Raw genomic sequence first — 57,671 nt, 5'->3', positions numbered from 1 at the left:
GAGCCGGTCCGGCATCAGCAGCAGTGCCCCGCCCCAGAGCAGCGCGGCGGCGGCCTGCCCGCCGCCGAGGAGGAGGCAGAACTTCCCGAGCCGCTGCGGGGCCTGCCGCAGCACCCGTGCCGCCTCCGGGACGGTGACCAGCGACAGGCCCATCAGCACAGCGAGGAACGGGCCCATCAGGAGCTCGGCGCCCCGCACCGCACCCACCGCGCCGATCCCGACGATCGCGCCGAGCCCGTACGCCCGCAGCTGGTTCGCGCCGCTGAGGCTGACGTTCTCGACCAGGTACCGGTAGCCGAGATCGCGCTGTTCGCGGAGCCACCCACGCGCCTTCGTCATCCGGGGCCGGATGCCGGACTGGAGGTAGCCGTAACCCGCCGCCACCGTGGCGGACGCGCCCCAGGCGAGCACGAAAGCGGCCACGGTGCCCACGCGGTCCGCGACGACCATGGCCGGGACGAGCGCGACACCCCACACGACGTCGTTGACGAACGCCTTCCGGCCGGCGCCGGCGGCGAAGAACGAGAACCGCCAGGCGTCCTGGAGCAGCAGTCCCGGCAGCATGACGCCGAGGCAGGCGAAGGCGGGTCCCAGCCGGCCGCCGAGAGCGAGTCCGACCACCAGACACGCCGCACCTATGGCCGTACCGACGCCGAGCGCGGTACCCGTCGACCGGGCCACCGCCCCGCGCCAGGACGCGTCCGGCGCGCCGCTGAAGCGCACCACGAGCGGGTCGGTGGAAAGGCCGCGGGAGACGTTGAGCACCACGCCGTAGGTCACCCAGGCCAGGCTGAACACGCCGAACGCGGTCACCCCCAGCGAGCGGGCCACGTAGATGCCCACCGCGAAGTTGGACATGCTGGAGGCCGCCTGGTCGGCCAGTCCCCAGGACAGCCGGCCGACGAGGGCACGCTTGGCGGACCGGGCCGGTGGCGCCGCAGTCTGCGGATTCTCCCCCTCGACGGGTATCGACGTCATGTCTTGATCAGTCCGGCCTCGTGAAGGGCGCCGGCCGCGTCGGCGACGGCGCTGAACGGCAGCCCGGACCGCTCGGCGACGTCCAGCAGACTGTGCTCGCCGTCGGACAGGTTCAGCACCCAGAGCATGGCCATCTGGGCCTGCTTGGTGTCGCTGCGGCCACCCAGCGCGTCGTACAGCCCGCGCCGGCCCAGCTGTGGTTCGCCGTAGGGGCTGAGGTTGACGTACTGCCGGTTACGGTCGAGGACGGCGGACGCCTCGCGGCAGACGGCAAGCGTGTCCGCCATCGCCTCCGGGGAGACGAAGTCCAGGTTGTCCGCGGAGGTGTGGTACTCGGGGTAGCCGGCGTACGGCGTCCGGGTGAGCGAACCCACGCCCAGGTTGAACCCGGGCGAGCAGTACTGCCGCTCGTCGTAGCCGTACGGAGTGAACTCGGTGATGTGGTGCGGTCGTTCGGAGGCGGCCAGCACATGCCGCATCACCCGGTCGATCTCCGCGTCGCCGCGCCTGCTCTGCTTGTACGTCAGCCCGCCCGGGTCGCCGGCGCAGGCCAGCACAAGCCCGTGCTTGACCCGCTCCACCCGCTCCGCGTTGCGGGCCAGCCAGGTGATCGCTCCGATGGTGCCGGGCGCGAAGATGAACCGATAGGTGTAGTACGGCGTCCGCTCGGCCAGCGCCCGGGCCAGGAACGTCGCCACCGCGATGCCGGCCAGGTTGTCGTTGGCCAGCGACGGGTGGCAGACGTGGCAGGAGACGATCACCTCGTCGGCGACCTGCCCGGGGACGACATGCTCGGCGTAGGTGAGGTGGCCATCGGCGAGGGTGGAGTCGATGCGTACCTCGTACTCGCCGTCCGCCATCGCGTCCAGGGTCTCCTGAGCCAGGCAGAACCCCCAGTCCGGCTTGTAGTAGCTGGTGCGGTACGGCACCCAGGCCGGGTGGTCCGGCAGGGTGTGCAGGTGTCCGCGCAGTTCGGCCAGCGGCATGGTCGCCGACACCGGCACGCTGTAGCCGAGCACGTGCAGGCTGGACGCGGCGAAGTCGACGACCCGGTGGCCGGCGCTGTCGGCGATGTACGCGTCCCGGATGTTCCACTCCTGCGGCACCGTCCAGTCGAGCACCTGCGTCCCGGTCGGCACCTCGTGCACCTGCAGCGGGATGTACTCGCCGACAATCTCCAGGGTGGCGCGCACGCCGTCGCCGGTGATGCTCCGGCACAGCGGGTACAACCGCTCCACCAGGGCGTACATCTCCTCGCCGGGATGGGTCATCGGCGCCACCGCAGGGTGTCGTCGACGGTGCCGGCGTCGGAGGCCGCACGCAGCACCGCAAGGCGGGTGAAGCGTCGCTCGAAGTCCTCCCGGGTCAGCTCGAACTTTTTGTAGGCGTCGGCCAGTTCGAGCGCGCCCTGCTTCACCGTCCACTCGCAGTCGAAGCCGGGGATCGCGGCGCGGAACCGGGAGAAGTCCACCCGGTAGGAGCGCGGATCGGCGCCGTTCTCCCCGGTGATGTTCACCTTGGAGCCGGGCACCGCCTCGGCGACCTGCTCGGCGATCTCGGCGACCGTGACGTTGTTGGTCTCGCTGCCGATGTTGAACGCGCGGTCGTGCACCGCTTCGCGCGGCGCGGTCAGCGCGGCCGTGAAGGCCCGTGCGATGTCGGCGGCGTGCACCAGCGGGCGCCAGGGGGTGCCGTCGGAGAGCACCAGGACCTCGCCGGACAGGAGCGCGTGGCCCACCAGGTTGTTCAGCACGATGTCGGCGCGCAGCCGCGGTGAGTAGCCGAAGGCGGTGGCGTTGCGCATGAACACCGGGGTGAAGTCGCCGTCGGCCAGCGCGTGCAGGTCGTCCTCCACCCGCACCTTGGACTCCGCGTACGGGGTCACCGGGCGCAGCGGGGCATCCTCCGTGACCAGCTCGTCGCCGCCTGCGGCACCGTAGACCGAGCAGGTCGACGCGTACAGGAAGCGTCGCACGCCGGCGTCGCGGGCCAGCCGGGCGAGGCGTACGGACGCGTGGTGGTTGATGTCGTAGGTGAGGTCCGGCGCCAGCGATCCCAGCGGGTCGTTGGACAGCGCGGCCAGGTGGATCACGGCGTCCACCCCGGCCACGTGTTCGGCCGTGACGTCGCGGAGGTCCACCCGGTGCCCGGGCGGGTCCGCGGGCGGATCGCCCAGCACGGAGTCGGCGAACAGGCCGGCGTCGAGGCCGACGACCTCGTGCCCGGCGGCGGTGAGGACAGGGGCCATGACGGTGCCCAGGTATCCCTGGTGTCCGGTCAGTAGTACGCGCAAGGTTCAGTCCCCCAGATTGAGCGTGAGTTTGGTGGCGGCGAACGCCTCGGCGTATCGCTCGTGGCATTCGATACCGCGGATCCGTGCGAGGCCGAGGAAGGCCTCGCGGTCGTACCAGGGCCGGTGCCGCTGCGAGGGGTAGTGCTCCTGCAGCAGCCGTACCTTCTGTTCGGCGATCTCCGACGACAGCGGCTGGTACGCGGTCGGGCGGCCGAGGTCGCCGTCCCACTTGACGATCTCGTAGCCGAGGACCAGGTGGTCGCGGAAGGCGGTGGGTATCAGCTTCGCCAGGCCGCGGTGGTCCTGGTGCGCGTCATCGGTACGCGGGGCCAGGATCAGATCCGGGTCGGTCTGCGCGCGCAGTTCCTCGACCGCGGCCTTGGCCTCGTCCCAGTGCACGGGCAGCCGGCCGTCCGGCAGCTTGTGCACGGTCAGGCGCAGGTCGGCGCCCGGGCAGAAGGCGGCGAGCGCGGCCTGCTCCTCCTGCTCCCGCTCGCTGCCACCCCCGGAGAGCACCAGCGCGTCGACGCGGATACCCGGCCGCGCGTGGCACAGCGTCAGCAGGGTGCCGCCGGCGCCGATGGCGATGTCGTCGCAGTGCGCGCCCACCGCGACGATCCGGTCCAGACGGCCGGCCCCGAGGCGGATCACGCGCTGACCCCGGCGTCGTCCCGTTCCCACACGGCCCAGGGGCGGTCGCCCCGGGCGTAGGCCTCGTGGAGCGCGGCCCGCTCCTTCACGGTGTCGGTCGGCTTCCAGAAGCCGCGGTGCTGGTGCGCCACCAGCCGCCCGCGCTTGGCGAGTTGGCCGCATCCGTCGGCCACCAGGTCACCGTTCTCCGGTATGTGGTCGAAGACCTCCTGGCGGAGCACGAAGTAGCCGCCGTTCTCCCACAGCGGCAGTTCGCTCACCGCGGTGATGCCCCCCACCAGCCCGTCCTCGCCCAACTCCACGCAGTGGAAGGAGGATTGGGGCGGTACGACCATCATCGACGCACCGGCGTCGCGTTGCGCGAACTTCTCGATCATCTCCGGCAGCGGAGCGTCGGTGAGCACGTCGGCGTAGTTGGCGAGGAACATCTCGTCGCCGTCCAGGTGGTGCCGCACCCGGCGCAGCCGCTCCCCGATCGGTGACTCGATGCCGGTCTGCGCGAACGTGATCGTCCAGTCCGAGATGTCGGTGGACAGCAGCTCGGTCCGCCCGCCTCGCAGCACGAAGTCGTTGGAGGCGGTCTCCTCGTAGTTGAGGAAGAACTTCTTGATGTGGTCCGCCCCGTACCCGAGGCACAGGATGAACTCGGTGTGCCCGAAGTGCGCGTAGTAGCGCATGACGTGCCAGATCAGCGGTCTGGGGCCGACCATCGCCATCGGCTTGGGCACGTCGTCGGAGGTCCCGTTGCGCATCCGCATCCCGTAACCGCCGCAGAACAGAACGACCTTCATGCTGTGACCTCGACAATGCTCAGTTCCGGGATGGGAAAGACCAGCCGGCCGCCCCAGTCGTGCACGAAGGACAGCTGCTCGACCAGCTCGGCCCGCAGGTTCCAGGGGAGGACGAGCACGTAGTCGGGTTTGTCGGCGGCTATCTGCTCGGGCGGCAGGATCGGGATGCGGGTGCCCGGCGTGAACCTGCCGTGCTTGTAGGGGTTGCGGTCGACCGTGTACGCGAGCAGGTCGGGCCGGATACCGCAGTGGTTGAGCAGGGTGTTCCCCTTGCCCGGGGCGCCGTAGCCGACGACCGTCTCGCCGCGCTCCGCCGCCTCGATGAGGAACTTGAGGAGGTCCCGGCGCACCTTGGCCACCCGGGCGGAGAACTCGGTGTACCCGGACAGCTCCTGCAGCCCGGCTGCCTTCTCCCGGGCCAGCACGTCGGCCACCCGCTGCGTCGGCTCGCCGGCCACCTCGGCCGGGCGGGCCCACAGCCGGATGGAACCGCCGTGCGTGGGCAGCAACTCCACGTCCACGAGCGTCAGTCCGCCGCTCGCCAGGGCTTGGATCGCGGACGCGACCGTGTAGTACTGGAAGTGCTCGTGGTAGATCGTGTCGTACTGGTTCTCCTCGATCAGGGTCAGCAGGTGCTGCACCTCGATGGAGACCCAGCCGTCGTCGGCGACCAGGGCGCGCAGCCCCTGGGTGAAGCCGACCACGTCGGGGATGTGCGCGTAGACGTTGTTGGCCACGACCAGGTTCGCCGGGCCGTGCTCGGCGCGGACGGCCGAGCCGGTGTCCGGGCTCAGGAACTCCGTGAGCGTAGGTACGCCCGCGTCGCGCGCCGCCGCGCCGACGTTCACCGAGGGCTCGATGCCGACGCAGCGGATCCCCCGGTCCACCACGTGCCGCAGTAGGTACCCGTCGTTGCTCGCGACCTCGACCACGAAGGCGTCGGGGCCAAGTCCCACCCGCTCCACGGCGTCGGCGACGAACGTGCGCGCGTGCTCCACCCAGGACGTCGAGAAGGAGGAGAAGTACGCGTACTCCTTGAACGTCTCCTCCGGCGTGATCAGCGGCGGGATCTGCGCGAGCCAGCAGTCGGTGCAGACCTGCAGGTGCAACGGGTACGCGGGCTCCGGCTGGTCGAGTTGGTCCGCGCCGAGAAAGCTCTCACATGGTGGCGTCGCTCCGAGGTCGACGACGCTCGCCATCGCTTCCGAGCCGCACAGTCGGCATCGTGTCATCTGCTGTTCCCATCCCCCCTGCTCGCGCGGGTGTCCCCGCCGCGAGTCAGTGCTGACCGACCCGCGATTGCGGTGCGGTACTCATCAACCAGGCGGTCAAGGCCGACCGTCGGGCTGAAACCCTGTTCGTAACGGCGCCGGGCCGCCTCGCCCATCTCCCGGTTGCGGGCCGGTTCGGCCGCGATCCGGCGTATGCAGGCCGCGAGCGAGGCGGACTCGCCGGGCTGGTGCAGCAGCCCGGTCACCCCGTCCTCGACGAGTTCGACGAAGGCGCCGTGGCCGGCGGCGACGATCGGGACCCCGGCCGCCATCGCCTCCACGACCACCAGGCCGAACGCCTCCAGCCACGTCGAGGGAGCCACCACGGCGACAGACCGCGCGATGGCCTTCTGGCACTCCGCCGTGTCGTACAGGCCGACGTACTGCACGTCGTCCCGGCCCGCCGCCCAGGCGGTGACCTCTGCCTCCAGTGGTCCCGTGCCGGCGATCACGAGCGGTACTCCCACACCGCCGCTCGCTGCGATCTCGTCCCACGCGGCCATGAGCAGCCGCACGCCCTTGGCCTCCGCGAGCCGGCCGAGATAGAGCAGATGCTCTCCCCCGCCGACTCGGCAAGTGCCCGGATCGGGAACGAAGTTGTGCTTCACCGCCAGCCGCTCGGCGGGCATGCCGGCCCGCACCAGGACGTCGCGCTGGGCCTCGGAGATGCAGAAGAACCGCTCCACGCCGGACCACCACCGCCGCCGGTTGACCGACAGGCTGACCGCGAGCGGCACCGTCGCAAGCCGGGAGTTCCGGTAGCAGCCGTGCCGGACGGCGGGCAGCGGCGTCGACCCGACGCACTCGGCGCACGGCCGGCCGTCCCGCTGCAGGGTGCCGGGCGGGCAGACCTGGGTGTAGTTGTGCAGCGTCGCCACGGCGGGCACGCCGGCGTCGGCGCAGGCGGCGAGCACCGCGGGCGACAGGAGCGGGAAGACGTTGTGGACATGGACGATGTCCGGCCGCTCGGTGCGGAGCCGGGTGGCGAGTTCGGTGCGGACCGCCGGGTTCCACGGCACCCGCAGGGGCACCGCGACCTTGGCGAGGAGGGACATGGCGCCGATGTCGTCGCTGCGCCGCTCGAACATCTCGACCCGGTGGCCGCCCTCGCGCAGCAGCTCCACCTCCTGGTCGACGACCTTGTTCTCGCCGCTCGGCTGCGCCGAGCCGTAACGGTTGTGCACCACGAGGATGTGCATGCTCACCTCACCTCCGATCTCTGGGCCCAGCGCGGGATGCGTTGTCGGGGGACGACGGGCGTCGCGAGGGGGGTGGCCTCGGCAGGTGCCACCAACAGCGCGGCGGCCAGGGCCAGATGCAGCAGATACGGCGAGGCGTCGCCGAGGCCGGCCTCGGTGTACGAGGCGATCGCGCAGTAGCTGATCAGGAAGATCGCGCAGGCCCGCTGCAGCGACGGTGGCCGCAGCAACGCGACGCCGCCCAGCACGACGATGATCGCCGCGACGAGGGTGACGCCGATCAGGCCCTGCTCGTTGTAGACGGCCAGCCAACTGTTGTCGATCGGCAGACCGCCGAACGACTTGTCGCCCAGACCCACGCCGAACCACTTCTCCCCGGTCGACCGGGGCGCGGCCAGCAGGGCGTCCCAGACCTTGGCGCGACCGGTGAGGCTGGAGAAGTTGTCCTTGCTCTGTCCGCGCAGGAACCACGCCTGCAGCGCGGAGGCGAACCCCACCGTGGCCACCGTGGCGCACACCACCGCCCAGGTGAAGAAGCGGCGGGCCGCGACGCTGGTCAGCAGGAGCGAGCCGATCGCCAACACCAGCCCGAGGAGCAGGCCGAGCGTGGCCGTCCGGGTATGGGTCAGCGCGAGCAGGACGAGTGACGGCACGATGACCACCGCCGCGCTGGTCCTGTCGGTCCGGCGGCCCAGCAGGAGCAGCACGGTGAGCCCGATGATCACCGCGGCGTACTGGCCGATCTGCGGCGGGGTGAGCGGCCACAACGCGCCGACCAGCCGCCCGCCGTAGAGGTCAGGCAGGGCCGCGCCCGGTGAGACGGCCAGGCCGAGGGCCACCGACCCGAGCACTGCGAAGTACATCCGGATGTGGTGCCGTACGAACGTCAGGCTGCCGTCCCACCAGCGGCTGAGCAGCCACAGCGTGCCGACGAAGAGCGTCAGCCTGAAGCAGCGGAACAGCGCGCCGAACCCGGACTCCAGGTGAGCGCTGGAGATCACGCTCGTCACCAGCAGCAGGGTGAGCAGGAACACGTACGCGCTGGCTCGGATGCGCAACCGGAGATTGATCGCGAGCGCCAGCGCGAACGCGGCTACCAGCGCGCCCATGGTGACCATCTGGATGAGGGAGCGGGGCAGCGGGACGATGGTCTTCGCCCCGGTGGAACCAAGCGTGTTGAGGACCAGCAGCCCCCAGACCACCCCGACGATCTTCGGCGTGCGCTCTGCCTCCATCTCAACCACCGGCCCGTGGGACGAGGGTGCTGCCCGCGTCCTGCTGGTACGGCATGCCCTGCCAGGCCTCGAAGTCGAGCACCTTGCTCGGGTCGTGGGCGACGAACTGCCATGGTCCGACGTAGACGTTGTCGTGCCAGCGGTTGTGCTGGTTCTGCGTGATCGCGTCGGCCACCTTCTCGCCCTGGTACGGCGACCAGTCCGGATAGGTGCCGTAGTTGGACAACACCGCCATGCGGTCGCACTTCGTCGTGCACTTGACGACGGACTTGTCGAGCACGAAGCGGTTGTCGTGGATGTCCACCCGCTGGGTCTTCCACCGGCAGTCGGCGTACAGCGGCGCCTTGGCGATCGCCGGCTTCGCGCAGCTGTCGGTCTTCTTCACCAGCAACGTGCAGTCACCGGACGAGGTGTTGGCCGGGCTGTTGCAGAACCGGTCGGCGTTCTCCCACAGCGTGATCCCGGACCAGTTGTTCTCCAGCACGTTCCGGTAGACCTCGATCTTGTCGGTGCGGGCCTTGATCCTTGGATCGCCGCCCGATTCCGACAGGTAGATGGTCGCGAACGGGAAGCTGTCGCCGCTGTCGGCCGCCTTGCGGCCCTCGACCCAGTTGTTCCGCCGGATCGTGTTGTTCCGGATGATCGCGTTGTAGCTGATCTCGTAGATCAGGGCGGCGCCGTCGTTGGCCTCGATCACGTTGTTCTCGATGAGGAAGTCGTTGTTGTTGGTGTCCGCCCACAACCCGGTTCCCCGGTTGTCGTGCACCCAGTTCCCGCGCACGTCGGCGCCGTCGACGGCCCAGAACTTGATGCCTCCGGTGCAGCCGCAGCCCGGCTTGCGCCGCTCCCAGTCGCCGGTGTTGTTGCCCACGATCTCGTTGCCCTCGACCACCAGGCCGGTGATACGGCCTTTGCCCTTGTACGCGTTCATGCCGTACTGGCCGTTGTTCCGCAGGCAGCTGGCGCGGACCTGCTGGCGGGCACCGGCCATCAGCCCGGCACCGGCGTTGTCCTGGATCGTCGCGTTCTCGATCACCCACCCGTCGGCCGAGTCATGGTTGACCACGCCCTCGTCCGACGGCGCCACGAAATGCTGCACGGTCAGGTAGCGGATGGTGACGTCGCGGGCGCTGCCGCTGAACGCGTACTGGTTCTTCTTCCCGCCGTCGAGCACCGCGCCCGGCGCACCGAGGTAGCGGTCCCCTTTCTTGGGAAACACCTGGGCGTAGCGGTCCGGGTCGAGCCTGTGCTTTCCCGGTCGGAGCCAGAACGTGGTGTTCGGGGGGTGGCTCTTGGTCTTGGCCGCCAGGTCACCGACCTTCGCGGGGTCGACCGTCACCGCACCCGCCGGTGCCTTGGTCGGCCCGGCCGCGGGGTTGGCGCACACCCGGGCCAGGGACGTGGAGCGCACCCCGGACGTGGTCGGCGCGGCGGTCGGGTTCGCACTGGCTTCCGGCGTGCTGCTGTCACAGCCGGTCGCCGCCAGCAGGGCCAGCGTCAGCGGTGCCGCCGCCAACGCCCAGGGCCGCCTCTTGATCCTCACGTGCCCCCCTGGCCGCGGAACCCGAGCACGGTGGTGAAACTCTCCGTGCCGTCGGTGGAGCCGGTGCCGATCAGGGTGGTGGTGGGTTCCTTGCGCCCGAATCCGGCGGAGTACCAGCCCAGCGGCGGTTCGGTCTCGCCGCGGTGCGCCTGCCAGGACAGTTGCGCGGGCAGGTCGAGTACGGCGGAGCGGTCCTCGCCGTCGCGGGTCCAGGTGAGCTGTGCCCGATTCCCGACCAGGTCGGCGGTGATCGCCGGGCCGAGGTGGAACGCCAGGTTCACGGTCCGGCGCGGGCCGCTCACCTCGTCGACCAGCCTCAGCTGCTGGCTCGCGGCCGTCAGCTCCACCCGGCGGCGGTGCACGGACCCCTGGTAGCCGTCGTGCTCGGCAGACCAGCGGGCCACCTCGCCGGACGCGTCCGCGACCAGGACACGGCTCTCGGCATGCCGGGTCCACAGGAACGGGCCGCCGGAGACGGACTGGTCACCGCCGTCCAGCTGCAGGGTGTTGTGGCCGAGGGTCGATCGGAAGTACTGCCGCCACTCGGGCTGCCCGTGGTAGCAGTACGTCCCCGGGTCGGCGAGCACGTCGACCCCGTCGTGCCGGACCTCCACGGACAGCGCGTCCGCATGGGCGTGCGCGGCGATGGACAGGAAGCCGTGCGGCCCGCCGTCGCAGCGGCACCAGATCTCCTCCGGGCCGCGCAGGATCGTCATGCCCGCGTCGGCGAAGTGGGCCGGCCGGCTCGCCGGGCGGGTCACGGACAGTTCGGTGGATTTGACGAGCGCGGCCAGCAGCGGGGTGCGCACATCGGTGACGGTCACCTCCGGCCACCAGTCGAGCCGGCCGAACACGGCGTCCCCGGTGGCCAGCAGCGAGGCCCAGCGGTCGGTGCCCGCGCCGTCCACGATCAGACCGTGCCCGTCGTCCGCGTCCCCCTGACGCGGCGGCCGGAGCCGGTTGTCCACGACGGCCGCGAGCGCGTCGGTCATGCGCAGCAGCACAAGACGGACGGACGCGGGGACCGGCACTGCGGCGGCATCCGCCTCGGCCAACGCGGCCAGGCCGAGCTCCAGGACCAGTCCGTGGTACTCGGTGGCCAGCTCGCGGTTGAGGCCCGAGCCGTAGGTGTTACCGCGCAGATGCCGATCCAGCGAGCGCAGCGCGTCGGCTCGCCAGCGCGTCGAGGAGGGGAACCAGTCGAACGCGCAGGCCGCGGCGAACTGACCGGCGGCCTCGGCGATGACGTGGTTGTTCGCCGAAGACCCCCGGCTGGGGAAGGCGGCCAGCCAGCGCTGGTGGTGCCAGATCTGGTTCCGCGCCACCGGGTTGCCCTCGAACAAGTCGGCCGCGCCCGGCCAGCCGTCGAGCAGTCGGCGGATCCACACCCAGGACAGCAGCCGGATGCCCAGCTCGATGCCGCTGATCCAATGGACGCCGCGCAGCGGCGGGTTGGCCGACCACCACGACCGCAGGTGCTCGGCCACGCGCTCGGCGTACCGCTCGTTCCCGGTGATCGCGTAGGCGGCCGCGAGCTGGGTGAGGTACTGGTGCCGGGACGGCTCCCAGATCTGCTTGATGTCCCCGACCGCGTCCTCACTGCGGTACGGCACGTCGAAGGCGTAGCCCGAGGGGGCCCGGCGCCCGGTCTTCGGGTCGCGCCACCAGTCCGGGTCGGCCAGGTCGTCGCGGACCACGCCGAAGAACTCGGCGTGCCCGTCCATCAGCCGGTCCGCCTCGGCAATGAGGCGTTTCGCGGCGTCGGCGGGTACGGCGGAGATCGCCCCGGCGGGCAGTACAGCGGTGAACCGGGCGCCGGTCACGCTCGGACAGTCGGGCGGCGCCGACCGCCAGCGCCGCCTGCGCGCCGTGTCGCCCACCCGGCCCGCGACCTCCTGCGGCCCCATCCGGGACAGCCGCCGGAGGTACCAGCCCACGCTCATGGTCATCGGGACCTCGCCAACGTCACCGGCACGCCACCGGCCAGGCCGGCCTGCACGGCGAGGGTGGCCGCCGTGGTGGCGACCAGCGACTCCAGCGGCACCGGCATCGGACCGCCGGCCCGAACTGCCTTGATGAACGCGGCGAGTTCGGCGTTCTGGCCCTTGTCCCGGGCCTTGGGCAGCCGCGAACTGACCCACTTCTTACGGCCGGCCCTGCCGTCCAAATACAGCGACGCTCGCACGAAGTCGTCGAGTCGCAGCGCGCGGCCGTCCGCGACCAGGTCCAGCGTCTCCTTGGGGAAGCCGGACGGGCCAGTGGTGACGTAACTGATGGTGGCGGTGGAACCGTCCGGGTAGCGCAGCACGACCTGCAGGTCCTCGTTGCCGGACGTGGCGGTCGCGTACACCGAGACCGGGTCCGCGTCGAGCAGCCAGCTCGCCGTGTCGATGAAGTGTCCGCCCTCGCCGGCGAACCGCGAGCCCTCGGTGCCCTGCTGGAGGTACCAGCTGCCGTGCGTGAGGCGGCCCGCGTTGACCAGGTAGCGGAGGTTCGCCGGACCGGTCCGGGCGCCGAACCGCGTCCTGGCCTCCTGCAGCAGCGGCGCGAACCGGCGGTTGAAGCCCACCTGGAGCCGGTCGTTGCCGGACTCCTCCACCGCCGCGAGCACGCCGGCCAGTTCGTCCTCGGTGAGGGCCAGGGGCTTCTCCACGAACACGGTCTTGCCGGCCAGGAGGGCCTGCCGGGTCAGTTCGGCGTGCGAGCTGTGCCGGGTGACCACGAACACCGCGTCGATGGACTTGTCGCCGAGCACGGCGTCGAGGTCGGTGGTCGCCTTGGCGAAGCCGAACTTCCGCTGCGCGTTGGCTCCGGACAGCGCCGTCGTGGTGACGACGGTCGACAGCTCGACGCCCTCGCGCTGTGCCAGGTGCGGCAGCAGCATCGACGTCGCGTAGTTTCCGGCGCCGACGAACGCGAGACGCACCGGTGAACTGGCAGCCCGGGCCGGACTCGGCTTCACATTCACCGCGGGCACGGCGACCACCGGGGCCTTCGCTTCCTCCGCTTCCCCCGCCTGTTCGGGGTACCGGAACAGCGCGGTGATGGCCTTGAGCTCGCCGTCCTTCAGGCGCTGGTAGGTCTCGACGGCGTCGTCGAAGTCGGCGACATGGGAGATCAGGGGCTCCACGTCGACCTTGCCGCGGGCGGCGAGGTCGAGGAAGCAGGCCAGGTTGCGGCGCTCGGTCCAGCGCACGTGGCCGATCGGGTAGTCGCGCCCCTCCAGCTCGTACGACGGGTCGTAGCGGCCGGGGCCGTAACTGCGGGAGAAGCGGACGTCGAGTTCCTTCTCGTAGTACGCGTTCCACGGCAGGTCCAGGCGGCACTTGCCGATGTCGACGACCCGGCCGCGGTCCCGGGCCAGCTTGGCGGCCAGCTCGACGGGCTGGTTGCTGCCGCCGCCGGCGGCCAGGTACACCTGGTCCACGCCGTGTCCGTCGGTGAGTTCGGCGACGGCGTTCTCCACGGCGGCGGAGGCGGGGTCGCCGCAGGCCGCGGCACCCAGGCGCTCGGCGAGCTCGCAGCGCACCGGGTCGGGGTCGGCGCCGACGACGCGGACTCCCGAGGCGGCCAGGAGCTGCACCACCAGCTGGCCGATCAGCCCGAGGCCGATGACGAGTGCCACTTCGCCGAGCTGCGGCTCGCCCTGGCGGACGCCCTGCATCGCGATCGACCCGACGGTGCCGAAGGAGGCGTGCTGCGGCGCGAGGCCGTCCGGCACCGGGGCGTAGAGGTTCTTCGGCACCCAGTTCAGCTCGGCGTGCAGCGCGTGCTCGTTGCCGGCGCAGGCCACGAGGTCGCCGACCTTCACGTCGTCGATCCCGGCGCCGACCTGCTCGACCACCCCGCACAGCGAGTAGCCCAGCGGCGTGTAGGAGTCCAGCTTGCCCATCACCTTGCGGTACGTGGCGGGCACCCCGTTGGTGGCCACGCTCTGCATGACCTTGGCCACCTGGTCGGGGCGGGAGCGGGCCTTGCCCAGCATCGACATGCCGGCCTCGGACACCTTCATGAGCTCGGTGCCGGTGGAGATCAGCGAGTAGGCGGTGCGGACCAGCACACCGCCCGGCTTGCACCCCGGCACCGGCACGTCGAGCACCGCCAGCTCGCCGCTCTTGTAGTTCTGTACGACCTGTTTCACCGAAGTCCCCTGATTCCTAAGCCGTTTGCCGAGTGCTCTGGCCGGACCCGGAGGTCGCGTCGCGGTACCAGTACTCGAGGGTCAGCACATGCCACAGATGCTTGGAGAAGTCCTGCTGCCCGGCGGCGTCCTCGGCGACCATCCGGTTCAGCGCGTCACGGCGCAGGAACCCGGAACGCACGAGCTCGCCGTCGTTGACCACCTCGCGCACCAGTGGTGCCAGGTCCCGGCTCATCCAGGCCCGCAACGGGGCGCTGAACAGGCCCTTGGGCCGGTACACGATCTCCCGGGGCAGAATCGAGGTGGCCGCCTCCTTGAGGACGGCCTTGCCCTGCCGTCCGACGATCTTGCGGTCGCCGGGCACGGCGAACGCCGCCTTGACCACCTCGACGTCCACGTACGGCACCCGCACCTCGGTCGACGCGGCCATGCTCGACCGGTCCGTGTAGGCCAGGTTCAGGCCCGGCAGGAACATCCGGGCGTCGCCCAGGCACATGCGGTTGACGAAGTCGTCGAGCTCGTTGTCCTGGTAGATGTCCGCGTGTTCGGTCAGTACGTCGTCGACCGTCCCGGCCAGGTCCGGATCGACCAGGGCGAGCAGCTCGTCCTGGTCGTACATGGTGTAGCTGCGTCGGAACGCGGTCTCCTCCGGCAGATCGGCGAAGGACAGGAACCGCTTCGCGAAGCGCACCGACCTCAGGCCCCGGCGGGACGTGGCGACCGGCAGCCGGTCCACGGCCGCGGACACCCCGCGCCGCAGTGGCCGCGGGACGCGCTGGTATCGCAGGGCAAGGAGGTTGGCCAGGTGCTTGCGGTATCCGGCGAACAGCTCGTCGGCGCCCATCCCCGAGAGCATCACCTTGACCCCGGCCTCCCGGGCGGCCTGGCAGATCAGGAAGGTGTTGATCGCCGCGGGGTCGCCGATCGGCTCGTCCAGGTGGTACGTCATCTGCGGCAGCAGGTCGAGCACGTTCGGGGCGATCTCGATCTCGTGGAGGTCTACGCCGAACTGCTCGGCCACCTGCCGGGCGTAGCGCAGGTCGTCGGGCATCGCCTCGAACCTGGCGTCCTCGGCGCGGAACCCGATCGTGTAGGCGGAGATCCCCGGCTGGTGGCGGGCCGCGAGGGCGGTCAGCCAGCTCGAGTCGAGGCCGCCGGACAGGAAGGTGGCCACGGGGACGTCGGAGAGCAGGTGCTGCCGGGTCGACTCCTCGACGATGGCGGCCAGGTCCGGCCGTTCACCGGCCCTGGCCCGTTCCTGGCCCTCGGCGGCGACGTCCTTCAGGTTCCAGAACCGGCCGCGCTCCACCCGGCCGTCGGGTCGGCACCGCAGCCAGCTCCCCGGCGGCAGCTTCTCCGCTTCGCGGAAGGCGCACCGTGAGTCCGGCACCCAGTAGTAGAGGAGCGAGGCCACCAGCGCCGCGTGGTCCACCTCCAGCGATCCACCGGTCGCGCCGGCGAGCGCCTTGAGCTCGGAGGCGAACATCAGGCCCTCGCCGCGCCTGAGCAGGAACAGCGGCTTGATGCCCAACTGATCGCGGACCAGCACCAGTTCGCCGGTGCGCTCGTCGAAGATGCCGAACGCGAACATGCCGCGCAGCCGGGGCAGGCAGTCCGTGCCCCAGCGTCGCCAGGCCTCGAGCAGCACCTCTGTGTCGGAGGTACCGCGGAAGCGCACCCCGGCGGCTGTCAGTTCGGCACGCAGCTCGGGCGCGTTGTACAGCTCGCCGTTGTACGTCAGGGCGAGGCCGTCGGAGACCATCGGCTGGGCGCCGGTCTCGGACAGGTCGATGATGGACAGCCGGCGGTGTCCGAGCTGCACCTCGCCGTCACCGACGGGGTGGCCGTACCGGCCCGCCCCGTCCGGGCCGCGGTGGGCGAGGGTGTCGGTGAGCCGGTCGGTCACCATCTTGCCGTCCGGCCATCGGTAAGTCCCTGCGATGCCACACATGTCCTACCGCACCTCCTGGTCGCTGTCCGGGACTCGTGCGGCCCACATCGGCTGTCGGTCCGTCTTCACCTGGCCGGTCCCGTTCTGCCGGGCCGTCCGCTCGCTGCGCCCCCGCAGCGCGATGTGCAGCCCGTCCCAGAGCGTGCCGTCGGTCCGGTCCCGCGGATCGGGGTCGATCAGCACCACACCGACCACCGCGATGCGCTGGTCCGCGAGTTGCCGCGCCACGGTGTGCAGCCATGCGGCGCTGCCGTGCCCGGCACGCACGACGAGCACGGTCTGGGTACCGAGGTACTGGAGGTCGGTCCACGCGGTGCCGGGTGCCACCGAGCCGACGCCGAGCAGGCGCCCGTGGTCCGGCACTGTCGTGGCCTGTTGGCCGCTGACCACGGTGGGGTCCCCCGGCTTCGGGCGGCGGCCGGAGAGCTCCGAGCCCGGTAGACCGTCGACGACGACCACGGGCCCGTCGGCCGCCAGTGCCCTGGCGACGTTCAGGGCGATCGCGCTCGTGCTGCGCGCACAGCCCAGTTCCAGCAGCGACAACGGTTCCGCGGATCCGCGCGCGGTGCGGGCCAGGGACGCGGTGAGCCGTTCGCGTGCCAGCCGGGTCCTTCGGCGCTGCCACGGCCTGCCCGACCGGCGGGGCAGCTCCGAGATGACCGAGGCACCCAGGTTGGCCGCGATGTCCCGGCGCAGTACGGGGCGGTCCCCGACCACCACGCCGACCGCGGCCAGCGCGAGTCCGAGGAAGAGCCCGAGGACGAGTCCGACCACGGCGTCGGTGGCAGCGGCCTTGGGCAGGGAGTGCCGTACCGCGCTCGGGGCGTCCACGATCTGCGTGCCGGCGACGACCGCGGGCGTGCCGGTGCGGGCCTCGGCGGCGCGCTGGTCGAAGTCGGCGATCCGCGAGTTGAGTTCGGCGCGGCGGGCGTAGAGCGACTCGATGCCCGCCGCCCCCGTCGTCTCGCCTGCCGTGGCGCGGTCGTTGATCTCCTTGTTGACCGTGGCGAGCTCGTCGCGCGTGCGGTCTCGCTGGTCGAGCAGGGCCTTGGACTCGGCCTGCGCGGTTGCCTTCATTCGCTGCACGTGGTCCGCGACGAACACGTCGGCCAGCGCCTTGGCCCGGGCCACCGCCTGCGCGTCGTTGTCGCCGCTCACCTCGATCTGCAGCAGGTTGTTGGTCAGGCCGGTGCCCCGGTAGTCCTTCATGAAGTCCTCAGGTTTTTCCGGGGACTTGAGGGACTTCAGGGCCGCGTCGGCGATGCGCGTGGTCTGCAGCAGCGCGACATCGGTGCGCATCAGCGTTCCGGTGTCGTTCGGCTGGTCCTCCGCGTGGGCGACCAGGACCTTGGTCGTCGCGCTCGGCGGCGGCGGCATCAGGACCGCCACTGCCGCGCCGGCCAGGAAGCCCAGGACCGCCATGGCGCACCACAGGCGGCGGCGCCTGCGCACCGCCACCACCAGCGCCTGAAGGTCCAGGAGCGGGCTGGCGGCCGACTCGGGTGAAGTCGTGTTCGTCGTCACGCCCGACCTCCCGTCGCGCGGCCGGGGACCGCGAACGTCAGAGTGGCGTCGTCCGGCAGGTCGGCGGCAGAACGCGTAGGGCGGGCCTGGACCGGGCCTGCGACGACGACGCCGACGACCTCGTGCCGACCGTCCGCGCACGCCTCGGCGATGCCGGCGAGCTCCTCCGCGGTCCAGCTGTTCGCGCTGAGGACCACCACGGCACCGTTCTCCGTCCCTCGGTCCGGCACGATCGGCCGGTCCACCGACACCTCCACCACCCGCAGCAGCGGATCGTTCTTGGCCTCGGCAAGGAGCTGCCCCGCGGCCCGGCGGGCGATCTCGTCGCCGTCCGGTACGACGACCAGCAGCCGCCGGGGAGCCGGCAGCTGCTCCCGGAGGCGGACGCACACCCGCCGGTAACGGAGCCGTCTGCCGGCCTCGTCGCCGGACTTCTGCAGGGCCGGTACGTTCCACGGGGTGTCGGCGCCGAGGAACCGGCGGATCCGGGCTCGCCGGCCCACGCCGTCCGGCCCGAGCGCGGGCCATTCACCGGGCACGTCCACGACGCCCAGCGGCGTCGAGCCCAGTGCCGCGGCGATCTCGGGTTCGGTACGCAGTCGGCGGTTCATCCGGGCGGCGACGAGATGGCCGACGACCGCGAGCAGGAAGAAGACCAGCGCCCCGCCCACGATGAGCTGAATCCTCGTCGGCGGCGCCTCACCGGTGGGACGGGCGGCCTGCCCCATGACGACCATGCCTGACTTGTCGGTCGACGGGTCGGCCTCTTGCAGCTTCTTCATGGCCGCCTCCAGCGAGGTGCGCAGGTTCTCGAGCGCCGTGCGGGACTGAACGCTCTCCACGGTCTGTCCCGGATCGGCCGCCTTGGCCAGTTCGGAGATGCGCCGGTTGGTCTCCGCCACCTGCTTGCGCAGCGCCTCGGTCCGCGTGACCGCTGAGGCGTCTGCGCCGCTGCCCGCGACCTCCGCGGCGAACTGCACGAACTGCTGGGCCACCCCGTCGGCGAGCCGCTGCGCGCGCTCCGGGGTGTCGGCCGTACCCGCGATCGTGATGATGTTCCCGTCGCCGGCCGTGGCGCTCACGCGGTCCCGCAGCTCGGAGCGGCTGACGTCGGACCAGTGCAGAGCGTCGGCCGCACGGTCGACCACGGTCAGGCTGGTGGCGATGTCGACCTGGGTGAGCAGCTCTCGTTCCTCCCACACCCCTGGCAGCAGTACCGGTGCCGACGCGGTGTATCGCGGCGGGAACACCAGCACCGAGGTGCCGTAACCGAACAGTGCGCCCACCACGGCGAGGACGGCCAGAAGCCGCCACCGCCGCCGGAGTATCCGCCCGATCGTGACGAGGCGGATGGTGTCTTCGTTCAACTGCGCTGCCTCTTCTTCCTTGTGCGCACCGGACCGCTGGCCGACACCGCATTGCGGTCCCGGCACGCGGCGGTATAGGCGGCGAGCAGCGACGCCTGCGAGTTGCTCCAGGAAAGCTGCCCGCCGATCCGCTCCTGGCCGATCTTGCCCATCCGGGCCCGCTTGTCCGGATCGTCCAGCAACACCGAGATGAGCTCGGCGAACTGGGACTCGTCGTTGGCCGACGCGTAGACGGCGGCGTCACCGGCGGAGACGCGCGCCTCCTTCAGGTCGAAGGAGACGATCGGCCGGCCCATCGCCATGTACTCCAGGACCTTGTTCATGGTCGACACGTCGTTGAGCGGATTGCGCGGGTCGGGAGAGAGGCACACGTCCGCGGTGGACAGGTAGCGCACCAGGTCGGCGTCCGGGATGCGCCCGGTGAACTGCACCTGATCGGTGAGCCCTAGCTGCCGGGACAGCTCCACCATCGCGTCGAAGGCGTCGCCGGATCCGACGAACACCGCGTGCCAGTCGGTCCGCCCGAACTCGTCGCGCAGCTTCGCGAGGGCGCGCAGGGCGTAGTCGACGCCGTCCTGCGGGCCCATGACGCCCAGGTAGCACAGCAGATGGGGCTTGCCGCGCTTCAACTCCAGCTCGGGCGGCACCGGTTGGAACCGCTCGATCTGGGGCGCGCTGCGCACCACGAAGACGTCCTCCGGCCGCTTGCCGCCGCGGCTCACGGCGACGTCCCGGTAGCTCTCGTTCGTGGCGAGCACGACGTCCGCGGCCCGGTAGGTCCGCCGTTCCAGCGCGCACACGGCGCGGTAGAGCAGGTCCTTGCCGCGGTCGAAGCGGGAGAGGTACAGCTCGGGCACCAGGTCGTGCTGGTCGAAGACGAACCGTGCGCCGCGCCGCCGCAGCCAACGGGCCGACAGGAACAGCAGGTCGGGCGGGTTGCAGGCGTGCACCACGTGGACCGGGCCGACCTTGCGGGCGAGCCGGGCCGTGTGCCAGAGCGCCGTTCCGTACTCCTGCAGATAGCCGGCCGGTCCTCCGGTGGCGGCGCGCAACGGGTAGCGGTGGATCCGCACCCCGTCGATCAACGCCTCGGGCTCCGTGTCCCGCTTCTCGCCACGCGGGCAGATGACGTGCACCTCCCAGCCCGCGTCGCGCAGTGTCGTGCACTCCTGCCACACCCGTCGGTCGAACGGCACCGACAGGTTCTCCACCAGGATCAGCGCGCGCCGGCCCGAGCCGTCGCCTCTGACTTCGTTACCAAGCAAGGCCTATGTATCCCGGTTCGGTCCGGCGCGTCTCGGCGTCGGGAAGGCGGATGAGGTCGACGATCACCGGGCCGCCGCCATGAGGCAGGGCCGCGAGGACGGCCGGGTCTTTCGTCCCGACCAGGCACACTTCGGCATGGTCGAGCACCTCCTCGACGGAGTCCGCGAGCAGCTGCGCGAGGTGCGGCAGCCGGGTTTCGATGTACTCGCGGTTCGCGCCGATCAGCCGGGAGAGGCTCACGTTGGCGTCGTGGATCCGCAGGTCGTACCCCTTGCCGTGGAGCCGCTCCGCCAGCTCGACGAGCGGACTCTCCCGGAGGTCGTCGGTGCCGGGTTTGAAGGACAGCCCGAACAGGCCCACCCGGCGCTTGCCGGTGCGTTCCACCAGGTCCACCGCCCGCTGCAGATGGTCGGAGTTGGAGGGCAGCACGTGGGAGAGGATGGGCACCGAGACGTCGGCCCGCTGCGCCGCATACACCAGGCTGCGCAGGTCCTTGGGCAGGCAGGAGCCGCCGAAGGCGAAGCCGGGCCGCAGATAGGCGGAGCTGATGTTCAGCTTGCGGTCGGCCAGGAACACGTCCATCACCTGGTGCGAGTCCACCCCGAGCGCCTGGCACACCGCACCCAGCTCGTTCGCGAAGCCGATCTTCAGGCCGTGGAACGCGTTGTCCGCGTACTTGATCGCCTCGGCCGTCGGGACCGGCACCCGGAACACCTCGCCGGGCAGGCCCTCGTACAGCGCCGCCACCACGTCGCCGCTGGCCGGGTCGAGCTCGCCGATGACCGTCTTGGGCGGGTCGAAGAAGTCCCGCACGCTGGTGCCCTCGCGCAGGAACTCCGGGTTGACCGCGACCCCGACGTCCACTCCGGCGGTGCCGCCGATGTTCTTCTCCAGGATCGGTACCAGGAGGTTCAGGCAGGTGCCCGGGAGCATGGTGCTGCGGAACACCACGGTGTGCCGCCCGCCCCGCTCGGCCAGGGCGGCGCCGATCTCCTCGGTGACCCGCTCCAAGTACGTGGTGCACAGGCTGCCGTTGGGCTCCGACGGGGTGCCCACGCAGATCAGCGACACCTCGCTGTCCATGATCGCCTCACGGACGTCGGTGGTGGCGCGGAGCGCTCCGGTCCGCACGGCCTCCGCGGTGAGCTCGCCGATCCGCTCCTCGACCACCGGGGCCTTGCCGTCGTTGACCAGGTCGACCTTCACCTGGTTGACGTCCACGCCGATGACCTCGTGCCCCATGCCGGCCAGGCACGCGGCCGACACGCAGCCCACGTAGCCGAGCCCGAACACGCTGATTCTCATGACCGGTTCCTCCCCCCAGGCAGGCCCTTGTGGCCTGCGCTCTGCTCGCCGTCCGGACGGCGCCCCCCGCACATCAGTAGGCCCCCTGGCCGTAGAGCACCGCGCGCAGCGTCTTCCACAAGATCACCGCGTCCAGGGCGAGCGACCAGTCCTCCACGTACCGCAGGTCGAGGCGGACGGCCTCCTCCCACGGCAGGTCGCTGCGTCCGCTGATCTGCCACAGGCCGGTGAGGCCGGGCTTGACCAGCAGTCGCCGCCGGATGTCCGGGCCGTACGCGGCGGACTCCTCCGGCAGCGGAGGGCGCGGACCGACGAGCGACATCGATCCGGTGAGTACGTTGAAAAGCTGCGGGAGTTCGTCGAGCGAGTACCGGCGCAGCACCGTTCCCACCCGGGTCACCCGCGGATCCCGGCGCATCTTGAACAGCAGCCCCGCGCCCTCGTTGCGGTCGGCCAACTCGGCACGTGCCAGGTCGGCCCCTACGACCATGGTGCGGAACTTGAGGATGGTGAACTCGCGGCCGTCCTTGCCGACCCTGCGCTGGCGGTAGAACGCCCCGCCCCGGCTGTCCGTCACCACGAGCAGTGCGACGAAGAGCATCAGCGGCGCGAACAGGATCAGCAGGATCGCCGCGCCCAGCCGGTCGGCGACCGCCTTGATCGCCCGGCGGCCTCCGGTGAACGTCGGCATGCTGACCCGCAGCATCGGGATCCCGAGCACGGCGTCGACGTGCAGCCGCGGGCCGGCCACCTCCATCAGCACCGGGGCCACGACCATCTCGGCATCGCTGCCCTCGAGGTTCCAGGCCAGCCGCTGCAGCCGGTCCGGTGTCCAGTACGGGTCCGGTGTGATCGCGACGACACGATAGCCGTCGTTCTCCACGTACTTGGCGACGTCCGTCAGCTGGCCGAGGACCGGCACTCCGTCCAGTTCGTCACCGTCGAGCCCGCTACCGTCCGTCGTGCACACCCCGTCCACGCGCCATCCGAGGTGCGGGAACTTACGGGTGCGGCTGATCAGGTCGCGCACGGTGGCCGGGCTCCCGGCAGCGAGCACCGGTCTCAGACACTGCCCTTCCTTCCGCTGCTTGTGCAGCCCGAGGCGGAGCAGATACCGCGCGGTCATGGTGACGAGCGCGATCGCGGGGATCGCAACGAAGATCCAGAGCTTGATGTTGCGCGAGGTGAGGGCGATCCCGCCGAGGGCCAGCACGACGGTCGCCGCGAACAGCGAGCGTCCCAGCCGGCGGAATTCCTCGGCCCCCTGGCCGAGCACGGCCGGAGCCCACGCCCGGCTCACCGCAAACGCTCCCAGCACCAGCAGCTCGGTGCCGAACGCGAGTATCCCCCATTTCTCATGCCAGTTGGCTGCGTCCCGGGCCCCGAAGAACTCTCCGATCCCCGCCACCACGAAGGCGGTGGTCACGGTGTCGCTGGTGATCACAGTACGGCGGTACCGCTGCTCCCAGTCGTTCGCCGACTGGCCTGTCGCCCCATCCGTCAGACGCTCGTGCGCCGACGGAAAGGGCCTGACTATTCCCCCCTCCCGCACAGAACCCCCCCGGTCCCCAGTGGTACGACGTGATTGCCAGACACCGTTCCTCCCCCCGGGAGGCCCCCGCCTCCCGCCGTTCCTCCCCTCGCAGGACCCCCCCCCGCCCCGCGCCGCGCTGTTCCTCTCCCGGGAGGGACCACCCCCCGCGCATGACATGCCTACTTCAAAACTGCGTCAGCAACTCACCTTGGCAGCAGCGGATGTACACGTCCCGCCAGACTCTCGAGTTGCGCGGGAACCCACCGAAACCTCGGATGCTCCCCGCACCCGAGCCCCCACTCGGGTTCCAAGAACCGATCACCCCCGAGCCTGGCGCCGAGACGTTTCTGCTCAGTGTCCGCAGCGCCGGACCCATAGATCACTATTTGTCGCCCTGTGTCCCACCATGGGCAGCAAGGTCAATCTAGACCATCGACACCCGTCTGCAGAGGGGGATGTGTGGAATATGTGCTTACGATTTGGAGATGGCGCAATTGCGCCATCACCGCAGCGGGTGCTTCGGCCACGAAGGCGGGCCTCGTGACCTGCGGTGACGGGAGTCTCGGGTTGCAGGATGGCGTCCTGCGGGCGGCCGTCCACGAGGCCCCCTGACTGAGGCGAGTTGGACAAGCCCGCCCGGCGGAGCCGCCATCCCCGCCCTGCGGATTCCGGCGTCTTGATCGGCTGCGTCGCTGCCGGCAGCCGAAGGCCGGACACGACTCATACGAAAAGGGCCCCCGCAGGCTCCGCCTGCGAAGACCCTTCGCACCGTCGGGACGACAGGATGTGAACCTGCGACCCCTTGCCGCCCAGTCAGCTGCACTACCATCGGCGTACCGAGCGGGATGAGCACGGTGTTGAAGTGGACGTCGAACTGGCTCAGCCCGGCCAGGGCATAGAACCAGCCCTTGCGTTCCTGCCAGTGCAGCTGAAGGCCACCGCGGCCGCCGGTCCGGCTGACGTCCCACGTCATCACCGTGTACATGGTCATGCCGCGTTCGAGGCTGGTGTGATGGGCCCGTACCGTTGCCGGCGGGATACTCCGGGCGGCCAGAGCGTCGTCGACGGCCTGACCATAGGGCCAGTGCGGCAGTCCTTGGGGTCGGCCAGGAATCCCGGCGGGTCAAGAAGAAGCACAGCCGATACCTCCACAGCAGCGGATCGGTCCTCACGGTCAGCGTCACTGCTCACCGGTCCGCGCAGGGCCCCGCGCAGGACGCCCCTGGTCACCTGACCTCCTCGCCTCCGTTCGCCCCGTTCAGCGCAGCTCGACCTCCACGGGGTCCTCTTCGAGGAACCCGCCCGACTGGTGGTGCCACAGCTTGGCGTACGGGCCGTCCAGCGCGAGCAGTTCCTGGTGACTGCCCTGTTCGACGATCCGCCCGCGGTCGAGGACGACGAGCTGGTCCATGCCCGCGACCGTGCTCAGCCGGTGCGCCACCACGAGCGCCGTCCGCCCCTCCATGAGCCGCCACAGCGCCTCCTGGACCAGGATCTCGCTCTCCGAGTCCAGGGCGCTGGTGGCCTCGTCGAGCAGCAGGATCGGCGCGTCCCGCAGGATCGCCCGCGCGAGGGCGACGCGCTGGCGCTGTCCGCCGGACAGTTTGACGCCGCGCTCGCCCACCAGGGTGTCGAAGCCCTCCGGCAGCGCGTCGGCGAACTCCGTGACGTGTGCCGCCTCGGCCGCGCGGCGGATCTCGGCCTCGGTGGCGTCGGGCCTGGCGAAGGCGATGTTGTCCCGCAGGGTGCGGTGGAACATCGCCGGGTCCTGCGGCACGTAGGCCATCAGACCGCGCAGGTCGGTCTGGCGCAGTCTGCTGATGTCCTGTCCGCCGACCAGGATCCGGCCGCCGTCGATGTCCTGCATCCGCAGCAGCAGCCGGGTGAGTGTGGTCTTGCCGCCGCCGGACCGGCCGACGAGCCCCACCTTCGTCCCGCCGGGCACAAACAGGTCGAGCCCCTCGAAGAGCAACTCCGCACCCGCATGGGCGAAGTTCACCCGCTCGAAGCGGACGTCGGCCTTCCCGGGCAGCAGCGGCTCGGGCGAGGGCGGGTCGAGCACGGTCGGCGGGGTCAGCAGCAGCTCGGTGAACTGCGCGGCCTCCGTCATCGAGCTCTCCAGGCGACGGTAGATCTGGTTGAACTCGAACATGATCCGGGTCGCGTTGGAGTAGTAGGTGAAGGCGACCACGACCGCCTCCACACCGTGCCGGCCTCCGCCGAGTGTGACCGCGAGGAGCAGGCCCAGCGCGTTGGTCAGCACGGACATCGGCGCGACGAAGGTGTCGATGCGCAGGTTGCCGTAGTCCCACGACCGGAGCGTGAGCCGGCGTGAGGCCGCGACGCGGGAGCGGTGTTCGGCGGCCTCGCGTGCCTCGGCACCGAACGCCCGGACGGTGTCCATGTTCATCAGGCTGTCGGCGACGTGTCCGGAGACCCGCGCGACCGCCGCCTCGCGCTCGGCGACCAGTGCCTGGCGGCGCCGGATGAGGGGTGCCGCGCACAGGGCGGTCACCGCGATCATCGTCAACAGGCCGACGACGAGCAGCGGTTCGTAGCGCCACAGCACCACCGAGCCGAACAGCAACGGTACGACGTTGCCCACGACCTGGAACGCCAGGGTGTCGACGAACGGCTCGAAACGGGTGGCGAAGCTCAGGACGCGCTTGGTGAGGGAGCCGGCGAAGTTGTCGTGGAAGAACGTGGCGTCCTTGGCGAACAGTTCGTCCATTCCGATCACGTACAGGTGCTCGATGCCAAGGGCGTCGAGACGGTTCATGCAGTGCAGGGCGACCCGCCACAGCGCTTCCGCGAGCAGCAGGACACCGGCGAAACCCAGGACGTACGGCAGTGCTGATCCGACAGTCAGTTCGGCGCCGTCGGCGATGTCGCCGGCGAGCTTCGCGACGATCAGCGGGGCGATGTAGTTGAGGCCGATGCCGCCCAGCGCGAACAGCAGCATGGCGGGAACCGTCAGCCGGCGGAGCCGGGCCAACTCCCGTCCGTAGTAACGAAGCGCGAGGAGCACGGCGCCCCTGCGCGGCGTGGTTTTCTCTAGCTCAGGCGTCTGCATTCTAACCCTGTGTGCATGGGGAGTAGCGGTCCGAATTCGGCAGTGTCCCGCGACGACGCCTTCGCGGTCCACGCGTTTTTCGGCAGGCCACACCCATGGGGACGGGCAAATCTGGAGTGACGCAAGGGGATTGACGTAGAAAGCGCTTGCCGCCTACGGTCCCCCGAATGGGTATGCAGCGAAGATTCGGCTGGGCGTCCCTCGCCGCGGCGACCACCATGGCACTGGCGGCAGGAGTGACCGCGGCGCCCGCCGCCCACTCCGCGGACGATCCCGTGCAGATCGTGGTCGACGGGAACGACGTACGCGCGGACAACGTGAACGGCCTGACCTACAAGGGCCTCGGCCTGCTCAGCTGCAACAGCACCAGCAACCTGCTGATGGACTACAAGGCGGAGCACCCCGAACGGTACTGGCAGCTCATCAGGGTCCTGTTCGGCGGGAAGAGCCCCCTGATCAACCACGTCAAGATCGAGATGGGTTCGGACACCAACACCTCCACCGGTTCCGATCCCGCGACGATGCGCACCCGCGACGAACTCGCCGACGCGTCCCGCTCCCCCGGCTTCCAGCTCGCCGCCGACGCCAAGACGGTCAACCCGGAGCTCAAGGTGTCGATCCTGCGCTGGGTCATGCCCCAGTGGGTGCAGACCGAGTGGAACAAGGGCACCGGCACCGACGAGATGTACCGCTGGTACAAGGAGACGATCCTCGACGCGTACCAGAAGTACGGGTACATGGTCGACTACGTGAATCCGGACACCAACGAGACCCAGAAACCGGACATCTCCTTCATCAAGTGGTACAAGAACACGTTGGCCAACGACACCGAATTCAGTGATTCCCGCTATGGACTGACAACCCGGCAGCAGAAGTCGGCCGCGAAGGCGTACCACGACATCAAGATCGTCGCCTCGGACGAGAACACCACGAAGAACATCGGCCCGGCGATGCTCACGGACACCGAGCTCTTCGGCATGGTCGACGCGGTGGGCTACCACTACACCACCGACGACCGACTCGACGGCACGTCCGACAGCGCCACGTACCGGCCGTACACGAAGCTGGCGACCGGCGACAACACCTACGGTCAGGACAAGGAGGTCTGGTACAGCGAGGGCGTCGGCTCCTTCGGCTGGACGGACTACCGGGTCTCCAACAGCGAGGGGCCGGGCGGCGCGAGCACGGGCATCGGCGGTGTGCAGAGCGCCCTGGACCTCGCCAACCGCTCCGTGAAGAGCTACGCCAACTCCAAGCGGACGCACTACATCTTCCAGCCGGCGATCGGGGCCTTCTACGAGGGCGCGCAGTACAGCCACAAGGAGCTGGTCAGCGCCCGCGACCCGTGGTCGGGGAGCATCCACTACGACGCCGCCGTGTATGTGATGCAGCACTTCACCCAGTTCGCGAAGACCGGCTGGGAGAACGACACCAACACGGCCGGCATCTGGCGCACCGTGCCCGAGGCGAGCTACAGCGGCGTCAGCGGCACCGAGAACGTCGACGGCTCGAACGGCGCCCCCAGCTACATGACGCTCGCCGACCCGGCGAAGAAGGACTTCTCGACGATCGCCGTCAACGACAGTGACCGGACGAAGAGTTATCGCATCAAGGCCGAGAACATGGCCCTGGGCGGCGATCCCACCATGGAGGTCTGGGAGACCCGCGCCGCGGACCCCGGCCAGGCCTACGACGCCGACTTCAAGCATCTCGCCGCCCAGATCCGGCCCGAGGGCGACGGCTACTACACCTACACGGTCAAGCCACGCTCGATCGTCACGTTCACCACCCTCGACCGCAGCTCCGACAAGGCGACGAAGCAGCGCCTGCCCGAGACCGCCGCCCGCACGGTCCTCGACACCGACGCGACCGGCAAGCAGCACGACACCCACGACACCTACCTGTACGCCGACGACTTCGGGTACGAGGAGGAGGGACGGGTCGCGGTCGGCACGGACAACGGCGCCCGCAAGGTCTCCCAGTCGTACCTCACCTCCCGTGGCAACCAGCCCCGTTACCTGGTCGACCAGACCGGCGCCTGGGAGGTCGGCAAGGGTCCCAGCGGCGACAACGTGCTGTACCAGTACCTGGACCAGTCGATGAAGGACACCGGCGCCTGGAACCGGAACACCCCCAACACCACGGTCGGCGACTTCCGTTGGGAGAACTACCGGGCCTCGGTCGACGTCTCCTTCCCGGACCCGGCCGGCGGCCTCGCCACCCTGGGCGTACGCCAGCAGAAGGGCATGGCCGCGACCGACGCCGCGTACAGCGTCGGGATCGGCCCGACCGGGAGCTGGACCCTTTACCGGTACGGCACGGCGCTGCGGACCGGGACGGTCGCCGCGGCCGACGGCTACCGCCTCGCCGTCGAGGCCAAGGGCGCGACCGTCACCGCGTACGTCGACGGCCAGGCCGTCGCCACCTACCAGGACCCCACGCCGGTGACCGAGGGCCGCGTCAAGCTCGGCACCGACTTCCACACGACCGCGTTCGACAACCTGAAGGTCGAGAAGGTCGCCGGCTACACCCCGTACGCCGCCACGCTGACCGACAACATGGACAGCTCGGTCGCCTACGAGGGCACCTGGAGCCGGAACGCCGCCCTCGGCGACGCGATGAACTGGTACCGCTCGACGTCGACCAGCGCCACCGCGGGAGCGACCGTCACCGTCCCGTTCCGCGGCACGGGCATCGACGTCATCGGCGGCAACGACGCAAGTGCCGTCCTCGACGTCTTCGTGGACGGCCGGCCCGTCGCCCGGAACGCGAAGACCGCCGCCACCGACAAGCGTCAGGCGACGTACTCACTCCGCGGCCTGCCCGACGGCAGACACACGGCGACGTTCACCCTCAAGTCCGGGAAGCTCGTGCTCGACGCCTTCACCGCACTCTCCGGCGACGTGGACGGGCCGGTCGACACGACACCGCTGCGGACCGCCCTGGACGCGGTGGGCTCCCCGGACCGGAGCGACTGGACGGCCGACTCCTGGGCCGACTTCGCCACCGCACGCACGGCCGCCAGGGCAGCGGTGCGCGGGCAGAAGGGCCTCGACGTCCTCGGCGTCGGCCAGCTCGCGAGCAGGCTCGTGGACGCCTACGACAGGCTGGTCCGCACGGAGCCCTGACGACGCCACCGGCGGGCCCGCCCCTTCGGGCGGACCCGCCGGCCAAGGGCAATGATCGGAAACCCGCCAAGGCGTCGTACCGGCATCGATTCAGTACCGGTTCCTCACCTGCCGTCCACCGCCTCCCGCGTCGCTCACGAAGATAACCTGGTCTGGCGGTAACTCCGGGGGAGGGGGACGAGTTGGGGTGGATGGGCGAGCGGGGCTCGGCACGGTCGGGCTCGTTGGAGGACGCCGACGAACGCCGTCGGCTGTCCACACTGGATCTGGTGGGGCTCGCCGCCGGCGGCGTCGTGGGTTCCGGGTGGCTGCTGGCGGCCGGTAAAGCCCACTGGGCGGCCGGTGACAACGCCGTGTGGGCCTGGGCAGCCGGCGGAGCGCTGATGCTGCTGATAGCCGCCGTGATGGTCGAACTGGGCATCGCCGTCCCCAAGACGGGCGGCCTGATCTTCCTCCCCCTGCAGGCCGCGGGCCCGCTGGTGGCCACGGTCGTGGCCGCCGGGCTGTGGATCGTGTACGCGGTGAATCCGGCGAGCGAGGCGGTGGCCATGGTCCACGGACTGGCGTACTGGTTCCCGTCGTTGCTGCGGAACGGGGAGGTGCTGAGGAACGTCGCCGCGCCCACCCCGCAGAGCATGGAACACGCCTACGACTTCTCCATGACCGGCGTCCTGTGGGCTGTGGTGTTCATGGCGCTGATCGTCGGGCTCAACCTGTTGCCGCCACGCCGGCTGATCCGGCTGAACCTCTTCATCACCATGGTGAAGGTCCTGGTTCCGGTGCTGATCATCGTCTGTCTGGGGTTCGCCGCGTTCGACGCCGCCGAGAGCTGCAAGCCGGAGCAGGTCTGGTACCTCAGCGGGCGCTCGGGAACCGCCGAGCACCTGCAGAGCCAGGCAGGGCACCTGTCACCGCTGTACGTGGTGCTGGGCGGCGCCGTCATCTACGCGTACATCGGCTTCCAGGCGCCGCTCGACTTCGCCGGCAACGTCAAACGGCGGGGCATGGGCGAGGCGGCGCGGCTGCGCTGGGCGGTGTACGGCACTCTCGTCGGCGCGTTCGTGCTGTACACGGCGCTGCAGTACGTGTTCGGCAGGCACTGCCAGGGACTCACCGGGAACATGCTCGAATCGCCGTACTCCCAGTTCGCAGCGGCGGCGACGATGACCTGGCTGGCCTGGCTGATCCGGGTGGACGCGGTGCTGTCCCCGATGGGGTCCGGCATCGTCTTCACCCACGCCCTGACCCGCGAGGTCGCCGCCCTCAGCCGCGCCCACCTGACCCACCGCGGACTGCAGACGGCGCGCCGGGCGTCGTTCCGGTTCCGGGGCGGCGAGATCGACGCGTACTGGATGATCCTGCTGGTCAACTTCGCAATAGGGCTGGCGATGCTCATCGTGGTGCGGGGCAACTGGGAGGAACTGGTCGCCCTCAACAGCGTACCGACGCTGGTCGTGTACGCCACGCCGGGCGTCGTCCTGGTGGCGCTGAGACTGCCCGGGTTCGGGCGGACGCGCCGGATGGTGCACCTGACGCTCTCCGCCACCGCGTTCGTCGCGATCGCCGTCGTGATGCTCGAAGCGGGGTGGCCCAACGTGTGGCGGGGCATGGCCGCCGTGGGAATCGGCTCGGCGCTGCTGCTCGGGCTCCCCTGGCTGGCCAGACGCGATCTGCCCTTCATAGGAGGCCTGTTCAGGCGCTACGACGCCCGGGACCACGTCTCTCGCTTCGCCACCCGCGGGGACCCGGCGGTTCGACCGGTGCTGCTGCTTCTCGCGCATCTGGCCGTGATCGTGTCGTGCACACTGCTGCGGGACGTCCTGAGAGAGGATCTGGCCCTGGTGCCGCAGCTGATCGTGGCCCTGTCGGCGGCTGTCGTCTTCCCGCTGCTGGTCCGGGCCTGCCGACGCTACATGGACACAGTGCCGCCCACCCTGCCCGTGCCCCGCCGTGAACCTCCGGAAGTGCCCATCACCGCAGGGACTTGATGACCCACTCCGCCGCCTCGTGCTGCTCGGCCGCCCGCAGTTCGGCCACCGCGTCATCGCGGTGGCCCACGTCCGACCAGCGGCCCACCGTGGCCCGCAGCAGCAGTTCGGCGTCCGGCAGCGGCAGCGCCAGCACCCCGCCCACGACCTCGACGACGGCGGCCGGAGTCACCAACTGCTCGTTCTCCAGGAACCGTTCGAGCAGCGTCCAGGCCTCGTCGCGCAGGTCTGCGCGGTGCAGACGGGCCGCGACATCGGCGACCAGGGCGGCGTCGACCGTCAACCGGGCTGAGGGATCCGAGAGTTCGCGGCAGGCCGCGTCCACCGCGACCGAGTGACGGGTCCGCAGCGCGCTCAGGCACTCCACGAACCAGTCACGGTCCGCGTGCGGCTCCATGACAGCCACGGCCAGCCGGCGCCCCGCCTCGTCCGCGGCCCGGGTCCGGTCACGGCTACGCTCGACGTTGTCCAGCAGGGCCACCAGTTCGGTGCCGGAGCGCCCCTCGACGCTCACGGCGGCGACATGGCGCAGCAGCCGGGAGCACTCGGGAGCCGCGTCCTTCTCCGGCAGCCACTCGTCCAGGTGTTTCAGCTCGTCGAGGGGGCGGGGGGCGGAGCCCGGGGTGGCGGAGCCCGCCACGATGTCGGCCAGCAGCTCCCGGGTGGTACGGGTCAGGGCCGGCTCCTTGTGCCAGTACGACACGAGCGCGGCGAGCTCCTGTACGTTCGTGTGCCCAGCCGCGTAGTGCCGCACCAGGGCGCACTTGGCGGGTGAGTCCTCCTCCTTCGCCAGCAGCGCGCAGAGCTTCACCACGTGCCGGGGCCGCGTGGTGCGGCCGATGTGCTCGGCGAGTGCGTCGTGACCGGCGCCGCGCCGGGCGATCAGCTTCGCCACCAGTCGCCGCGTCATCTCCACCTGGGTCGCGTCCGAGGCCTTCAGTCTCTCCTCGATCCAGCGCTCCAGGACCCGTCCGACCGGGCTGAGGTGCTGGAACGCGCCCGACAGGTCGGCGATCTCCTCGCCCTCCTCGCCCGGCCCGGCGCCCGGCTCGCTGTCGGCGATCGCCCGCAAGGTCAGTTCCAGCAGCCGGTCGGCCTCGCGGTCGCAGCCCTCGTCGCGGAGCGCGGTGTACAGCAACGCCTTGTCGAGGTTGGTGCGGCCGGAGCCGGGGCCCGCGAACACCTGCACGGTGCGCTCCGCGAGGTCGGACCGCCGCTCCTCCACGACCCGTACGAACACCGCCACGTCGAAGGCCGTGCGCTGGCAGGCCACGTCGTGCACGATGCTCGCGGTGATCGGGGCCCGTTCGCTGCCGGACTCCGCCTCCTGCTGCATCACGGCCAGCTCGGCGGCCTCCCCGACGGGCCGTGACAGGGCGGCCGTCGCCATCAGCATGACGCCGTCCCGCGGGTCGAAGTGGTGGGCGAGCTTGACCAGTTCGTCGACCGGGCGGCGCAGCGCGAAGGCGTACAGGGCGCGCATGGCCATCGCCTCGCGATGCTCCTTGCGCATCCTGTCCAGGATGCCCATGAACTGCCTGACCTCGGCCCGCGCCACCCAGGCGTATGCCTCGTTGAGCGACTCGGCCAGGTCCGGCTGGAAGAGGTGATCCGTGCGGCGGTCGCCCGCGGCGCTGTCGGCGCCGGTCATCCGCCGCCCAGCATCGCGGGTTCGATCTCACCCCAGTATCGGACGAAGTCGGCGGGGTCGGGCAGCAGTTCGCCGGCCTTCCGGTCGACGCGGCGGGCCAGGTCGCGGCTCTGCTCGTCCCCGGCCTTCAGCCGTACGACCACGCGGCCCGCGAGGTCGGGTCGGCGCATCAGATCGGGGAGGTTGCGCTCGCCGTTGAGGAGCAGCTCGCGCACCCATTCGTCCACTGTGCCGAGCGCGCGGGTGCGGGGCCGGCGGCCCTTGGCGTGGTTGGTGAACAGCGGGGCCGCCTCCGAGGCGTCGTTCAGGAGCATCCGCGGCGCGTGGTGGACGCCGCACTCCTGCATCCCCTCGTCGATACCGGCGCGGAGTGCGCCGAGGGTGAGGTCCTCGGGGTGATCGGGCATGCCCTGCCCGAGGACGTTCAGCAGATGGCCGCTGAAGGGCGTGCAGGTGTCGAGGGGGTGAGGCAGGTTCTGGCAGGCGCCGGCCCACGCGTTGTGCACGCTGCCGCCGACCGCGGTGAGGACGCAGGTGCCGTTGGAACGGGTGCCGAGAGCGCCCGGCAGGACGGACTCGGGTCCCAGGTGGGGCAGCATGTTGGAGTAACAGCAGTCCGCTATCAGCACTTTGAGGCCGGCCTGGCTCCTCCTGATCGCCCGGTACACGTACCAGGCGGACAGCCATGTCCAGGGTTCGCTGACACGCGAGGAGCCGACCGCGAAGTGGACCTGGCCGCCGGGCACGTCCTGCCAGTAGGCGCCGTGCCCGACGTACACCACGAGCAGGGTGTCCTCCGGTCCCTCGCCGGCCGCGGCCGCCTCGTGGAGGGCGCGCATCACGTCGTCGGCCGTCCGCACCTCGTCCGGCTCCAGCACCGGGGACCGGGCAGCGGCGCCCCACCGCGGGTCCCGGGCCAGCGCGGCCCCGTAGGCACGGGCGCTCGCCTCGATCGTCGGATAGCCCTGTATGCCGGATTCCTCATCGTATGTACCGACGCCGATCACGAGCGCCCGGGAAGCCATGCCGGTCAGCTCCCCTCGGGGGTGGCGAGGCCGTCGGTGCGCGGCGCGGGTTGCGGGTCCTGGGCAGGCGGCGAGGTCTGCGGCGGCTGGACGACGATGATGGTGACGGGTGGTGGATCGAGCCTGCGGCCCCGCCAGTTCTCGATCGCCCCTTGCACGGCGACCTGCACCGCGGCGCCGACGGTCCCGCCCAGCACCGCCTCCAGCATGATGGCGGCAAGGCCGCCGTCGAGGGTGCCGTCCTGCCCGGCCGTCTCCAGCCGCCAGGTCAGCCCTGTCTCCCGTCCCAGCTCCTCCAGGAGCTGCTCCGGCTCGTCCAGTCCGACCGGTCCCTCGACCTTCACGGAGATCGTCGCCGTCATGTCTCCCGTGCCTCCCCTGCCGCCGCGCGGCGTACCCACCCCACTCTGCCAGGCCGAACGCCTGCTGTGCGAGGGCGCGTTGACGCTCGTTACAGGGTCAGTACGTCCTCGCCCACGATCGCCCACAACGGCGTGGGGGGAAGCGGGCCGTTGTGCGCCGGTTTCGAGCCTGCTCGGCCGAGTGAAGGTTCCCTTACCGGCGACTGCGCGCGACCGCGCGGGTCCTCGGCCACCACGATGCGCATCACAGGGCCCGTGTCCGGCCCGGCACCGCGGCCAGCAGATCGCGTGTGTACGGATGGGCCGGGCCCGGAACAGCTCGTCGGCCGGGGCGCTCTCCAGGACCCGGCCGGCCCGCATGACCACCACACGGTGGGCGATCTGCCGTACGACGGGGAGGTCGTGCGAGACGAACAGATACGCCACACCGGTGTCGGCCTGCAGCTCGGCGAGCAGCCGCAGGATCTGTGCCTGGACCGAGACGTCGAGCCGTCTCCGCCCGGTCGGAACGGTAGTGGCGGGCGCAGAACAGCAGCGCGTCGATCACCGGGACCGCATCGAGGACCCTGGCGAGCACCCGCGGTTCTCAGCAAGCAGACTCAGGTCCGCGCGGATGAACGAGGCCCGGTCAGCCACGCCCGACTCGCGCGCGTGGGCGAGGAACGCCGCACCTTTGTCCGGGTCACGGCCGACGATCACGACCGTGTCGCCCCGCCGCAGTCGCGACTCCGCGAGTGCCCGGCCGATGCCGTCCGTCCCGCCGGTGACGACGGCGGTCTTCGGCGCTGGATCCGTCTGGTGCATGAGCACCCCTGTCCACGGAATCAGTCGGTCGGATCACCGACCCAAGCCACCTGACCCGCTCTCACATTCCCGGTGCGGCGTTCGTGACGGGCCGAGCCCCGCCCGCCTCGGAAGCGGCCCATACGAAAAGGGCCCCCGCAGGTGTTCACCCGCGGAGACCCTTCACACCGTCGGGACGACAGGATTTGAACCTGCGACCCCTTGACCCCCAGGAGTGAGGGCAAGGGTATTTTCTGGAGATATCAGGTTCAATCTGAGTGCAGGCGGTGGACGCGACGGGCCGTCGTGCACCAGCGCGCACACCGTGCGGTCCCCAGCTGGTCCCCGGGACCATGACCGGCATGCTCGCCTACGCCATCACCTTCCTCTGTCTCGACGGCGGCGGCACCACCCCACCGCCGCCCAGCACTTCCGGTGCGCTGCACGCGGTGGGTGCAGGCAAGTGCCTGGACGTGCCGAACGCGTCGACGATGGCAGGTACGCAGGTGCAGATCCGTGACGGCCAGGGCGGGGCCAACCAGCTCTGGACCCGCACCGGGTCCGGCCAGCTGACGGTGACCATGTCGGGCACCACCTTGTGTCTGGACGCCTACAACCACCAGACCACGTCCGGCACCAAGGTGGTGACCTGGCCGTGCAACGGCGGCATCAACCAGAAGTGGAACCTCAGCTGACTCCACCCCTGTCCGGGCCGGGCACGCCCCGGCTCGGACAGGGCGAAAACTCCGACGGGAACCCACCCCCTTGTCAGGGGCATGGCCCTCTTCTACAGTCCGCGGATACGGAGATTGTGGGAGCGCTCCCATGAGTGAGGTGTTCCAGCGCTCACTCCCCTCCCTCCGAGAGGACTCCCATACGAACGTCACGGCGCCCCGTCACGAGAAGGCGGATCCCCCCATGCAGCTTCTTTCGACCCCCCGCTCGCCGGCCCGAAGGCGCACCGCCACGTTGCTGGCAGCGCTCTGCTGCGCCGCGTTACCTGTCGTGGCCGCGGCGGCCCAGCCGCCCGCGGCGAGTGCCGCCGCCACTGAGGTCCTGGGCAACGCGACCCACTTCGCCGGGCTCGGCAGCCCCTACGGCGGCTGCGGTCTGCCACAGCGTGAACTGGACAGCCAGGACTTCGTGGCGCTCAACGTGTTCAACACACCCGGCGACTACTCGAGCACCTACCCCCGCCCGGTGCCGGACTCAAGCGCATCGGTCAAGGGGGTCTTCGACAACGGCCGCAACTGCGGCCGCTGGGTCAAGGTCACCATCGGGGACTACTGCACCGGCACCAACGACGGCGCCCCGGACCGGCCCTTCTGCCGCAACGGCTCCTGGGTGGCCGACAAGTACAACGGGGCCACCCTGACCATGCTCGTCGCGGACAGCTGCGCTGATTCCAACGCCTGGTGCCGGGACGACCCCAACCACCTCGACCTGGCAACCGACTCCCTCAACCGCTTCCGGATCGGCGGCACCCCGGTGGGGACGATGTACCCGGACCACTGGAACAACCGTCATGTCTCCTGGAGCTTCGTCCCGGCCCCGGACTACAGCGGCGACATCCGTATCGGCTTCCTCAGGGGAGCCCAGCGGTACTGGCCCGCCATCGCCGTCTCCCATCTGGCGGGCGGCATCCACGGCGTCCAGTACCTGGCGAACGGCACCTGGACCGACGCCGCAATGAACAGCGACATGGGGCAGTCCTACGTCATCGGCGCGACGGCCTCCGGCCAAAGCAGCTTCACCATACGGATCCGCGACGCAGCCGACGCCTGGCTGGGCGGCGGCCGTACGTACTCCTTCTCGCTGCCGTCAGGCTGCGCGGGAGGCTGCTCGCAGGACTACACCGCCGTCCCCTACACCACCGACAGCTCCGGAGGGACACCACCTCCCACTCCCGCGCCGAGCCCCTCCGGCGGCACCGCCTGCACGGCGGAGTGGAAGCTGACCGGCTCATGGCAGGGCGGGTACCAGGCCGATGTCACGGTCACCAACACCGGGTCCCGGCCGGTCACCGACTGGTCGGTGCACCACACCCTGCCGGACGGTGTGACCGTGGCGAACCGCTGGAACGCGGTGCTGGATCCGTCCCGCCCCGCCACCACCGTTCACAACGCCTCCTACAACGGCTCGCTGGCACCGGGCGCGTCGACGACCTGGGGGATGACGCTCAGCGGCGACGACCGAGACCTCGGCACACTCTCCTGCACCGCGTCCTGACTCTCGGAGATTGATCATGGCCATGACTTCATTACGCGTGCGCCGCCACCGCCTGCCGCTCTGCGCATTGGTGCTGACCGTGGTGGCGGTGGCCCTTCCTGCCATCGCGACGTCGCGCGCTCAGGGCGCGGCGACGGGCTGCACGGTCACGTACACCACCAACGCGTGGTCCGGCGGCTTCACCGCCCAGATCCGCGTCACGAATCTCGGCGCCGCCCTGAACGGCTGGCGGCTGGAGTGGACCTACGGCGGCGACCAGCAGGTCACGTCCGCCTGGAACGCGCAGGTCAGCCAGTCGGGCAGCGCGGTGACCGCAGTGAACGTCGCGCACAATGCCGTGCTCGCCGCCGACGGGTCCGTGGACTTCGGGCTCCAGGGCACCTGGCACACCGCCGAACCGGCTCCCACCGCCTTTGCCCTCAACGGCACGCCGTGCGGCGGAACCGCGAGCCCCACCCCGACAGCGACCGCCTCACCGACCGCGACCGCGACAGCCACGGCGCCGGTCGAATGCGCCGGGGCGACGATCTGCTCCGACTTCGAGGACCAGACCGGTACCGTGCCTTCGGGCCCCTGGCAGACCACGGCACCCGACTGCCAGGGCACGGGGAAGGTCAGCGTCGACACGTCCGTCGCCTACAGCGGCACCAGGTCGCTGCGCGTCGACGGCGGCGCCGGCTACTGCAACCACGTCTTCGCAGCCGCCACCCGCGATCTGTCCTCCGTCGGGCCCGTGGTGTACGTACGCATGCGGGTCCGGCACACCACCGCCCTGCCCACCGGCCACGTCACCTTCGTATCCATGCCGGACGCCTCACAGGGCGGCAGGGCGCTGCGCGTCGGCGGGCAGAACGGCGCGCTGCAGTGGAACCGCGAGAGCGACGACGCGACGCTGCCGGAACAGAGCCCGGCGGGGGTCGCGCTCAGCACGCCGCTGCCGACCGGGCAGTGGCTGTGCCTGCGGTTCCAGATCGACACCACCGCCCAGTCCATGCGCACATGGGTCGACGACCAGGAGGTCGCCGGACTGCACGTGGACGGGGTGGCGACCCAGAACGTCGACGGGCAGTGGCTCGCCCGCAGGACCCCTCCCCGCCCCACCGGCCTGCGCCTGGGGTGGGAGAGCTACGGCACCGGGGACGACACTCTCTGGTTCGACGACGTGGCCCTGGGCTCCTCACCGATCGGCTGCTGACGCCCGCGTGGGATCCGTCGGGAAGACAGGATCTGAACGCGCGACAGTTGTTGATTCCTTGATCCGTACGGCACGCAGTACCCGCCTGGTGGACCGGTCAGCTGCAGGCCCTCGGCCTGGGCCCGGCTCACCAGCTCGTCGATCAGCTGGGATCGAGCTCATCGATCACTTACGGCAACGAGGAGATCAAGTGAAACGTCGTCACGCCTTAATGGCCACCGGTGCCGCCGGTGCACTGATCCTGGGTGGCCTCGCCTTCGCCACCCTGCCCGCATCGGCAGCCGCCACCGGCTGCTCGATCGCGTACAAGGTGCAGAGCGAATGGCCGGGAGGGTTCACCGCGAACCTGGCCATCACAAATCTCGGCTCCCCCGTGCGAGGGTGGACCGCGACGTTCGACTTCCCGAACTCCGACCAGAAGGTCACCAACGGCTGGAGTGCCACGTGGACACAGTCCGGAACCCGCGTGTCCGCCACCAGCCTCGACTGGAACGGAGCGCTGGATACGGGCAGGTCTGCTTCCATCGGGTTCACCGGTGCGTGGAAGGGCCTCAATCCGGAACCCGCATCGGTTGCGCTCAACGGCGTGACCTGTACCGGCTCGGTGACATCCCCGTCCCCCAGCCCCACCACCACTCCGACCAGCGGTCCCAGTGATCCGGCCCCGGAGCTGAAGGTTTCCGGTAACAAGATCGTCACCGCGAGCGGCAAGCAGTACCGGCTGCTGGGTGTGGACCGCTCCAGCGGTGAATACGCTTGTGTGCAGGGCAAGGGGCTATGGGACAGCGGCCCGGTCGACCAGGCGTCCGTCGACGCGATGAAGACCTGGAACATCCACGCGGTACGCGTGCCGTTGAACGAGGAATGCTGGCTCGGTATCAACGGCTCGCCCAGTGGAGCCACCTACCAGCAGGGCGTCAAGGACTACGTCAACCTACTGGTGGCCAACGGCATCACCCCGATCCTCGACCTGCACTGGACCCGGGGTGCCTACACCAACGGGCCGGACTGGCACTGCAAGGACGCCACCGCGACCTGCCAGAAACCGATGCCGGACGCGCAGTACGCCCCCCAGTTCTGGACCGGTGTCGCCAACGCGTTCAAGGGCAACGACGCCGTCGTCTTCGATCTGTTCAACGAGCCGTACCCGGAGATCGCCAGCAACTGGGACAAGACCCTCGGCTGGACGTGCTGGCGAGACGGCGGCACCTGCACCGGCCTTCCCTATGAAACCGCCGGCATGCAGGACCTGGTCGACGCTGTTCGGGCCACCGGCGCGACCAACGTCCTCATGCTGGGTGGCCTGGAGTGGGCCAACGACATGCGGGAGTGGCTGACGTACAAGCCGACCGACCCACTGAACAACCTCGCCGCGTCCTGGCACTCCTACAGCTTCAACGCCTGCGCGACCGAATCCTGCTGGGACAGCCAGGTCGCGCCGCTCGCGCAACAAGTGCCGGTCGTCATCGGTGAGTTCGGCCAGGACAACTGCGGCTTCGACTACATGCAGCGGCTGGTCGACTGGGCCGACGCGCACAACATGGGTTATCTCGCGTGGACGTGGAACCCGTGGGGCTGCAGCACCGGCGCCGTACTCATCAAGGACTGGGCCGGAACCCCGGAGCCTGGCGTCGGCGAGGGTCTGAAGGCCCACCTGATCAGCCAGGACCCCTACACGACCCCGTAACCGCGCACCCAGCGGCTGCCCAGCCGCGTTCGACGCCGCCCCGGCCGGATGCCCCAACGGCACAACTCGGCCCGGGCGGCTTTCGACCACCACGAGTGTGAGTGTGGCGAGGTGCTCGAACCGCAGCCCACAGGGGAGTCGCCGGCTCCCGGACTCCAGGTGTGAAACCGGTCGGCGGCCGGCATCGGAGCGTCCCGCACCAGCCGGATGCCCATTCGCCCTTGTCCGACAGGATTCCTCGTGCGTGCAGGCGGAGGATCTGCTTGACAGTGCAGGTCACGAGCGCTTGGCGACCGGCTCCAGGCCACCCGTGACGGCATCGTCAAGGTCAAACCCGCCCGGTCGCCCGGCTGGCGACCACTACCGCGGCTGGGGAGATGTCGTCCCCTTCGCCGCCTGCACCGCCGCCCGGATAGGCGAGGTCTCAGGCTGCCGCGTCGGAGATATCGACACCAGCCAATGGATCTGGACCGTGCGCGGTCCCAAACTGGTCCCCACAAATGATCAAGGGCCGGTTTCGGAAACCTCCGAAACCGGCCCTGACCTGCGACCGTCTCCAGTCGGGACGACAGGATTTGAACCTGCGACCCCTTGACCCCCAGTCAAGTGCGCTACCAAGCTGCGCCACGTCCCGGCCGCGTCTCCCACGGATGTTCCGTGTGATCGCGCAGGTAGACCCTACCTCACACGCACGGCCGGAACGACTGGCGCGGAAGGTCAGCCCCGGGTGGCGACCGGCTCGCGAAGCTCCGTGGTCCCGGTGACGATCCGGCGCCCGGCCCGCCGTACCGGAACCAGCAGGGCCGCCAGCGCCGCCGCCAGGCACAGCACCGCCAGCAGGGTGAAGCCGTGGGTGTAGCCGGACTCGTACGGCAGTCCCGAGGGCTGCAGATGCCCCGTGACCAGGACGCCGGTGACGGCCGCGCCGATGGAGCCGCCGATGGTGCGGATGTTGGCGTTCATACCGGTCGCGGCGCCGGTCTGGTCGGCCGGGACGCTGCCCACGATCAGGTTGGCCATGGAGGCGAAGGCAAGCCCGATGCCGAGGCCGAACAGGCCTGCGACCACGGCGATCTGCCACTGCTCGTCGTGCCAGAGGGCGAGGAAGCCGCACGCCACCGCGCCCAGCGCGGCACCGGTCACCAAAAGGGACTTGGCGCCGACGACGGGCTCCAGACGGCCGCTGAGCACACCGGAGAAGAACATCGCCACCAGCATCGGCAGCATGAGCAGGCCAGCGGCGGTGACGCTCGCGCCGAAGCCGTACCCGGCCGACGACGGCGTCTGGACGAAGCCCGGCAGGAAGGACCAGATCGAGTACATCCCGGCACCGAAGAGCAGGGCCGCGGCGTTGGTGGTCCGGACGGCCGGCAGGCGCATCACCTTCAGGTCGATCAGCGGGCTGCGGGAGCGGGCCTCGGAGTACAGCCACAGCGCGAACAGCACGACGGCCGCGCCGAACAGACCGAGCACCCGGGCCGAGCCCCAGCCCCACGTGCCCGCCTGGCTGAGCGGCAGCAGCAGCGCGACCAGCCACGCGGACAGCAGGACGGCGCCGAGCCAATTGACGTTCCCCTTCGCCCTGTTGGGCGACTCGGGCACATACCGTACGGCGATGAGCGTGGCGGCGATCACGATGGCGACCGGGATCCAGAACAGCCAGCGGTAGTCGAGCGCGGTCACGATGGGACCGGCCGCGACCATGCCGACGCCACCGCCGGCGGCGATCACGGCGGAGAGGTTGCTGATGGAGCCGCTCACCTCGGACGCGGCGAACTCGTCCCGGATGATGCCGAAGGAGAGCGGGAAGAGGGCGCCGCCGACACCCTGGACGACCCGGGCGACGATGAGTACGCCGATGCTCGGCGCGAGCGCGGCGAGGAGACAGCCGACCGCCACGGTCACGAGGACGGCGACGAGCGTGCGCTTCTTGCCGATCAGGTCGCCGACGCGGCCGAGGATCGGCGTGAAGACCGAGGCGGACAGCAGATACGCGGTCATCACCCAGGTCGCGGTGGACTGCGAGGTGTGCAGCGCGTGCTGGACGGTCGGCAGGGCCGGCGCGATCAGCGACTGGAGCATGGAGAACACGCCGGCGCCGGTCGCGAGGACCGCGAAGGTGAGACGGGTGGACTTGCGGGGCATGAAGAGCCTCTCCGAACACAGAGTGCGGCCGGAGCCTCGTGGGAAGCGGTCGCGGAAAGGACGATGGAGGTACCTCGACTGCTAAAGTGGAGGTACGCCTCCACTCTAGCGGAGGCAGGCCTCCGCTTCAACCTGTACCGGAGGTGCACCTCCGTTTCCTTCCCGGGAGGCATCCGTGACCGCCCCGTCGTTCCCCGTCACCGAGATCGTCGCGTCCCGCCGACCCCACCGGAAGGACGCCGCCCGCAACTACGACGCCCTGCTGGCCGCCGCCCGCGAGGCGTTCGCAGAGCACGGGGCGGAGGCCTCCCTGGAGGACATCGCGCGCCGGGCGGGCGTGGGCATCGGCACGCTGTACCGGAACTTCCCCACCCGCCGCCATCTCTTCGAGACGGTCTACGCGGACGAGGTGAACACCCTGGTGCAGGTGGCCAGGGAACTCGCCGACCAGGAGCCCTGGCAGGCCCTCACGGCCTGGCTCGACCGGTTCGCCGGCTACATGGTGACCAAGCGGGCCGTCCGCGAGGCCCTCAACGACGAGTCGGAGATCTTCGCGGCCTGCCGGGAGTCGATGTACGCGGCGGGCGGGCCGTTGTTCGAGCGGGCGCAGGAGGCGGGCCAGGCGCGGCGGGACATGGACTTCGTGGACCTGTTGCGGATGGTCGCCGGCATCACGGCAACGGCCTTCGACGACGACGTCCAGCGCGATCGGGTGTTGTCGATCGCGCTGGACGGGGTGCGCGCGGCGCGCTGAACAGGGGCGCGCCCGGGAACTCGGGGCGACCTGTCGCATTACCGTCCTCCGTGGCGGTCGCGCCCTCCGGGAGAGGCGTGCCGCTGGAGCAGTACGGCATCACTTGCGTCTCCTCCCCCGTCCCCCCTGTTCCGCAGCATCGGCAGCACCCCGCTGCGCATCCTGTGGGTCCACTCCTCGGGCCATGCACCCGGACGTTCACCGAGACCGGCACGGCTGACGCCGCGGCGGACGCTGGACGGCCCCGAGCGGCACCGCCGCCGGAGCGTCTGCGCCGAACGCCGGCTTCCGCGTCCTCGCGGTGGCCGGCGTTCGTCCCCGCCCCTGGGGCGGCAGGTCGGGTCAGTGTGTGGCGACCAGTTCCCGCTCGCGGTCAGTGACCGTCTGCCGGGAGCTGCGCAGGGCGGCGATGCCGATGAAGACCATGGACGACAGACCGGCGATGGCGAAGGCGGTGAAGCCCCAGTCGCCGTTGCCCGAGGCGAGGAGTTGGCCGCCGAGCCACGGACCGAAGACGGCGCCGAAGCGGCCCATGCCGGAGGTCCAGCCGACCGCGGTGGCGCGGTTGTCCGCGTCGGAGCGGATCGAGACCGTCGCGTAGATCATCGTCTGGGCGCTGTTGAGGAAGACGCCCGTGAAGAAGACGACGATCATCGTCACGGTCATGTCCATGTGGACGCTCAGCAGGAAGACACCGGCGGCGGTGAGCGCGAACCAGAGCGCGGAGATGCGCGGCGCGCCGAAGCGGTCGGCGGCCCGGCCCGCGACGAGCATGCCCACGATGCCGCCGAGGTTGAAGACGACCACGAAGGACAGGGCGGAGCCCAGCTCGTAGCCCTCGGCCCGCATCAGGGTGGGCAGCCAGGTGGCGACGCCGTAGACGAGGAGCAGACCGCCGAAGGAGGCCACCCAGTAGAGCAGGGTCTGGATCCACTCGTTGCCGCGGAAGAGGTTGGCCAGGTTGGTCCAGCGGTCACCGGCGCCGCCGGTCCTGGTGGCCGGCACCTCGACGTCGTACCGCTCGGCCAGCGCCTTGGCCTCCTCGCCGCGGCCCTTGGCGAGCAGGAAGCTCAGCGATTCGGGCAGCAGCTTCGCCAGCACCGGGGCGAAGAGCAGCGGGAGCACGCAGACCCAGAAGGCGGCACGCCAGCCGACCGGGTCGATGAGCCACTTGGCGACGTAGGCGGAGAGGATGCCGCCGGCGTGGTGGGCGGTCATCAGCAGGCCGATGACGATGGCGCCGCGGCCGCGCGGGGCGTAGTCCGAGACCATGCTGATCGCGGTGGGCAGCAGGCCGCCGAGGCCGACGCCCGCCAGGGTCCGGCCGAGGCCGAAGACCGTGACGCTGTCGGCCAGCGCGCACACGCCGGAGGCCAGCGAGAAGAGGACCACGCAGGAGACCATCAGCTTCTTGCGCCCGATCCGGTCGGCGACCGTGCCGGCGACGAGGGCGCCGACCAGCATGCCGAAGGTGGCGTAGCTGCCGAGGTCGCCGGCCTGGTCCGCGGTGAGGCCGAAGGTCCTGGTCTCCAGCAGGTGTGGCAGCACCGAGCCGTAGATGAACATGTCGAGACCGTCGAAGAGCACGGCCAGCCAGCACAGACCGACGACCAGGAGGGCCAGTCTGCCGCCGCGGGCCGACCGGAGCGGGGAGGGGGAGGAGGACATCGTTGGTTACCTCTCGTACGTGGTGCGCAAGACGCTAAGGAGCCACCCTCGAAGAGTCAACGGTTTTGTCAACAATCTCATCGACAATCGATGTCAGGGGTGGCTCCGAACGCCTCAGCCGACCGGCGGCGTCCCGTGCGTGTGGAACGACTCGATGGTCTTCAGCCCCCAGGCCTGCCCCTTCTTCCGCTCGTCCTCGGTCCAGGTGACGAGCGGCCAGTCGGGCGCCAGCACCAGCCGGGTGAGCGGGTTGCACAGCTCGATGCGGTTGCCGCCGGGCTCGTAGACGTACAGGAAGAACGTCTGCTGGATGGCGTGCTTGTGGGGGCCCGTCTCGATGAACACGCCGGTGTCGATGGCGAGATCGGCCGCGCGCAGGATGTCCTCGCGGGTGTCGGTCGCGAAGGCGATGTGGTGCAGCCGTCCCTCGCTGCCGGTCCAGTCCGAGGTGTAGACGACGTCGTACGACTTGTTCGTGTACGTCAGCCAGCGCGCCGCGATCTTCCCGCTGTCCAGCCGGATCTGTTCGGTGGGCCGGGCGCCGAGGACGTGTTGCTGGAACTCGGCGTTGGCGAGCACGTCGGCGGCGAGGAAGTTGATGTGATCCAACCGCCGTACGCCCACTCCCCTGTTGGGCTTGGCCTGCGGCTGGTTCTTCAGCGCCGGTCGGAGTTCCTCGGGAGCCCGGTAGTACTCGCTCTCCCAGTAGAGGGCGTGCTCGTGGCCGTCCGGGTCGGTGGTGACGTACAGCTTGCCCAGACCAGGTTCGTCCTCGACCCACCTGCCCGTGCCGCCCGACTCCTCAACCGCCTTGATACGGCGGTGAAGTGCCTCCTCGCCGGCGGTGCGCAGGGCGAGCCTGCCGAGTCCGGGCCGGTCACGGGCGGTGAGCACCAGGCTGTGGTGCTCGTAGTCGTCGTAGGTCCGCAGGTACACCGTGTCGCCGTCCTGGCCGTTGACCGTCAGGCCCAGGTAGTCGGTGAAGAAGGCGACGCTGGCGTCCAGGTCCGGAGTGAAGAGCTGGGTGTGGCCGATGTGGGCGATGTCGCCGAGCGGCGGAGTCATCGGTGACCTCCTGTGGGTCGGTCGACGGCCCGGGGGAAGACGGTGCCGTCGAAGATCTTGCGGGCCGTACGGACCACGGCGGTGCGCCGGGCGGAGGGGGGGCCGCCGGGGGTGGCGGCCAGGCTGCTCTCGATGTCCAGGAATCCCGTGGGGTGTTCTATGCGGACGCGGTCGCTCCCGGGATCGATCGCCGCGAGGCCGGCGCCCACACCGCCCTCGATCCGCAGGCCCGCGGCCACACTGGCCGCACCCAGGACTCCGATGGAGGTGTGACAGCGCACCGGGATGAAGGTGCGGGTGGTGACCGCACCGCCGTCGCGCGGTGGGGCGAGCAGCGTGATCTTGGGGACGGTGGCGTCGGACACGTCCCCGAGGCCCATCAGGCGGCCCGCCGCCAGGCGTATGGAGCGCAGCCGTTCGGCGAGGGCGAGGTCCTCCTCCAGGTCCCGGGGCAGCTCGTAGCCGGTGACCTTGAGCGAGGTCGCCGCGATCAGGACGGTCGGCATGCCGTTGTTCACGCAGGTCACCTCGACACCGTCGATGACGTCGACGGCCTTGCCGGTGGGCAGCAACTCCCCGGCGCCCGGCGGGAACTCGATCACCACGGGCGCGGCCGTCCCCGGCACGCCCGAGATCTCGGCGTCCCCCGTGTACCGCACCCGGCCCCCTGGGGTCGGGAAGGTCGCCGTCGCGTGGTCGCCGGTGTTGACCATGCGGATCCGGACCGAGGTCTCCCGCTCCCCCGCCGGGACGAGTCCGCGCTCGACGGCGAACGGGCCGACACCGGCGAGGATGTTCCCGCAGTTCTGCCGGTCGCTCACCTCCGGCCGGTCGACCACGACTTGGAGGAAGAGGTAGTCGACGTCGGCCTCCGGGTCGGCGGACGGGGAGATCACGGCGACCTTGCTGGTGAGCGGGTGCGCGCCGCCCAGGCCATCGATCTGCCGTTCGTCCGGGCTGCCCATGATCCGCAGCAACAGGTCGTCGCGCAGGGCGGGTTCGGCGGGCAGGTCGTCGGCGAGGAAGTAGGCGCCCTTGGACGTGCCGCCCCGCATCAGCAGGCAGGGCACCCCCTCGGTCACGGCCGCTCCCCCTCGTACTCCTCGTACGTCCGGTACTCCACGCCGAGCCTCTTCAGCGTCTCCCGCAACCCATAGCGGTCCAGGCCGAGTTGGCCTTCGAGGAAGGCGGCGCGGGTGGCGGCCTCCTTGGCCTCGCGGGCCTCGGACCTCTCGATCGTCTCGCGGGCACGCTCGCGGGGGACGACCACGACACCGTCGTCATCGGCGAGGATCACGTCGCCCGGGCGGATCACCTGGCCGTCGATGGCGATCGGCACGTTGACCGAGCCGCCCGTGGCCTTGACCGTGCCCTGCGAGGAGACCGCCCGGGACCAGGCGGCGAAGCCCATGTCGCGCAGCTCCTGGGTGTCGCGGATGCCGGTGTTGGTGACGACCCCGCGCACCCCGCGCTGCTTGAGAGCGGTCGCGAACAGCTCGCCGAACAGGCCGTCCGTGCACGGCGAGGTGGTGGTGACGACGAGGATGTCGCCCTCGCCGCACTGCTCGACGGCCGCGTGGATCATGAGGTTGTCGCCGGGCCAGCTGAGCACGGTGACAGCCGTGCCCGCGACGCGCACGCCCTGCTGGACGGGGCGAACGGCCGGGCCCAGCAGGCCGGTTCGGCCCATCGCCTCGCTGACGGTGGCCACGCCGTACTGCGCCAGCGCGTCGACGTCCTTCAGGCCCGCCTTCGGCGGGTTGGTGACGATCACGCCCATCACGCCAGCTCCTTCGCGATCTGCGGGTAGGGGCGCATGTACGCCTCGGCCATGGTCTTGTGGGCCAGACCCAGGTTCGGGCCCGCGTTGCGCTTGAGCTGGACGCCCCGGCGGACGGCGAGGTCGGTGTAGTAGTCCCACAGGTGCTGCTGGGCGCCGAGGCACTCCATGGCCTTGCGCTTGGTCTCCCAGACCTCGGTGATGTCGAGGAGCACCTCGGGCTTGAAGCCGCTCATCTCGGGCTGGTGGGGCTCGAAGTAGAAGACCGGCGGGGCGCCGATGATCTCGCCCTCGCCCGGGTAGCCGATGGCCTGCGCCAGGATCCGGGCCTCCAGGGCCATACGGTTGGCGGCCGGGTGGTCGCCGTTGTACGGGTCCTCGACCGGGTGGGTGAGCACGACGTCGGGCTGGACGGCCCGGTAGACCCCGACGAGCTTGTCGGTCAACTCGGCGGTGGCGACCAGCGGGTAGTCACCGGCGTCGAAGAAGCGCACCTCGGCGCCGAGGGTCGCGGCGGCGCGCTCGGCCTCGTCCCGGCGTATCGCCTTGATCTCGTCGAGTTTTCTGCCCTCGCGCCAGGCCTTGGCGGACTCCCCGCGTTCACCGAAGGTCAGACAGGCGATGGTGACCTTCTCGCCCCGGGAGGCGGCCAGGGCGATGGCTCCGCCCGCCCGCCACACGAAGTCCCCGGCATGCGCGGTGATCACCAGTGTCGAACGTGGACGGACGGGCGCGCCTGACTGCGTCATTACGGACATCTCCTTGAAGTGGACAGGTTCGCGCCCGCCTCGCGCGGCTCAGTCGCGCAGCGCCTCGATCACGCTGGTGAGGTGGGCGCGGACGGCCTTCTCGGCCGCCTGCGGGTCCCTGGCCCTGATCGCCTCGATCATCGCCAGATGCTCGCTCAGGGAGTGCTGCGGGCGTCCCGGCCGCAGCGCCAACTGGAACCGGTGACGCACCAGTTGAGCGTTCAGCCGCTCCAGCAGATCCACGGCGGTCCGCTGGCCCGAGAACTCCCGCACCCTGGCGTGCAGCTCCTGGTTGAGCTCGGAGTAGGTCATCGGCTCGCCGTCGGCCACGGCCTTGGTCATCGCCGTGCCCAGTTCGGTCAGCTCGGCGAGCTGCTCGTCACTGGCCAGGGTCGCCGCCTTGGCCGCGCACAGTCCTTCGAGGACCATGCGGCACTCGGTGATGGCGACCGCCTCCTCGACGGTCACCACCCGCACCCGGGAACCCCGGTTGCGGATCCGCTCGACGAGACCCTGGGCCTCCAGATCGATGAGTGCGGCCCGGATGCTGGCCCGTGTCACACCGAACTGCTCGGCGAGCTCGTTCTCCACCAGCCGCTGCGCCGGTGCCATCTCGCCGTGCAGGATCGCCTGCCGCAGCTGCGCGAGCGCATGCTGTTTGGCCTGCTCCCCGGTGCTCGGACGGGCTTCTTTCGGCATCGCTGCCCTCCCTGAGTGAGTGCCTGTCGAAGCTAAATCTAGCCAGACAAGATTGTCAACAATTTTGTCCGCCGTATCGCACACATGACTACGGCCGCGCACATCCATACGTGCGGGTCTCAGCCACCCCGATCCAGGTGAGCAGTTCCCCTACGGCCCGGGCGGCCGAGTGGGGATCGTCCCGCCACCAGGCCAGCCGCACGGCGATCGGCTCGGCGTCCCGCACCGGCCGGTAGACGACACCGGGCCGCGGATACCGGTGGGCGGTCGACTCCGCCGTCATCCCGACGCACCGCCCCGTGGGGATCACGGTGAGCCAGTCGTCCACGTCCTGTGTCTCCCGTACGGCGGGACGGTCCCCCTCGGGCCACAGCTGCCGGGTCGTGTTCCCGGTACGGCGGTCCACGAGCAGGGTTCTCGGTCTGTTGGCAGCGGTCTGCCGGGCCTCGTACATCCTGCTCAACCGCACGGTCGGCCGGCGGCTGCCCGGAGCGCAGGGGTCGGCGGCCGCGGCCGCGGTGTCCGCCCTGCTGTTCCTGCCGGTCGGGGTCCTGGTCGCCGTACGGCAGCCGCCGACGCTCACGGCAGCCGGGTGTGCCGTGGCCGCCGGGGTGCTGTCGTCGGCGGTGCCTTGTCCCGCCGACCTTTTCACTCTGCGGCGGGTGCCTGCGGCGACCTCCGGGCTGTTCATGAGCGTCGACCCCGTCCTGGCGGCCACGGTCGGGTGGGTCGCGCCCGGACAGCGCCTCGACTGGACGGAGTGGGCGGCGATGACGGCCGTCGTGCCGGCGAACGCGATCGGCATCCTCGCGTCGCGAGAAATCCGGGACGGTCCCGCGCGCGGGTGAGGTTTCGGGCGGACCCGGGCATGGCGGCCGGCGAGCGCGCTCTTGGTCCCCGCGCGCACGTCACGCAGGGCCGACGGCCGCCTGGATCACGGCGGCGGACTGTCCCTGCGAGCCTGTGTGTTCACCCCTGACGAGGCCTACCGTCGCCCGCCGGCGTCGGTCGCGGCAGGCCGTGCGGGCCGCCAGGACGAACAGGCCGAACCGGTCCCGGGTGAGGCGGGCCACGGCCTCGGCGCCGGTGTCCGCCGTGCCGACCCGGTGGCCGGCCAACCCCGAGGCGGTGGAGAGCAGTTCGGTCTCGCGGGGGGGCGCCGACGACGACCAGGACGTGCCGTCCGTTGCCGCGGGGCGGCGACCGGTACTCATCGACGACGTTCACGTACATGGCAGGACCGTTCACGGGGGGCTCGCGACAGAGACGCGGGCGGGGAGGTCGAGCGGGGTCTCGGTGTGGGCGACGAAGTCGTGGACCAGCCGCCGGAAGAGCGTGGCGAACCGTTCCAGTTCGTCGGGGGTCCAGTCGGCAAGGGCCAGTTCGACGCCCCGGCGGCTCGCGTCCCGAATGTGCTCCACCGCCGCGAGGCCCGCGTCCGTGAGTTGCACGAGCTGGGCCCTGCGGTCGTCCGGATCGGCGACCCGCACGACGTACCCGATCCGCTCCAGCTGCCGCAGCTGCCGGGTGACATGGGAGGCCTCCACGGACAGCCGGACCGCCAGCACCCCCGGGCGCACCGGGTCACTGGCCGCGATGTTCCGCAGGATCGCCACGGCGGCCCGGTCCAGGTCGAGCCCGGCCGCCGCCATCAGCCGCTCGTGCTGCCGGGTTCTCCCGGCCACATAGGTCATGCGGCTGAGGACGTACTCGATCTCGACCACGGTCGCCGACACGCCTGCCGCCGGCGCGGGATTCTGTGCGGACATGGCGCCATCCCTAGGGTAGTTGCCTAACTTAAGCAATATGCAATTGATTGCTTGACTTAAGTAACTCGCCTGTGCTTGCCTAAGTCAAGCAAGACGACCCGGACGGGTCCGCCTCGAGCGGAGCGGGCCCACGCGCCCGACCCGTGGGGACGGGGAACGGCGCGGTCTCCGGGCCCGGCGGGCGGACCGACTCCCCCCTGTCCGTCGCCGGGCCCGGCGACACGAACCCCTCAGCATCCCTCCAGAAAGTGAGACACCCCATGGCCACGATGAAGTCCGTCCACGCCGCGAAGGACAAGGTCGACGTGGTGGACGTCGAGCGGCCCGTGCCCGGCCCCAAGGACGCCCTCGTGCGGATCCGGGCCTGCGGGATCTGCGGCACGGACACCTTCTTCCTGCACCTGGGCGGCATGCCCTCCGGTGCGGACGGGGCGATGCGGGCCATCCCGCTCAGCCACGAGCCGGCCGGTGAGGTCGTCGAGGTGGGCGCCGAGGTCAGAGGTCTCGCGGTCGGCAACCGGGTCGTCGTCAACCCGCAGGGCGCGCCCACCGGCATCATCGGCTGCGGTGGCGAACTGGGCGGCATGGACGAGTACTTGCTCATCGAGAACGCCGAGGTCGGCAGGAGCGTCGCCGTCTTCCCCGATGACATGCCCTTCGACGTCGCCTCCCTCAACGAGCCGATGGCGGTCGCCCGGCACGCCGTCAACCGCTCCGAGGCGAAGCCCACGGACAAGGTGGTCGTGTTCGGCGCCGGACCGATCGGTCTGGGCGCCACGATCTGGCTGAAGCTGGGCGGGGTGGAACACGTGACCGTGGTCGACGTCATCCCCGAGCGCCTGGAGACCGCGCTGGCGGTCGGCGCCGACGCGGTCGTCGACTCCGCCACGGAGGACCTCACGGGGCGGCTGAAGGAGCTGCACGGCGAGGCCGCGAACGCGCACGGGCAGCCGCGGACCGGCACCGACGTCTACATCGACGCCGCGGGGGCGCCGGCGGTCTTCGACGCCGTGATCGCCAACGCCAAGTGGCACGCCAAGTTCGTCATGGTCGCCGTACAGAAGAAGGGCGAGGTGGATCTCGGCGGCATGCTGCGCAGTGAGTTGACGCTCGTCGCGTCGCAGGGGTATCCGACGGAGATCTTCGAGGTCACGGCGGAGCTGGTGGAGCACCGGGAGCGGTTCGCGAAGCTGATCAGTCACCGGGTGCCGTTCTCCGAGGTCGGCCGTGCGTTTGAGCTCGCGCTGACTCCCGGGGCCGCGGAGAAGGTCGTCGTCACCTTCGACGAAGTTTCACACCTCTGAAAAGTGCCCCACCGTGCCGTCCGGCGTCCGCGCCTTCGCCGTGGCCGCTCGCGCGGTTCCCGCGCCCCTTCAGGGCGTGGGGATGCACGGCATCGACAGGGACTCCCACCCCATGAGCGACAACCTCTTCCGCCGCCGTCCGCGCCTCGGCGACACGGCGCTCCCCCTCGGTCTCTTCGCCTGCTCCTTCCCCGGGAGCCTCGTCACCCTGCCGGGCAGCGGCCCCGCGGTCGCCTGGTGGCCCGGTGTCCTGCTGACCGGACTGGCGTGCGTCGCACTGCTGTGGCGCCGGAACCGTCCCCGTGCCACGACGGCCGTGGCCATGGCGTGCGCGACCGTCGTGTCCGCCTTCGGCTACGTCCTCACCGTCCTGCTGCTCGGCCCTCTCATGACCGCCCTCTACTACCTGGCCCTGCGCACGGACCGCAGGACCGCCAACACCTTCGCCCTCGCGAGCGTCGTCTGCCTGATCTCGGCGGCTCTCATGGCCGGACCCGGCGACGAACCACTGGTCCTCAAGCTGCTCGGGCCCGCCGCCTGGCTGCTGCTGCCCGTCGCCCTCGGCACCACGACCCGGCTTCGCGGCGCCTATCTGGAGGCCGTGCAAATCCGTGCCGAGCTCGCGGAACGCACCCGGGAGGAGGAGACAGGGCACCGGGTCACGGCCGAGCGCATGCGCATCGCCCGCGATCTGCACGACGTGGTGGCCCATCACCTTCTCCTGGCCAACATCCAGGCCGGCACGGTCAGTCGTTTGCTGCCCGCCCGGCCCGGCGAGGCCGGGAAGATCGCCGTCGAGCTGGCCACCACCACCTCGTCGGCACTGCGCGAACTCAAGGCCACCGTGGGCTTGTTGAGGAACGACGCCGACCGTACGACCGACTCCGGCAGGACATCGGAACGTACCCCCGGGCTCGCCGGGCTGCCCGAACTCGCCGCCTCCTTCCGGCACGCCGGGCTCACGGTCGCCGTCACCACCGAAGGAACGGTGAGGCTCCTCTCCGCCGGTACCGACCTGACGGCGTACCGCATCGTCCAGGAAGCCCTCACCAACGTCACCAAGCACGCGGCTGTCGACAGGGCGGAGGTACGGCTCGTCTACCGGGCCGACGTCCTCCTCGTGTCCGTCGTCAACGACGGCCCCGCGTACGCCGACTCCCCCTCCCCCGGCGGTGGTTACGGCCTGATCGGCATGCGTGAGCGGGCCCGTTCCGCGGGCGGGCGGATCCGTACGGGCCGTCTCGTCCAGGGCGGCTTCGAGGTCGTCGTCGAGTTGCCGTACCACCCGGACGGTCATGCGAAGGAAGCGGTCGTCTGAGCCGTGTTGTCCAGCCCACCCCAAGATTGAACTTGCTTAAGTCAATCAATTGCGATTCACTTGAGTGAGTCAAGCAACCCACAGGTTCCCGACCGGAGGCCCAGCCATGTCCGACGCCCTTGCCCAACCCGCCGAAGCGGGGTCGTCAACCCCGCCGAAGCCGAACGCCGTGGTGGCGGTCCTGGCCCTGGCCGGAATCGTCGTCTCGCTGATGCAGACCCTGGTCATCCCGATCGTTCCGGAGCTGCCCAAGCTCCTGCACGCGGAGCCCTCCGACACCGCCTGGGCGGTCACCGCCACCCTGCTCGCCGCGGCGGTGGCCACGCCGGTCGTGGGACGGCTCGGCGACATGTTCGGCAAGCGGCGGATGCTGCTGCTCAGCATCGTGCTGCTGGTGTCCGGTTCGGTGGTCTGCGGCCTCGCCCACTCCCTCGTCCCGATGATCGTCGGACGTGCCCTGCAGGGTCTGGCCGCGGCGGTCGTACCGCTGGGCATCAGCATCATGCGGGATGCGCTGCCGGCCGACCGGCTCGCCGGGTCCACCGCGCTGATGAGCGCCTCGCTCGGTGTCGGTGGCGCCCTGGGTCTGCCCTCCGCCGCGTTCATCGCCGACAACTGGAACTGGCACATCCTGTTCTGGGTCTCCGCCACTCTCGGTGTCGTCGCCTTCGTCCTCGTCCTGCTGATCGTGCCGGAGTCCAAGGTGCGCGCCGGGGGCCGGTTCGACCTGGTGGGTTCGCTGGGTCTGTCGGCCGGCCTGCTCTCGCTGCTACTGGCCGTCTCCAAGGGCGGTGACTGGGGCTGGACCAGCGGCACCACGCTCGGTCTCGGCACCGCCGCGGTCGTGATCCTGCTGGCCTGGGGCTGGTGGGAGCTGCGCAGCCCGCAGCCGCTGGTCGACCTGCGGACCACCGCCAAGCCGCAGGTGCTGTTCACCAACCTCGCCTCGATCGCCCTCGGCGTCTCGATGTTCGCGATGTCCCTGGTGCTCCCGCAGCTGCTCCAGCTGCCCGAGCAGACCGGCTACGGCCTCGGCAAGTCCATGCTGACCGTCGGCTTGGTGCTGGCCCCGCAGGGTCTGGTGATGATGGCGATGTCCGCGGTCTCCGCGGCCCTCACCAAGGCCAAGGGTCCCAAGATCACACTGTTGATCGGCACACTGATCGTGGCCGCGGGTTACGGGCTCAACATCGTCCTGATGTCCGAGGTCTGGCACCTCGTCCTGGTCTCCTGCATCATCGGCGCCGGCATCGGCTTCACCTACGGCGCGCTGCCCGCCCTGATCATGGGCGCCGTGGATCCCTCCCAGACGGGTGCCGCCAACAGCCTCAACACGCTGATGCGGTCCCTCGGCACCTCCTTCGCCAGCGCCATCGCCGGTGTGATCCTGGCCCAGATGACCACCGACTTCGGCGGCTACGCGCTGCCCTCGGAGAACGGCTTCAAGGTCGTCATGGTGATCGGGGCGGGGGCGGCGCTGCTCGCCTTCGCCGTAGCGACCTTCATCCCCCGCCAGCGGCACGCCACCCCGCAGCCCCCGTCCGACGGACCGACGAAGCCGACGGAGGTCGGCGCCAAGGCGTAACCCCGGGTTCTGTACCGGGCCGACCGGCCGTCGCTCCCTGGTGGGGGCGGCGGCCGCTCGGCGTCGACGGGGCCGCGCCCGATTGCAGGACGGCGACCACTCAGGCATTCGGAACGGAGGCCGCTCGGCCTTCGCGGAAGCAGCGGCCACTCGGCATTCGCGAGGGCCGCGGCCGCAGGCGGCCATGAGTTCTCGGAAGGGCGTCCCGCGATCGCCCCGGGCTCTTCGCCCTGCCGACCTGGCTGGTGTCACACCGCGCCACGCACGCATGGCATGGCATGGCAGGTCACTGCCGCAGGAACGCCGAGTGGTCGCCATTGCCGACCATCGGCCCGCCGGGGAGGGACCGAAGCCAGTACCCCGCGACCGCACGCGGCTGCGCATGCTCACCGTCCCCGCCACGCAGCCACCTACTGACGGACTCGGCCGACGCACCCACCTCTTACTTGATCACCGCGTTCGCCACCACGACCACCACCCCCAGCATCGCGTCCATCACACCGACGGTGATCGCGGCGAGCCATGAGCGTTGGGACCAGCGGGCCGTGACCAGGCCCAGGGTGAACAGGAGGGTGATGTTGAGGGCGAAGGCCGGGTACTCGACGCCGTTCGCCGGCCACCAGCCCCAGCCCGCGCCGGCCAGGACGACAGCCGTCGGCAGGACCGCCGCGACCAGGGGCCACTCGTCGGCGAGGGCGCGCAGGACGTCCCAGCGGCGGTGCGTGGCACGCTCGGCGATGTAGTGGGCGTAACCGTGGGCGAGGGCGGAGGCGAGGGCGGTGACCAGGAGCCACGCGGTGTCGTAGCGGCGGCTGTCCCGGGAGGTGTGCCCGTACTGGGTGAGCGCGGCGACCAGGGAGCAGGCCAGGACCGAACCGTAGACGCCGCCGAAGAGGACGGCCTCACGTGTGTCGTGCCGGTGCGGCCGGGACGCGGCATCCTCGGTGTCCACCATGCCTTCCACGATCACCCGGCCCGCGAGGTGCCGCCAGTTCGCGACGGGGTCTCCTCCCACCTGCGCCGACACTCCACACACTGTCGACGCACGGGCCGGGAACGGCCTCGCTAGGGTCGCAGCATGGACCACAGCTTCGTACTCCACATCCCCGACGCCGAGCTCGAATCCGAGCCTCTCGCACGGGAGCAGGTCCTCTCGGGGACACCCGAGGTGACCGGAAAGGTGGTCTGGGAGTCGGAGGACGGACGACAGATCCGCGGCATCTGGCAGATCACGCCCGGAGTCGTCACCGACACGGAGGCGGACGAGCTGTTCGTCGTGATCAGCGGGTCGGCGACCATCGAGGTCGAGGGCGGGCCGACGCTGAGGGTGGGGCCGGGCGACATGGCCGTACTGCGTGCGGGCGACCGTACGACGTGGACCGTGCACGAGACACTGCGGAAGGCGTACGCGATCAACCTGTGAGCGGACCCGCCGTCGTCCCCCGGATCTCCAGCACCGGCGCGGCGAGATCCGTGCGCCCCTCTCCCCCACGTCCCGCGAACCGGTCGAGCAGACACCGCGCGGCCCGGCGGCCGACCTCGTGGCTGGCGTTGTCGACGGTGGTGAGCCAGACGTGGCGGAGCCGGGCGATGCTCGTGTTGTCGTAGCCGACGACGGACAGGTCGCGCGGGACGCTCAGGCCGAGTTCCTCCGCGGCCGACACCACGCCGATCGCGGCGATGTCGTTGCAGGCGAAGACGGCCGTGGGCCGGTCGGGGCGGCTCAGCAGCCGGACCGTCGTGCGGTAGCCGCCCTCCTCGGTCATGTCGCTCGCCTCGACGACCGCCTCGTCCGCGAGGCCGTGCGCCCGCATCGTCGCCTCGAAGCTGTGCCGGCGCAGCTCGCCGACCGCCCCGTACCCCGCGATGTGCGCGACGCGGCGGTGGCCGAGGCCGATCAGGTGCTCGGTGACCAGACGGGCGCCGCGCTCGTCGTCGTTGGCGACGACGTCCACCCCCGGCAGCCTGGGCTCGCGCGCGCCCGCCACGACCACCGGGAGCCGCTCGGCCACCGCCCCGAGCGCGGCGGCGTCGGGCAGCGTGCCGACCACGATCAGGCCGTCCACCCCGAGGTCCAGGAAGGGACCGGCCGGATCCTGTCCGGTACGGCGGTTGAGACGGGCGTCGGCCAGGAGCATGCGCAGGCCGTTGTCGTGGAGCAGGGAGTTCAGACCGTCGAGCAGGTCCACGAACCAGGGGTTGCGCAGGTCGTTCAGGAGGACGCCGACCGTGCGGGTGCGCTGCTCGCTGAGGCTGCGGGCGGCGGCGTTCGGACGGTAGCCGAGCTCGCGCACGGCCCGCAGCACGGCCTCCCGCTTCTCCGGGCGCACCTGGTCGGAGCCCCGCAGCACGAGGGAGACCAGCGACTTCGAGACACCGGCCCGGTCGGCCACATCACGGATCGTCGGCGGTCTCATGGCATGGACCGTTCCATGGTGCGGTGCCGCCTGTCAAAGGGTTGACAGCGAGGGAAGACGGCACCCAAGGTGACCGGGACAGCTAATGGACCGGTCCAAAAAGGTGGCTCCCCCATGGTCGATACGCTCGGTGTCGCCGTCGTCGGATTCGGCTGGATGGGGCGGGTGCACACCCAGGCCTACGCCCGTGTCCCGCACCACTACCCCGGGCTCCCGCTGCGCGCCGAGCTCGTGACCGTCGCCGAGGA

45 protein-coding genes, 1 tRNA gene and 3 pseudogenes (2 of these 49 cut by a window edge) are annotated in these 57,671 nt (G+C 70.5%); 13 read left to right on the top strand and 36 right to left on the bottom strand.

The features are described from left to right. The 18 genes from QF027_RS42900 to QF027_RS42815 form a co-directional block, all read right to left on the bottom strand. Window positions 1-978: the 5' portion of a hypothetical protein gene (locus QF027_RS42900; protein ID WP_306973450.1), read on the bottom strand. Its footprint begins 330 nt before the window's first position; the window shows 978 of its 1,308 coding nt (coding positions 1-978); the start codon lies at window positions 976-978; its stop codon lies beyond the left edge, outside the window. Then, the gene (locus tag QF027_RS42895) at window positions 975-2,258 is read right to left on the bottom strand and encodes a DUF4910 domain-containing protein (RefSeq protein ID WP_307080837.1); all 1,284 of its coding nucleotides are present in this window, start codon (window positions 2,256-2,258) and stop codon (window positions 975-977) included. The genes QF027_RS42900 and QF027_RS42895 overlap by 4 nt, the downstream gene beginning before the upstream one ends. After that, window positions 2,246-3,271, bottom strand: coding sequence for an NAD-dependent epimerase/dehydratase family protein (locus tag QF027_RS42890; protein ID WP_307080835.1), 1,026 nt, complete (start codon window positions 3,269-3,271; stop codon window positions 2,246-2,248). The genes QF027_RS42895 and QF027_RS42890 overlap by 13 nt, the downstream gene beginning before the upstream one ends. Window positions 3,272-3,274: 3 nt before the next feature. Continuing rightward, complete coding sequence (locus QF027_RS42885) at window positions 3,275-3,922, bottom strand: PIG-L deacetylase family protein (RefSeq protein WP_307080833.1); 648 nt, start codon at window positions 3,920-3,922, stop codon at window positions 3,275-3,277. Then, window positions 3,919-4,713 (bottom strand): sugar phosphate nucleotidyltransferase, encoded by a 795-nt coding sequence (locus tag QF027_RS42880; RefSeq protein WP_306973459.1) that lies wholly within the window; start codon window positions 4,711-4,713, stop codon window positions 3,919-3,921. Before QF027_RS42880 ends, QF027_RS42885 begins: the two co-directional genes overlap by 4 nt. Then, window positions 4,710-5,945: a class I SAM-dependent methyltransferase gene (locus QF027_RS42875; RefSeq protein ID WP_306973461.1), complete on the bottom strand. Its 1,236-nt coding sequence runs from the start codon at window positions 5,943-5,945 to the stop codon at window positions 4,710-4,712. Before QF027_RS42875 ends, QF027_RS42880 begins: the two co-directional genes overlap by 4 nt. After that, window positions 5,942-7,183, bottom strand: a complete 1,242-nt coding sequence (locus tag QF027_RS42870) for a glycosyltransferase (protein WP_306973464.1) — start codon at window positions 7,181-7,183, stop codon at window positions 5,942-5,944. Before QF027_RS42870 ends, QF027_RS42875 begins: the two co-directional genes overlap by 4 nt. Window positions 7,184-7,185: 2 nt before the next feature. Continuing rightward, window positions 7,186-8,418, bottom strand: a complete 1,233-nt coding sequence (locus tag QF027_RS42865; RefSeq protein WP_307080831.1) for an O-antigen ligase domain-containing protein — start codon at window positions 8,416-8,418, stop codon at window positions 7,186-7,188. A gap of 1 nt (window position 8,419) precedes the next feature. Next, a complete protein-coding gene (locus QF027_RS42860; RefSeq protein ID WP_307080830.1) occupies window positions 8,420-9,961 on the bottom strand; it encodes a right-handed parallel beta-helix repeat-containing protein in 1,542 nt (513 codons plus the stop codon). Beyond that, window positions 9,958-11,910: an alginate lyase family protein gene (locus QF027_RS42855; RefSeq protein WP_307080828.1), complete on the bottom strand. Its 1,953-nt coding sequence runs from the start codon at window positions 11,908-11,910 to the stop codon at window positions 9,958-9,960. Before QF027_RS42855 ends, QF027_RS42860 begins: the two co-directional genes overlap by 4 nt. After that, complete coding sequence (locus QF027_RS42850; RefSeq protein ID WP_307080826.1) at window positions 11,907-14,102, bottom strand: bi-domain-containing oxidoreductase; 2,196 nt, start codon at window positions 14,100-14,102, stop codon at window positions 11,907-11,909. The genes QF027_RS42855 and QF027_RS42850 overlap by 4 nt, the downstream gene beginning before the upstream one ends. A gap of 16 nt (window positions 14,103-14,118) precedes the next feature. Continuing rightward, the gene (gene asnB, locus QF027_RS42845) at window positions 14,119-16,053 is read right to left on the bottom strand and encodes an asparagine synthase (glutamine-hydrolyzing) (protein ID WP_306973473.1); all 1,935 of its coding nucleotides are present in this window, start codon (window positions 16,051-16,053) and stop codon (window positions 14,119-14,121) included. 3 nt (window positions 16,054-16,056) lie between these two features. Next, window positions 16,057-17,577, bottom strand: coding sequence for a Wzz/FepE/Etk N-terminal domain-containing protein (locus tag QF027_RS42840; protein WP_306973475.1), 1,521 nt, complete (start codon window positions 17,575-17,577; stop codon window positions 16,057-16,059). Further along, window positions 17,574-18,944: a Wzz/FepE/Etk N-terminal domain-containing protein gene (locus QF027_RS42835; RefSeq protein ID WP_306973477.1), complete on the bottom strand. Its 1,371-nt coding sequence runs from the start codon at window positions 18,942-18,944 to the stop codon at window positions 17,574-17,576. Before QF027_RS42835 ends, QF027_RS42840 begins: the two co-directional genes overlap by 4 nt. Beyond that, the gene (locus QF027_RS42830) at window positions 18,941-20,209 is read right to left on the bottom strand and encodes a glycosyltransferase family 4 protein (RefSeq protein ID WP_307080824.1); all 1,269 of its coding nucleotides are present in this window, start codon (window positions 20,207-20,209) and stop codon (window positions 18,941-18,943) included. The genes QF027_RS42835 and QF027_RS42830 overlap by 4 nt, the downstream gene beginning before the upstream one ends. After that, window positions 20,199-21,515, bottom strand: coding sequence for a nucleotide sugar dehydrogenase (locus QF027_RS42825; protein ID WP_306973481.1), 1,317 nt, complete (start codon window positions 21,513-21,515; stop codon window positions 20,199-20,201). Before QF027_RS42825 ends, QF027_RS42830 begins: the two co-directional genes overlap by 11 nt. 73 nt (window positions 21,516-21,588) lie before the next feature. Then, a complete protein-coding gene (locus QF027_RS42820; RefSeq protein ID WP_306973483.1) occupies window positions 21,589-22,959 on the bottom strand; it encodes a sugar transferase in 1,371 nt (456 codons plus the stop codon). 1,348 nt (window positions 22,960-24,307) lie between these two features. Continuing rightward, window positions 24,308-26,122: an ABC transporter ATP-binding protein gene (locus QF027_RS42815; RefSeq protein ID WP_306973485.1), complete on the bottom strand. Its 1,815-nt coding sequence runs from the start codon at window positions 26,120-26,122 to the stop codon at window positions 24,308-24,310. Between the two features lie 167 nt (window positions 26,123-26,289). Between QF027_RS42815 and QF027_RS42810 the strand changes: the two genes are divergently transcribed. After that, complete coding sequence (locus QF027_RS42810; protein WP_307080822.1) at window positions 26,290-29,250, top strand: GH59 galactosidase; 2,961 nt, start codon at window positions 26,290-26,292, stop codon at window positions 29,248-29,250. A gap of 191 nt (window positions 29,251-29,441) precedes the next feature. Beyond that, window positions 29,442-31,238, top strand: a complete 1,797-nt coding sequence (locus tag QF027_RS42805) for an APC family permease (protein WP_307080820.1) — start codon at window positions 29,442-29,444, stop codon at window positions 31,236-31,238. Here the strand turns inward: QF027_RS42805 and QF027_RS42800 are convergent. The 5 genes and pseudogenes from QF027_RS42800 to QF027_RS42780 form a co-directional block, all read right to left on the bottom strand. After that, window positions 31,222-32,889, bottom strand: a complete 1,668-nt coding sequence (locus tag QF027_RS42800; RefSeq protein WP_307080818.1) for a hypothetical protein — start codon at window positions 32,887-32,889, stop codon at window positions 31,222-31,224. The two genes, QF027_RS42805 and QF027_RS42800, sit on opposite strands and share 17 nt — an antisense overlap. Then, the gene (locus tag QF027_RS42795; protein WP_307080816.1) at window positions 32,886-33,914 is read right to left on the bottom strand and encodes a hypothetical protein; all 1,029 of its coding nucleotides are present in this window, start codon (window positions 33,912-33,914) and stop codon (window positions 32,886-32,888) included. Before QF027_RS42795 ends, QF027_RS42800 begins: the two co-directional genes overlap by 4 nt. Window positions 33,915-33,919: 5 nt before the next feature. Further along, a complete protein-coding gene (locus tag QF027_RS42790) occupies window positions 33,920-34,276 on the bottom strand; it encodes a hypothetical protein (protein WP_307080814.1) in 357 nt (118 codons plus the stop codon). 244 nt (window positions 34,277-34,520) lie between these two features. Then, window positions 34,521-34,765: pseudogene (locus tag QF027_RS42785) on the bottom strand (ABC transporter ATP-binding protein); the annotation flags it as partial. A gap of 54 nt (window positions 34,766-34,819) precedes the next feature. Beyond that, window positions 34,820-35,080: an SDR family NAD(P)-dependent oxidoreductase gene (locus QF027_RS42780; RefSeq protein WP_307080812.1), complete on the bottom strand. Its 261-nt coding sequence runs from the start codon at window positions 35,078-35,080 to the stop codon at window positions 34,820-34,822. A 341-nt stretch (window positions 35,081-35,421) separates the two neighbouring features. On the opposite strand from QF027_RS42780, the gene QF027_RS42775 reads away from it, so the two are divergent. From QF027_RS42775 to QF027_RS42760, 4 genes are all read left to right on the top strand, one after another. Then, entirely contained in the window at window positions 35,422-35,754 is a 333-nt protein-coding gene (locus tag QF027_RS42775) for an RICIN domain-containing protein (RefSeq protein WP_373432472.1), read from the top strand. A 223-nt stretch (window positions 35,755-35,977) separates the two neighbouring features. Further along, entirely contained in the window at window positions 35,978-37,288 is a 1,311-nt protein-coding gene (locus tag QF027_RS42770) for a cellulose binding domain-containing protein (RefSeq protein ID WP_307080810.1), read from the top strand. A 22-nt stretch (window positions 37,289-37,310) separates the two neighbouring features. Beyond that, entirely contained in the window at window positions 37,311-38,483 is a 1,173-nt protein-coding gene (locus QF027_RS42765) for a cellulose binding domain-containing protein (RefSeq protein WP_307080808.1), read from the top strand. Window positions 38,484-38,694: 211 nt separating this feature from the next. After that, window positions 38,695-40,170, top strand: a complete 1,476-nt coding sequence (locus QF027_RS42760) for a cellulase family glycosylhydrolase (protein WP_373432522.1) — start codon at window positions 38,695-38,697, stop codon at window positions 40,168-40,170. Between the two features lie 560 nt (window positions 40,171-40,730). Here QF027_RS42760 and QF027_RS42755 read toward each other — a convergent pair. Both QF027_RS42755 and QF027_RS42750 read right to left on the bottom strand, forming a co-directional pair. Further along, window positions 40,731-40,804 (bottom strand) — tRNA-Pro (locus tag QF027_RS42755). Between the two features lie 83 nt (window positions 40,805-40,887). After that, window positions 40,888-42,315: an MFS transporter gene (locus QF027_RS42750; protein WP_307080805.1), complete on the bottom strand. Its 1,428-nt coding sequence runs from the start codon at window positions 42,313-42,315 to the stop codon at window positions 40,888-40,890. A 175-nt stretch (window positions 42,316-42,490) separates the two neighbouring features. Between QF027_RS42750 and QF027_RS42745 the strand changes: the two genes are divergently transcribed. After that, window positions 42,491-43,069 carry a TetR/AcrR family transcriptional regulator gene (locus QF027_RS42745; protein WP_307080802.1) on the top strand — a complete coding sequence of 193 codons (579 nt, stop codon included), beginning with the start codon at window positions 42,491-42,493 and terminating at the stop codon, window positions 43,067-43,069. Window positions 43,070-43,411: 342 nt separating this feature from the next. On the opposite strand, the gene QF027_RS42740 is transcribed toward QF027_RS42745, so the two are convergent. From QF027_RS42740 to QF027_RS42710, 7 genes and pseudogenes are all read right to left on the bottom strand, one after another. Continuing rightward, window positions 43,412-44,737, bottom strand: coding sequence for an MFS transporter (locus QF027_RS42740; protein ID WP_307080800.1), 1,326 nt, complete (start codon window positions 44,735-44,737; stop codon window positions 43,412-43,414). A gap of 114 nt (window positions 44,738-44,851) precedes the next feature. Then, entirely contained in the window at window positions 44,852-45,802 is a 951-nt protein-coding gene (locus QF027_RS42735; RefSeq protein WP_306973510.1) for a catechol 2,3-dioxygenase, read from the bottom strand. Further along, entirely contained in the window at window positions 45,799-46,884 is a 1,086-nt protein-coding gene (locus tag QF027_RS42730) for a 4-oxalomesaconate tautomerase (RefSeq protein ID WP_373432471.1), read from the bottom strand. Before QF027_RS42730 ends, QF027_RS42735 begins: the two co-directional genes overlap by 4 nt. Next, window positions 46,881-47,585, bottom strand: a complete 705-nt coding sequence (locus QF027_RS42725; protein ID WP_307080798.1) for a 4-carboxy-4-hydroxy-2-oxoadipate aldolase/oxaloacetate decarboxylase — start codon at window positions 47,583-47,585, stop codon at window positions 46,881-46,883. The genes QF027_RS42730 and QF027_RS42725 overlap by 4 nt, the downstream gene beginning before the upstream one ends. Continuing rightward, a complete protein-coding gene (locus QF027_RS42720) occupies window positions 47,582-48,331 on the bottom strand; it encodes a PIG-L deacetylase family protein (RefSeq protein ID WP_307080796.1) in 750 nt (249 codons plus the stop codon). The genes QF027_RS42725 and QF027_RS42720 overlap by 4 nt, the downstream gene beginning before the upstream one ends. 48 nt (window positions 48,332-48,379) lie before the next feature. Continuing rightward, a complete protein-coding gene (locus QF027_RS42715; protein ID WP_306973516.1) occupies window positions 48,380-49,030 on the bottom strand; it encodes a GntR family transcriptional regulator in 651 nt (216 codons plus the stop codon). 88 nt (window positions 49,031-49,118) lie between these two features. Next, a pseudogene (locus QF027_RS42710) lies at window positions 49,119-49,547 on the bottom strand (hypothetical protein); the annotation flags it as partial. Here QF027_RS42710 and QF027_RS42705 point away from each other — a divergent pair. After that, window positions 49,447-49,878, top strand: a pseudogene (locus tag QF027_RS42705) (EamA family transporter); the annotation flags it as partial. The pseudogenes QF027_RS42710 and QF027_RS42705 overlap by 101 nt on opposite strands. A gap of 60 nt (window positions 49,879-49,938) precedes the next feature. On the opposite strand, the gene QF027_RS42700 reads toward QF027_RS42705, so the two are convergent. Beyond that, window positions 49,939-50,244 (bottom strand): hypothetical protein, encoded by a 306-nt coding sequence (locus QF027_RS42700; RefSeq protein ID WP_307080795.1) that lies wholly within the window; start codon window positions 50,242-50,244, stop codon window positions 49,939-49,941. 30 nt (window positions 50,245-50,274) lie between these two features. Further along, window positions 50,275-50,799 carry a MarR family winged helix-turn-helix transcriptional regulator gene (locus QF027_RS42695; protein WP_307080792.1) on the bottom strand — a complete coding sequence of 175 codons (525 nt, stop codon included), beginning with the start codon at window positions 50,797-50,799 and terminating at the stop codon, window positions 50,275-50,277. 260 nt (window positions 50,800-51,059) lie between these two features. On the opposite strand from QF027_RS42695, the gene QF027_RS42690 reads away from it, so the two are divergent. The 3 genes from QF027_RS42690 (at window position 51,060) to QF027_RS42680 (ending at window position 55,006) form a co-directional block, all read left to right on the top strand. Next, window positions 51,060-52,103, top strand: coding sequence for a zinc-dependent alcohol dehydrogenase (locus QF027_RS42690; RefSeq protein ID WP_307080790.1), 1,044 nt, complete (start codon window positions 51,060-51,062; stop codon window positions 52,101-52,103). 13 nt (window positions 52,104-52,116) lie between these two features. Continuing rightward, on the top strand, window positions 52,117-53,421 hold the full coding sequence (locus tag QF027_RS42685) for a sensor histidine kinase (protein WP_307080788.1): 1,305 nt from the start codon (window positions 52,117-52,119) through the stop codon (window positions 53,419-53,421). Between the two features lie 106 nt (window positions 53,422-53,527). Then, window positions 53,528-55,006, top strand: a complete 1,479-nt coding sequence (locus QF027_RS42680; protein ID WP_307080786.1) for an MFS transporter — start codon at window positions 53,528-53,530, stop codon at window positions 55,004-55,006. Between the two features lie 442 nt (window positions 55,007-55,448). On the opposite strand, the gene QF027_RS42675 is transcribed toward QF027_RS42680, so the two are convergent. Continuing rightward, window positions 55,449-55,961, bottom strand: coding sequence for a hypothetical protein (locus QF027_RS42675; protein WP_306986461.1), 513 nt, complete (start codon window positions 55,959-55,961; stop codon window positions 55,449-55,451). 123 nt (window positions 55,962-56,084) lie between these two features. On the opposite strand from QF027_RS42675, the gene QF027_RS42670 reads away from it, so the two are divergent. Then, a complete protein-coding gene (locus tag QF027_RS42670) occupies window positions 56,085-56,429 on the top strand; it encodes a cupin domain-containing protein (protein WP_306973528.1) in 345 nt (114 codons plus the stop codon). Here the strand turns inward: QF027_RS42670 and QF027_RS42665 are convergent. Next, window positions 56,419-57,423 (bottom strand): LacI family DNA-binding transcriptional regulator, encoded by a 1,005-nt coding sequence (locus QF027_RS42665; protein ID WP_307080784.1) that lies wholly within the window; start codon window positions 57,421-57,423, stop codon window positions 56,419-56,421. The genes QF027_RS42670 and QF027_RS42665 overlap by 11 nt on opposite strands. 114 nt (window positions 57,424-57,537) lie before the next feature. Here QF027_RS42665 and QF027_RS42660 point away from each other — a divergent pair, with 114 nt between their 5' ends. After that, window positions 57,538-57,671: the beginning of a Gfo/Idh/MocA family protein gene (locus QF027_RS42660; protein ID WP_307080782.1), read on the top strand. It continues 1,021 nt past the right edge of the window; 134 of the gene's 1,155 nt are visible here — the first part of the coding sequence; the start codon lies at window positions 57,538-57,540; its stop codon lies beyond the right edge, outside the window.

It is taken from the genome of Streptomyces canus (assembly GCF_030816965.1).
GTDB classification, from domain to species: Bacteria; Actinomycetota; Actinomycetes; order Streptomycetales; family Streptomycetaceae; genus Streptomyces; species Streptomyces canus_E.
The sequence above is the reverse complement of the archived record's forward strand: the minus strand, read 5'-3'. Positions and strand labels throughout refer to the sequence as shown.

Bases quoted from the DNA above. Each gene is read 5' to 3' on its own strand.
- QF027_RS42880 (WP_306973459.1), bottom strand. From the start codon at position 4,713: ATGAAGGTCGTTCTGTTCTGCGGCGGTTACGGGATGCGGATGCGCAAC.
- QF027_RS42875 (WP_306973461.1), bottom strand. From the start codon at position 5,945: ATGACACGATGCCGACTGTGCGGCTCGGAAGCGATGGCGAGCGTCGTC.
- QF027_RS42870 (WP_306973464.1), bottom strand. From the start codon at position 7,183: ATGCACATCCTCGTGGTGCACAACCGTTACGGCTCGGCGCAGCCGAGC.
- QF027_RS42865 (WP_307080831.1), bottom strand. From the start codon at position 8,418: ATGGAGGCAGAGCGCACGCCGAAGATCGTCGGGGTGGTCTGGGGGCTG.
- QF027_RS42855 (WP_307080828.1), bottom strand. From the start codon at position 11,910: ATGACCATGAGCGTGGGCTGGTACCTCCGGCGGCTGTCCCGGATGGGG.
- asnB (WP_306973473.1), bottom strand. From the start codon at position 16,053: ATGTGTGGCATCGCAGGGACTTACCGATGGCCGGACGGCAAGATGGTG.
- QF027_RS42825 (WP_306973481.1), bottom strand. From the start codon at position 21,515: ATGAGAATCAGCGTGTTCGGGCTCGGCTACGTGGGCTGCGTGTCGGCC.
- QF027_RS42815 (WP_306973485.1), bottom strand. From the start codon at position 26,122: ATGCAGACGCCTGAGCTAGAGAAAACCACGCCGCGCAGGGGCGCCGTG.
- QF027_RS42810 (WP_307080822.1), top strand. From the start codon at position 26,290: ATGGGTATGCAGCGAAGATTCGGCTGGGCGTCCCTCGCCGCGGCGACC.
- QF027_RS42805 (WP_307080820.1), top strand. From the start codon at position 29,442: ATGGGCGAGCGGGGCTCGGCACGGTCGGGCTCGTTGGAGGACGCCGAC.
- QF027_RS42800 (WP_307080818.1), bottom strand. From the start codon at position 32,889: ATGACCGGCGCCGACAGCGCCGCGGGCGACCGCCGCACGGATCACCTC.
- QF027_RS42795 (WP_307080816.1), bottom strand. From the start codon at position 33,914: ATGGCTTCCCGGGCGCTCGTGATCGGCGTCGGTACATACGATGAGGAA.
- QF027_RS42790 (WP_307080814.1), bottom strand. From the start codon at position 34,276: ATGACGGCGACGATCTCCGTGAAGGTCGAGGGACCGGTCGGACTGGAC.
- QF027_RS42780 (WP_307080812.1), bottom strand. From the start codon at position 35,080: ATGCACCAGACGGATCCAGCGCCGAAGACCGCCGTCGTCACCGGCGGG.
- QF027_RS42775 (WP_373432472.1), top strand. From the start codon at position 35,422: ATGCTCGCCTACGCCATCACCTTCCTCTGTCTCGACGGCGGCGGCACC.
- QF027_RS42770 (WP_307080810.1), top strand. From the start codon at position 35,978: ATGCAGCTTCTTTCGACCCCCCGCTCGCCGGCCCGAAGGCGCACCGCC.
- QF027_RS42765 (WP_307080808.1), top strand. From the start codon at position 37,311: ATGACTTCATTACGCGTGCGCCGCCACCGCCTGCCGCTCTGCGCATTG.
- QF027_RS42760 (WP_373432522.1), top strand. From the start codon at position 38,695: ATGGCCACCGGTGCCGCCGGTGCACTGATCCTGGGTGGCCTCGCCTTC.
- QF027_RS42750 (WP_307080805.1), bottom strand. From the start codon at position 42,315: ATGCCCCGCAAGTCCACCCGTCTCACCTTCGCGGTCCTCGCGACCGGC.
- QF027_RS42740 (WP_307080800.1), bottom strand. From the start codon at position 44,737: ATGTCCTCCTCCCCCTCCCCGCTCCGGTCGGCCCGCGGCGGCAGACTG.
- QF027_RS42735 (WP_306973510.1), bottom strand. From the start codon at position 45,802: ATGACTCCGCCGCTCGGCGACATCGCCCACATCGGCCACACCCAGCTC.
- QF027_RS42720 (WP_307080796.1), bottom strand. From the start codon at position 48,331: ATGACGCAGTCAGGCGCGCCCGTCCGTCCACGTTCGACACTGGTGATC.
- QF027_RS42715 (WP_306973516.1), bottom strand. From the start codon at position 49,030: ATGCCGAAAGAAGCCCGTCCGAGCACCGGGGAGCAGGCCAAACAGCAT.
- QF027_RS42700 (WP_307080795.1), bottom strand. From the start codon at position 50,244: ATGAGTACCGGTCGCCGCCCCGCGGCAACGGACGGCACGTCCTGGTCG.
- QF027_RS42695 (WP_307080792.1), bottom strand. From the start codon at position 50,799: ATGTCCGCACAGAATCCCGCGCCGGCGGCAGGCGTGTCGGCGACCGTG.
- QF027_RS42690 (WP_307080790.1), top strand. From the start codon at position 51,060: ATGGCCACGATGAAGTCCGTCCACGCCGCGAAGGACAAGGTCGACGTG.
- QF027_RS42680 (WP_307080786.1), top strand. From the start codon at position 53,528: ATGTCCGACGCCCTTGCCCAACCCGCCGAAGCGGGGTCGTCAACCCCG.
- QF027_RS42675 (WP_306986461.1), bottom strand. From the start codon at position 55,961: ATGGTGGACACCGAGGATGCCGCGTCCCGGCCGCACCGGCACGACACA.
- QF027_RS42670 (WP_306973528.1), top strand. From the start codon at position 56,085: ATGGACCACAGCTTCGTACTCCACATCCCCGACGCCGAGCTCGAATCC.
- QF027_RS42665 (WP_307080784.1), bottom strand. From the start codon at position 57,423: ATGAGACCGCCGACGATCCGTGATGTGGCCGACCGGGCCGGTGTCTCG.